At 67.6% G+C, this 55617-nt stretch carries 53 protein-coding genes and 3 pseudogenes (2 of these 56 only partly in view); 19 read left to right on the top strand and 37 right to left on the bottom strand.

Annotated features, from left to right (window positions below; genetic code table 11):
- Both AOZ49_RS11340 and AOZ49_RS11335 read right to left on the bottom strand, forming a co-directional pair.
- Positions 1-1186, bottom strand: partial view of a TRAP transporter permease gene (locus AOZ49_RS11340; protein WP_054475380.1) — the 5' portion only. It extends 839 nt beyond the left edge of the window; the window shows 1186 of its 2025 coding nt (coding positions 1-1186); the start codon lies at positions 1184-1186; its stop codon lies off the left edge, out of view.
- 133 nt (positions 1187-1319) lie between these two features.
- Positions 1320-2279 (bottom strand): TAXI family TRAP transporter solute-binding subunit, encoded by a 960-nt coding sequence (locus AOZ49_RS11335; RefSeq protein ID WP_054475376.1) that lies wholly within the window; start codon positions 2277-2279, stop codon positions 1320-1322.
- Positions 2280-2507: 228 nt separating this feature from the next.
- Here AOZ49_RS11335 and AOZ49_RS11330 point away from each other — a divergent pair, with 228 nt between their 5' ends.
- Both AOZ49_RS11330 and AOZ49_RS11325 read left to right on the top strand, forming a co-directional pair.
- Positions 2508-3647, top strand: a complete 1140-nt coding sequence (locus AOZ49_RS11330) for a DSD1 family PLP-dependent enzyme (RefSeq protein ID WP_054475374.1) — start codon at positions 2508-2510, stop codon at positions 3645-3647.
- Between the two features lie 8 nt (positions 3648-3655).
- Entirely contained in the window at positions 3656-5038 is a 1383-nt protein-coding gene (locus AOZ49_RS11325) for a DUF6630 family protein (RefSeq protein ID WP_054475372.1), read from the top strand.
- A gap of 43 nt (positions 5039-5081) precedes the next feature.
- Here the strand turns inward: AOZ49_RS11325 and AOZ49_RS11320 are convergent, their stop codons facing one another.
- The 4 genes from AOZ49_RS11320 to AOZ49_RS11305 are packed head-to-tail and all read right to left on the bottom strand — an operon-like array spanning position 5082 to position 7934.
- Complete coding sequence (locus AOZ49_RS11320) at positions 5082-5819, bottom strand: amino acid ABC transporter ATP-binding protein (RefSeq protein ID WP_020925708.1); 738 nt, start codon at positions 5817-5819, stop codon at positions 5082-5084.
- Positions 5800-6456, bottom strand: coding sequence for an amino acid ABC transporter permease (locus tag AOZ49_RS11315; protein WP_054475370.1), 657 nt, complete (start codon positions 6454-6456; stop codon positions 5800-5802). Before AOZ49_RS11315 ends, AOZ49_RS11320 begins: the two co-directional genes overlap by 20 nt.
- On the bottom strand, positions 6453-7121 hold the full coding sequence (locus AOZ49_RS11310) for an amino acid ABC transporter permease (protein WP_054433847.1): 669 nt from the start codon (positions 7119-7121) through the stop codon (positions 6453-6455). Before AOZ49_RS11310 ends, AOZ49_RS11315 begins: the two co-directional genes overlap by 4 nt.
- Positions 7122-7151: 30 nt before the next feature.
- The gene (locus tag AOZ49_RS11305) at positions 7152-7934 is read right to left on the bottom strand and encodes a transporter substrate-binding domain-containing protein (protein ID WP_054433849.1); all 783 of its coding nucleotides are present in this window, start codon (positions 7932-7934) and stop codon (positions 7152-7154) included.
- A gap of 553 nt (positions 7935-8487) precedes the next feature.
- Here AOZ49_RS11305 and AOZ49_RS11300 point away from each other — a divergent pair.
- Positions 8488-9063 (top strand): TetR/AcrR family transcriptional regulator, encoded by a 576-nt coding sequence (locus AOZ49_RS11300; RefSeq protein ID WP_054475369.1) that lies wholly within the window; start codon positions 8488-8490, stop codon positions 9061-9063.
- 53 nt (positions 9064-9116) lie between these two features.
- Here the strand turns inward: AOZ49_RS11300 and AOZ49_RS11295 are convergent, their stop codons facing one another.
- A complete protein-coding gene (locus AOZ49_RS11295) occupies positions 9117-10082 on the bottom strand; it encodes a Bug family tripartite tricarboxylate transporter substrate binding protein (protein WP_054475365.1) in 966 nt (321 codons plus the stop codon).
- A 213-nt stretch (positions 10083-10295) separates the two neighbouring features.
- Between AOZ49_RS11295 and AOZ49_RS11290 the strand changes: the two genes are divergently transcribed.
- Complete coding sequence (locus AOZ49_RS11290) at positions 10296-11489, top strand: acetylornithine transaminase (RefSeq protein WP_054475363.1); 1194 nt, start codon at positions 10296-10298, stop codon at positions 11487-11489.
- Positions 11490-11878: 389 nt separating this feature from the next.
- Here the strand turns inward: AOZ49_RS11290 and AOZ49_RS32440 are convergent, their stop codons facing one another.
- Together AOZ49_RS32440 and AOZ49_RS31705 are read right to left on the bottom strand one after the other, a co-directional pair.
- Positions 11879-12505, bottom strand: a complete 627-nt coding sequence (locus AOZ49_RS32440; protein ID WP_156355630.1) for an MAE_28990/MAE_18760 family HEPN-like nuclease — start codon at positions 12503-12505, stop codon at positions 11879-11881.
- A 26-nt stretch (positions 12506-12531) separates the two neighbouring features.
- A complete protein-coding gene (locus AOZ49_RS31705) occupies positions 12532-13641 on the bottom strand; it encodes a DUF262 domain-containing protein (protein ID WP_197286722.1) in 1110 nt (369 codons plus the stop codon).
- A gap of 509 nt (positions 13642-14150) precedes the next feature.
- On the opposite strand from AOZ49_RS31705, the gene AOZ49_RS11280 reads away from it, so the two are divergent.
- The 7 genes from AOZ49_RS11280 to AOZ49_RS11255 all read left to right on the top strand — a co-directional run bounded on the left by AOZ49_RS11280 (position 14151) and on the right by AOZ49_RS11255 (position 20487).
- Positions 14151-14579, top strand: coding sequence for a CopD family protein (locus AOZ49_RS11280; protein ID WP_054475359.1), 429 nt, complete (start codon positions 14151-14153; stop codon positions 14577-14579).
- Between the two features lie 158 nt (positions 14580-14737).
- Positions 14738-15346 carry a sigma factor-like helix-turn-helix DNA-binding protein gene (locus AOZ49_RS11275; RefSeq protein WP_054475358.1) on the top strand — a complete coding sequence of 203 codons (609 nt, stop codon included), beginning with the start codon at positions 14738-14740 and terminating at the stop codon, positions 15344-15346.
- Positions 15336-16376, top strand: a complete 1041-nt coding sequence (locus AOZ49_RS11270) for a FecR domain-containing protein (protein WP_054475357.1) — start codon at positions 15336-15338, stop codon at positions 16374-16376. The genes AOZ49_RS11275 and AOZ49_RS11270 overlap by 11 nt, the downstream gene beginning before the upstream one ends.
- A 158-nt stretch (positions 16377-16534) precedes the next feature.
- Positions 16535-18964 carry a TonB-dependent siderophore receptor gene (locus AOZ49_RS11265; RefSeq protein WP_231690303.1) on the top strand — a complete coding sequence of 810 codons (2430 nt, stop codon included), beginning with the start codon at positions 16535-16537 and terminating at the stop codon, positions 18962-18964.
- Positions 18965-19082: 118 nt separating this feature from the next.
- Positions 19083-19613, top strand: a complete 531-nt coding sequence (locus tag AOZ49_RS33450; protein WP_231690302.1) for a hypothetical protein — start codon at positions 19083-19085, stop codon at positions 19611-19613.
- On the top strand, positions 19610-19924 hold the full coding sequence (locus AOZ49_RS31695; protein WP_082380400.1) for a helix-turn-helix domain-containing protein: 315 nt from the start codon (positions 19610-19612) through the stop codon (positions 19922-19924). The genes AOZ49_RS33450 and AOZ49_RS31695 overlap by 4 nt, the downstream gene beginning before the upstream one ends.
- Positions 19925-20061: 137 nt before the next feature.
- The gene (locus tag AOZ49_RS11255; RefSeq protein WP_054475355.1) at positions 20062-20487 is read left to right on the top strand and encodes a hypothetical protein; all 426 of its coding nucleotides are present in this window, start codon (positions 20062-20064) and stop codon (positions 20485-20487) included.
- A 98-nt stretch (positions 20488-20585) separates the two neighbouring features.
- Here the strand turns inward: AOZ49_RS11255 and AOZ49_RS11250 are convergent, their stop codons facing one another.
- The 9 genes from AOZ49_RS11250 to AOZ49_RS11210 form a co-directional block, all read right to left on the bottom strand.
- A complete protein-coding gene (locus AOZ49_RS11250; RefSeq protein WP_054433881.1) occupies positions 20586-20987 on the bottom strand; it encodes a type II toxin-antitoxin system VapC family toxin in 402 nt (133 codons plus the stop codon).
- Positions 20984-21256, bottom strand: coding sequence for an AbrB/MazE/SpoVT family DNA-binding domain-containing protein (locus AOZ49_RS11245; protein ID WP_054433883.1), 273 nt, complete (start codon positions 21254-21256; stop codon positions 20984-20986). The genes AOZ49_RS11250 and AOZ49_RS11245 overlap by 4 nt, the downstream gene beginning before the upstream one ends.
- Before the next feature lie 201 nt (positions 21257-21457).
- On the bottom strand, positions 21458-21796 hold the full coding sequence (locus AOZ49_RS11240) for a VOC family protein (RefSeq protein ID WP_054433953.1): 339 nt from the start codon (positions 21794-21796) through the stop codon (positions 21458-21460).
- 60 nt (positions 21797-21856) lie between these two features.
- Positions 21857-22423 (bottom strand): sugar O-acetyltransferase, encoded by a 567-nt coding sequence (locus tag AOZ49_RS11235; protein ID WP_054475388.1) that lies wholly within the window; start codon positions 22421-22423, stop codon positions 21857-21859.
- Between the two features lie 49 nt (positions 22424-22472).
- Positions 22473-23174: a hypothetical protein gene (locus AOZ49_RS11230; protein WP_054475353.1), complete on the bottom strand. Its 702-nt coding sequence runs from the start codon at positions 23172-23174 to the stop codon at positions 22473-22475.
- Positions 23175-23183: 9 nt separating this feature from the next.
- Positions 23184-23816: a LysE family translocator gene (locus tag AOZ49_RS11225; protein WP_054433886.1), complete on the bottom strand. Its 633-nt coding sequence runs from the start codon at positions 23814-23816 to the stop codon at positions 23184-23186.
- 39 nt (positions 23817-23855) lie between these two features.
- Entirely contained in the window at positions 23856-24380 is a 525-nt protein-coding gene (locus AOZ49_RS11220) for a DUF4189 domain-containing protein (RefSeq protein WP_054475351.1), read from the bottom strand.
- Positions 24381-24388: 8 nt separating this feature from the next.
- Positions 24389-24979: a cysteine hydrolase family protein gene (locus AOZ49_RS11215; protein WP_054475386.1), complete on the bottom strand. Its 591-nt coding sequence runs from the start codon at positions 24977-24979 to the stop codon at positions 24389-24391.
- A 100-nt stretch (positions 24980-25079) separates the two neighbouring features.
- Entirely contained in the window at positions 25080-25988 is a 909-nt protein-coding gene (locus tag AOZ49_RS11210; protein ID WP_054475349.1) for a hypothetical protein, read from the bottom strand.
- 214 nt (positions 25989-26202) lie between these two features.
- Between AOZ49_RS11210 and AOZ49_RS11205 the strand changes: the two genes are divergently transcribed.
- A complete protein-coding gene (locus AOZ49_RS11205; RefSeq protein WP_054475340.1) occupies positions 26203-27264 on the top strand; it encodes a YwqG family protein in 1062 nt (353 codons plus the stop codon).
- A gap of 51 nt (positions 27265-27315) precedes the next feature.
- On the opposite strand, the pseudogene AOZ49_RS11200 reads toward AOZ49_RS11205, so the two are convergent.
- From AOZ49_RS11200 to AOZ49_RS11130, 16 genes and pseudogenes are all read right to left on the bottom strand, one after another.
- A pseudogene (locus tag AOZ49_RS11200) lies at positions 27316-28960 on the bottom strand (acyl-CoA synthetase).
- Between the two features lie 9 nt (positions 28961-28969).
- The gene (locus AOZ49_RS11195; protein ID WP_054475339.1) at positions 28970-30034 is read right to left on the bottom strand and encodes a phosphotransferase family protein; all 1065 of its coding nucleotides are present in this window, start codon (positions 30032-30034) and stop codon (positions 28970-28972) included.
- Entirely contained in the window at positions 30031-31257 is a 1227-nt protein-coding gene (locus AOZ49_RS11190; protein WP_054433900.1) for an acyl-CoA dehydrogenase family protein, read from the bottom strand. The genes AOZ49_RS11195 and AOZ49_RS11190 overlap by 4 nt, the downstream gene beginning before the upstream one ends.
- A 28-nt stretch (positions 31258-31285) precedes the next feature.
- Positions 31286-32047, bottom strand: a complete 762-nt coding sequence (locus AOZ49_RS11185) for an SDR family NAD(P)-dependent oxidoreductase (RefSeq protein WP_054475334.1) — start codon at positions 32045-32047, stop codon at positions 31286-31288.
- Positions 32048-32080: 33 nt separating this feature from the next.
- Positions 32081-34222 (bottom strand): acetate--CoA ligase family protein, encoded by a 2142-nt coding sequence (locus AOZ49_RS11180; protein ID WP_054475330.1) that lies wholly within the window; start codon positions 34220-34222, stop codon positions 32081-32083.
- Positions 34223-34260: 38 nt separating this feature from the next.
- Positions 34261-35232, bottom strand: coding sequence for a tripartite tricarboxylate transporter substrate binding protein (locus AOZ49_RS11175; RefSeq protein WP_054433905.1), 972 nt, complete (start codon positions 35230-35232; stop codon positions 34261-34263).
- A 61-nt stretch (positions 35233-35293) separates the two neighbouring features.
- On the bottom strand, positions 35294-35635 hold the full coding sequence (locus AOZ49_RS11170) for a Zn-ribbon domain-containing OB-fold protein (RefSeq protein WP_054475329.1): 342 nt from the start codon (positions 35633-35635) through the stop codon (positions 35294-35296).
- Positions 35632-36780, bottom strand: coding sequence for a thiolase family protein (locus tag AOZ49_RS11165; protein WP_054475327.1), 1149 nt, complete (start codon positions 36778-36780; stop codon positions 35632-35634). Before AOZ49_RS11165 ends, AOZ49_RS11170 begins: the two co-directional genes overlap by 4 nt.
- Positions 36773-36964 (bottom strand): hypothetical protein, encoded by a 192-nt coding sequence (locus AOZ49_RS33440; RefSeq protein WP_231690307.1) that lies wholly within the window; start codon positions 36962-36964, stop codon positions 36773-36775. Before AOZ49_RS33440 ends, AOZ49_RS11165 begins: the two co-directional genes overlap by 8 nt.
- A gap of 454 nt (positions 36965-37418) precedes the next feature.
- Positions 37419-37541, bottom strand: a pseudogene (locus tag AOZ49_RS33435) (IclR family transcriptional regulator); the annotation flags it as partial.
- A 127-nt stretch (positions 37542-37668) separates the two neighbouring features.
- Positions 37669-38901: an MFS transporter gene (locus AOZ49_RS11155; protein ID WP_054433913.1), complete on the bottom strand. Its 1233-nt coding sequence runs from the start codon at positions 38899-38901 to the stop codon at positions 37669-37671.
- A gap of 123 nt (positions 38902-39024) precedes the next feature.
- The gene (locus AOZ49_RS11150; protein ID WP_054475326.1) at positions 39025-41040 is read right to left on the bottom strand and encodes an acetyl/propionyl/methylcrotonyl-CoA carboxylase subunit alpha; all 2016 of its coding nucleotides are present in this window, start codon (positions 41038-41040) and stop codon (positions 39025-39027) included.
- Positions 41041-41219: 179 nt separating this feature from the next.
- Positions 41220-42827, bottom strand: a complete 1608-nt coding sequence (locus tag AOZ49_RS11145) for a carboxyl transferase domain-containing protein (RefSeq protein WP_054475321.1) — start codon at positions 42825-42827, stop codon at positions 41220-41222.
- Positions 42828-43115: 288 nt separating this feature from the next.
- Positions 43116-44298: pseudogene (locus AOZ49_RS11140) on the bottom strand (acetyl-CoA C-acetyltransferase).
- 34 nt (positions 44299-44332) lie between these two features.
- Positions 44333-46198, bottom strand: coding sequence for a bifunctional isocitrate dehydrogenase kinase/phosphatase (gene aceK, locus AOZ49_RS11135; RefSeq protein ID WP_054433918.1), 1866 nt, complete (start codon positions 46196-46198; stop codon positions 44333-44335).
- Between the two features lie 11 nt (positions 46199-46209).
- Entirely contained in the window at positions 46210-47388 is a 1179-nt protein-coding gene (locus AOZ49_RS11130) for an isovaleryl-CoA dehydrogenase (protein ID WP_054475320.1), read from the bottom strand.
- 245 nt (positions 47389-47633) lie between these two features.
- Here AOZ49_RS11130 and AOZ49_RS11125 point away from each other — a divergent pair, with 245 nt between their 5' ends.
- The 4 genes from AOZ49_RS11125 to AOZ49_RS32430 all read left to right on the top strand — a co-directional run bounded on the left by AOZ49_RS11125 (position 47634) and on the right by AOZ49_RS32430 (position 51356).
- Positions 47634-48812, top strand: a complete 1179-nt coding sequence (locus AOZ49_RS11125) for a M20 aminoacylase family protein (RefSeq protein ID WP_054475317.1) — start codon at positions 47634-47636, stop codon at positions 48810-48812.
- A gap of 131 nt (positions 48813-48943) precedes the next feature.
- A complete protein-coding gene (locus AOZ49_RS11120; protein WP_054475315.1) occupies positions 48944-49915 on the top strand; it encodes a Bug family tripartite tricarboxylate transporter substrate binding protein in 972 nt (323 codons plus the stop codon).
- A 243-nt stretch (positions 49916-50158) separates the two neighbouring features.
- A complete protein-coding gene (locus AOZ49_RS32435; protein WP_156333481.1) occupies positions 50159-50620 on the top strand; it encodes a hypothetical protein in 462 nt (153 codons plus the stop codon).
- Between the two features lie 10 nt (positions 50621-50630).
- Entirely contained in the window at positions 50631-51356 is a 726-nt protein-coding gene (locus AOZ49_RS32430; protein ID WP_156333480.1) for a hypothetical protein, read from the top strand.
- A gap of 98 nt (positions 51357-51454) precedes the next feature.
- Here the strand turns inward: AOZ49_RS32430 and AOZ49_RS11115 are convergent, their stop codons facing one another.
- Together AOZ49_RS11115 and AOZ49_RS11110 are read right to left on the bottom strand one after the other, a co-directional pair.
- Positions 51455-51787, bottom strand: a complete 333-nt coding sequence (locus AOZ49_RS11115) for a YnfA family protein (RefSeq protein WP_180180090.1) — start codon at positions 51785-51787, stop codon at positions 51455-51457.
- Between the two features lie 7 nt (positions 51788-51794).
- Complete coding sequence (locus tag AOZ49_RS11110; RefSeq protein ID WP_006392261.1) at positions 51795-52178, bottom strand: MerR family transcriptional regulator; 384 nt, start codon at positions 52176-52178, stop codon at positions 51795-51797.
- A 73-nt stretch (positions 52179-52251) separates the two neighbouring features.
- Between AOZ49_RS11110 and AOZ49_RS11105 the strand changes: the two genes are divergently transcribed.
- Positions 52252-53319 carry an MBL fold metallo-hydrolase gene (locus AOZ49_RS11105; protein ID WP_054475309.1) on the top strand — a complete coding sequence of 356 codons (1068 nt, stop codon included), beginning with the start codon at positions 52252-52254 and terminating at the stop codon, positions 53317-53319.
- Positions 53320-53373: 54 nt separating this feature from the next.
- Here AOZ49_RS11105 and AOZ49_RS11100 read toward each other — a convergent pair whose 3' ends face one another.
- Positions 53374-54000 (bottom strand): LysE family translocator, encoded by a 627-nt coding sequence (locus AOZ49_RS11100; RefSeq protein WP_054433924.1) that lies wholly within the window; start codon positions 53998-54000, stop codon positions 53374-53376.
- A 77-nt stretch (positions 54001-54077) separates the two neighbouring features.
- Here AOZ49_RS11100 and AOZ49_RS11095 point away from each other — a divergent pair, with 77 nt between their 5' ends.
- Positions 54078-54776: a nitroreductase gene (locus AOZ49_RS11095; RefSeq protein WP_054475307.1), complete on the top strand. Its 699-nt coding sequence runs from the start codon at positions 54078-54080 to the stop codon at positions 54774-54776.
- A gap of 82 nt (positions 54777-54858) precedes the next feature.
- Positions 54859-55617: the 5' portion of a cystathionine beta-lyase gene (metC, locus tag AOZ49_RS11090; protein WP_054433956.1), read on the top strand. Its footprint extends 435 nt past the window's final position; the window shows 759 of its 1194 coding nt (coding positions 1-759); it begins with the start codon at positions 54859-54861; its stop codon lies off the right edge, out of view.

The raw sequence follows: 55617 nt of genomic DNA, 5'->3' as shown, positions 1-55617 counted from the left end.
CGGTGATGCCGGCGAACGCCGCCAGGTACGGGGTGCGGCCGCTGGCCAGCACGCCGATCAGCAGGAACAGCGGGATCAGCGTCGGCCAGCGCATCTTGAACGACTGCTTCAGCTTCGGCATCTCGGCCTCGGTCAGCCCGCGCAGGCCCTCGCGCTTGGCCTCGAAGTGCACCTGCATGAACATGCCGAAGAAATACAGGAAGGCCGGGAAGATGCCGGCGATCGCGATCTGCTGGTACGGAATGCCCAGGAACTCGATCATCAGGAACGCCGCCGCGCCCATGATCGGCGGCGTGATCTGGCCGCCGGTGCTGCTGGCCGCCTCCACCCCCGCCGCGAAATGGCGCGGATAGCCGATGCGGATCATCGCCGGGATGGTCAGAGACCCGACCGTGACGGCGTTGGCCACCGACGACCCCGACAGCATGCCGAACATGGCCGAGCCGAACACCGACACCTTGGCGGGCCCGCCGGCGTAGCGCCCGGCGACCGTCGAGGCCACGTCCAGGAACAGCTGGCCCAGGCCGATGCGCGTGGCCAGCACGCCGAACAGCACGAAGTGGAACACGTAGGTCGCCACCACCCCCACCGCCACGCCGTAGACGCCCTGGCTGGTCAGGTACATGTGGTTGACGATCTGCGGCCAGGTGTTGCCCGCGTGCTTGAGCAGCCCGGGGAAATACGGCCCGAACATCGCATAGGCCATGAACACCAGCGCGATGATGGGCAGCGGCCAGCCCATGGCGCGGCGCGTCGCCTCCAGCAGCCCGATCAGCAGGATCGAGCCCATGAAGACGTCCATCGGCATCGGATTGCCGACGCGGAACGCCAGGTCCTCGAAGATGTAGGGGATGTACAGCACCGACAGCGCCAGCGCGATGGCGATGATCCAGTCGTACAGCGGCACGCCGCCCGGCGCATACCAGGTGGACTTCGGCTCGCGCTGATAGTGCGACTTGGAAAAGCCGAACACCAGGAAGATCAGGCTCAGCACGAACGCCAGGTGCACGCCGCGATGCGTGGCCTCGCGCAACAGGCCGAAGCCGGCGGTGTAGTAGTGGAACAGCGACAGCGCGACGAGCAGGCCGGACACGAGCCACGTGGCGGTCTTGTGCAGCGGGCGGAAGCGGATTTCGGAATCGTACTTTTCCGCCAGCTGCTGGGTCTTCTGGTGGTCAATTTCCATGGCCAGGAATCTCGGCAAGAACACGGCGGGCAGGGCCGGACGGCCCTGCCCCTGCCACGCGACGGCGCGCGCGGATGCTTGCGGACCGACGCCGGCGCGGCAGGCCGACGTCAGCGGGTCCGCGGCGGCGGGCCTACTTCAGCAGGCCGACTTCCTTGTAGAACTTCTCGGCGCCCGGATGGAACGGAATGCCCGCGCCCTTGACCGCGTTTTCCTTGGTGATGAGCTTGCCCTTGGCATGGCCCGCGTCCAGCGTCTTGCGGGTGGCGTCGCTGTACAGTGCCTTGGTCACCTCATACACCGTCTGCTCGGGGATCTTGGCCGACGTCACCATCTGCGCGTTGACCGAGATGGTCTTGACCTCGGGCAGGTTCTGGTAGGTGTTGGCGGCGATCACGTCGGGCGTGAAGAACTCCTGCTTGGCGCGCAGCGCGTCGATCTCCGGGCCGACCAGCGGCACCAGCTCGATATTGCCGGTGGAGGCCAGCTCGGCGATGGCGCCGGCGGGGGCGCCGCCGACGAAGAAGAACGCGTCCAGCCCGCCGTCCTTGAGCTTGTCGCCGGCCTGGTTGGGCTTGAGGTATTCGGCCTTGATGTCCTTGTCGGTCATGCCGTAGGCGCCCAGGATCAGGCGCACGTCGACCAGCGTGCCCGAGCCCGGCTCGTCCATCGACACGCGCTTGCCCTTCAGGTCGGCCACGCCCTTGATGCCGGTGCCCTTGCGCGTCACCAGGTGGATGCTTTCCGGATACAGCGTGGAAATCAGCCGCAGGTCCTGCGCCTTGGGCTTGCCTTCGAACGTGCCGGTGCCGCTGTAGGCCCAGAACGCCACGTCCGATTGCGTGAAACCGGCCTCGAACGAACCGCCCATGATGCCGTTGATGTTGGCGACCGAGCCATTGGAGGCGACCGCGGTGGCGATCAGCTTGCCGGGCTGCGACACGGCGTTGCCGATGATGCCGCCGACGGGGTAGTAGGTGCCGGCGGTGCCGCCGGTGCCGATGCGGAAGAACTGCTGCGCCTGCGCCGTACCGGCCGCGGCCGCCAGGGACAACGCCATTGCCAGGGTGGTGATCCAGCTTCTCGTTTTCATGCGGGCTTCTCCAGGGAATAGATAAGGGGCATGCTTTGACGCTGCTGGGCCGTTTCGCGGCCTCGGCTCCCGCTCGGTATCGGATCGGCCCGTTGTGCGGGCGCATGGCGCGGGGCTTTATTTGTGGTGAAATTCTGGCATGGCCGCACCCCCGCGCCAATGCTTGCAGGGCTATGGTTTACCAGGGGGTCGCCGCTTTCCTCGCAGTGCAGACAACGGAGTCTCCAGATGTCCCAGGAAGTCATACGCGGCATTGCGCTGCCCCCGCCCGCGCAGGCCGGCGATCCCCTGGCCAGCGTCGACACGCCCAGCCTGGTGCTGGACCTGGCCGCGTTCGAGGCCAACCTGCGCACCATGCAGGCCTGGGCCGACCGCCACGAGGTCGCGCTGCGGCCCCACGCCAAGGCCCACAAATGTCCCGAGATCGCTCGCCGCCAGCTGGCGCTGGGCGCGCGCGGCATCTGTTGCCAGAAGGTCAGCGAGGCCGTGCCCTTCGTGGCCGCCGGCATCACCGACATCCACATCAGCAACGAAGTGGTCGGCCCGGCCAAGCTGCGCCTCTTGGGCCAGTTGGCGCGCGCCGCCAAGCTCAGCGTCTGCGTCGACAACGCCGCCAACCTGGTGCAGATCTCGCAGGCCATGGCCGCGGCCGGCGCCGAGATCGACGTGCTGGTGGAAGTGGACGTGGGCCAGGGCCGCTGCGGCGTGTCCGACGACGCCACCGTGCTGGCGCTGGCGCAGCAGGCGCGCGCGCTGCCGGGCGTGAACTTCGTCGGCCTGCAGGCCTATCACGGCTCGGTGCAGCATTTCCGCACCCGCGAGGAACGCGCCGCCGTCTGCCGCCAGGCCGCGCGCATCGCCGCGTCGTATCAATTGCTGCTGCGTGAAAGCGGCATCGCCTGCGACATCATCACCGGCGGCGGCACCGGCAGCGTCGAGTTCGATGCCGCCAGCGGCGTCTACACCGAACTGCAGGCCGGTTCCTACGCCTTCATGGACGGCGACTACGGCGCCAACGAATGGGACGGCCCGCTGGCGTTCCAGAACAGCCTGTTCGTGCTGTCCACCGTGATGAGCACGCCGGCGCCCGATCGCGTCATCCTCGACGCCGGCCTGAAGTCCACCACCGCCGAATGCGGCCCGCCCGCGATCCACGGCGCCCAGGGCCTGCAATACGCCGCCATCAACGACGAACACGGCGTGGTGCGCGTGGCGGCTGGCGCGCCGGCGCCCGCGCTGGGCGACACGCTGCTGCTGGTGCCGTCGCACGTCGATCCGACCTTCAACCTGCATGATGGGCTGGTGGTCTATCGCGACGGCATCGTGCGGGACATCTGGGAGATCTCGGCGCGCGGCTTCTCGCGCTGAAACCGGTCATGCCGAGCGCGATGGAACCGTTGTCCTTCGACTGGAAGACGCCGCTGCCGGAACTGCTGGACGGGTTGCGGCAGGCGTATGCGGCGCGCTACCCGGTCCTGGCCTCTGCGCGGCTGGACGCGCTGCGCGCCGCGTTGCGCGATGACCGCGCCGACGACTTTCTGCCGCTGTTGGGCCAGGAACTGGAGGCGTTGGGACTGGCGTTGATCGGGCAGGACGAAGACGACGACGCCATCCACCTGCTGATTGTGCCGCGGGCCGATGCCGGCGACGCGCTGGCGCGGCTGGCCGCGCAAGGCCGGCAGGTGGTGCGGCATCGGCAGGATGGCGCGGCGCAGGACGCCCCGGCCACGCTGCCCCGCCCCGCTTCCGGTCCGCTGGCCCAACCCGGCGACTACCTGGACATGGCGCAGTGCGTGCCGCTGGCGCCGGGCTGGGCCGGCGTGGTCAACCGTGACACGGCGGCGCCGGAACTGGTGGACCTGCATGATTGGCCGGCCTTGCGCGAGGTCGGCGGCAAGTTCCAGCCGCATCGCGGCCTGCTGGCGTCGGCCGTCGCCGCCAACGGCGTCCATGCCTGGATTGAACAGGGCCCCGACGGCATCGCCAGCACGCCCTATGCGCACCTGCTGCGCGCGCCCCGGGTCGAGGCCGCGCCGCTCGACCGTCCCGGCCTCGCGCTGCCACCGCGCGCGGCGCAGGCGCAGCGCCGCACGCCCGAATTCAGCCTGGGCTTCGCGGGCGATGATCTGCTGCTGGTGGATCGCGGCATGGCGTTCGTGTACCGGGGCTTTGCCACGCTGGACGAAGCGGCCGCCATCGAGCCGGCGCTGCTGTACACCGCGCCGCCGCAACGTCGCCCCGTCAGCGACCGCTCGGCGGTGATCCAGACGCCCGATGGCCGCGCCTGCGTGCTGTGCCGTGGCCAGCTGCTGCGGTGGCGCGATGGCCAGTTGCATCCCCTGGCATTGGGCCCTGCCGACTCGGCATCGGGGGATCTTTCGCATCCCGTCGCCTGCGGCAACGGCGCCATCGCCTGGCTCGAAGACGATGCGCTTTGCCACGCGGACCTGGACGCCCTTGCCGTCAGCCGCCATGCGCCCCAACAGATGCCCGCCGGCGGCATGATCCTGCAGTCCCTGCCGCAAGGCTGGCTGCTGCTGGGCCACTGGCACGCGCCGCATCGCAGCCTGGACCTGGGCCAGCTGTGGCATCCCGATTCCGGCCAGGTCCTGCGCATCCGCCACGGCGCGCTCGACCTGGACAGCGGCATCCAGCGCGCATGGATTTTGCCGGATGGCGAGGTGGTGGTGGGCGGACAGCTGCGTCATGTCCGCCTGGGCCGTTTCGACGCATTGTTGGGCCGGCTGTCAGCCGCTTGACCCTCGGCGGCCGGGCCATGGCCGCCGCCAGGATCCACGCGCCCTATCCGGCCAGATCCGTCATCCCCAGGAACTGCCGCAGCTCCGGCGTCGCCGGCGCCGTGAACAGTTCCTCCGGCGGCCCGATCTCGTGCACGCGGCCCTGGTGCATGAAGACCACGCGGTCGCATACCTCGCGCGCAAAGCGCATCTCGTGCGTCACCATCAGCAGCGTCATGCCGTCGGCGGCCAGCTCGCGCACCACCGCCAGCACCTCGTTGACCAGCTCCGGGTCCAGCGCCGACGTGATCTCGTCGCACAACAGCGCCAGCGGCTGCATCGCCAACGCGCGCGCGATCGCCACGCGCTGCTGCTGGCCGCCCGACAATTCCTCGGGCCAGGCGTCGAACTTGTGCTCCAGCCCCACCCGCGTCAGCATCGCCCGCGCCAGGTCGGCGGCCTGGTCCTGCGGCATGCGCTTGGCCACCATCGGCGACAGCATCACGTTGCGCCCCACCGTCAGGTGCGGGAACAGGTTGAACTGCTGGAAGATCATGCCCACCTTCAGCCGCAGCGCGCGCAGCCGCAGCTCGTCGTCGCCCAGCTGCGCGTCCGCCACCATGATGGCGCCGCTGTCGATCTGCTCCAGCCCGTTCACGCAGCGCAGCAGCGTGCTCTTGCCGGAACCGCTTTTGCCGATGATGGCGATCACCTCGCCGGGCTCGACGCGCAACGTCACCCCTTTCAGGACTTCGTTGTCGCCGAACTTCTTGCGGACGTCTTCAAGGGCGATGAGGGGCATGCAACTTCCTTTCCAGCCGGAGGCTGAGGCGCGACAGGGGCCAGCACAGCGCGAAATAGATCAGCGCGGCGCAGGCATAGACGGTGAAGGGGCTGAAGGTGGCGTTGGTGATCACCGTGCTGGCCTTGGACAGCTCGGTAAAGCCGATGATGGAGGTCAGCGCCGTGCTCTTGACGATCTGCACCGCGAAGCCGACGGTCGGCGCCACCGCGATGCGCAGCGCCTGCGGCAGCACCACGTAGCGCATCTGCTGCACATAGCCCAGCGCCAGGCTGGCCGAGGCTTCCCACTGGCCCTTCGGAATCGCTTCCACGCAGCCGCGCCAGATCTCGGCCAGGAACGCGCCCGACCACAGCGTCAGCGCCGCGCCCGCGGCCAGCCACGGCGGCACTTCCACGCCGATCAGCGACAGCCCGAAGAACGCCAGGAACAGCTGCATCAGCAGCGGCGTGCCCTGGAACAGTTCGATATACGCCCAGCTGACCCGCCGCATCAGCGCCACGCGCGAGGTCCGCATCATCAGCGCCAGCATGCCCATGAGCGCGCCGCCGGCAAACGCCACCAGCGACAGCACCACGGTCCAGCGCGCCGCCAGCAGCAGGTTGCGGACAATGTCCCAGGTGGTGAACTCGATCATCGCGCCGCCTTGCGGAACAACCGCCTGCCCGTCATGCGCAGCAACTGGCGCAACCCCACCGCCAGCACCAGATAGATGCCGGTGGTCACGAAATACACCTCGAACGCGCGGAAATTGCGCGACTGGATGAAGTTGGCCGCGAACGTCAGGTCCTCGGCCGCGATCTGCGAGCACACCGCCGACCCCAGCATCACGATCACGATCTGCGATGACAGGGCCGGCCAGATGCGCGCCAGCGCGGGCTTCAGCACGACATGGCGGAACACCTGCCAGCGCGTCATCGCCAGGCTGGCGCCGGCCTCGTACTGGCCCTTGGGCGTGGCGTCGATGCCGGCGCGGATGATCTCGGCGCTGTAGGCGCCCAGGTTCAGCGCCATCGCCAGGCAGGCCGCCTGCATCTCGCTGAACTGCACGCCCAGCGACGGCAGCCCGAAGAACACGAAGAACAACTGGATCAGGAACGGCGTGTTGCGCACCGCCTCCACATAGGCGGTGACCGGCGCGCGCAGCCAGCGCGGGCCCTGCGTGCGCGCCCAGGCGCAGCCGATGCCCAGCGCCACGCCCGCCACCGCGCCAAACGCGATCAGCTCGACCGTCACGCCGATGCCCTTGATGAGCACCGGCGTGTAATCGAACACGGAAGCGAAGTCGAATTGATAAGCCATGAAAAGCGCTCCGGCGCGTGCGCGCCCGCCCTACAGGTCCTTGGGCAGGCCGGCGCCCAGCCACTTCTGCGAGATCGCCGCCAGCGAGCCGTCGCGCTTGGCGTTGGCCAGGATCTCGTTGACCTTGGCGCGCAGCTTCGGCTCGTCCTTGTTCAGGCCGATGTAGCAGGGCGAATCCTTGATCAGGAACTTGGTCTCCGGCTTCTTCGGCGGGTTGCGCGCCAGGATCGCGGCGGCCACCACGTTGCCAGTCGCGATCAGCGGCACCTGGCCCGACAGGAAGGCGGTGATGGTGCCGTTGTTGTCCTCATAGCGCTTGAGCGTGGCCGTGGGCGGGGCGATCTTGCTCAGTTCGATGTCCTCGACCGCGCCGCGCGTCACGCCGATGGTCTTGCCCGCCAGGTCGGCGGCCGACGCCACCTTCAGGTCGGCCGGGCCGAACACGCCGTTGAAGAACGGCGCATACGCGTCGGAGAAATCGATCGCCTTCTCGCGCTCCGGATTCTTGCCCAGGCTGGAGATCACCAGATCCACCTTGCGGGTCTGCAGGTACGGCACGCGGTTGGCGCTGGTCACCGGCACCAGCTCCAGCTTCACGCCCAGTTGCTTGGCGATCAGCGCGGCGGTGTCGATGTCGTAGCCCAGCGGCTTCATGTCGGCGCCGACCGAGCCGAACGGCGGGAAGTCCTGCGGCACCGCGACCTTGAGGGTGCCGCGCTTGACGATGTCGTCCAGGGTGTCGGCATGCGTGAGCGGCGCGGCCAGCAGGGCGGCGGCGGTGCAGAGGGACAGCAACAGGGTTCTACGGTTCATGAGGAACTCTCCAGGGCGCGCCGCCCCGGGAGCGGGGTCGAGCGTTGCACACCAATTCGGTATACAAAACTGGAAAAGCAAGTTCTGTGCCATTCGGCCGTCCCTTGGACGGATGCCGTCAGCGCGGCGCCGGATGCACCGGCATGGTGCGGCATGCGCCGTCGCGGCGCACGCGTGGCACTGGAATGGGAGTGGCGGACGGCCCGAAGCGGATTCAACAAACCAACCATAATGGTTGGAAAAATACCGAATTGGTTTAATATGGCCGCATCCATCACCCGGACGGCCCTGCCCGCCGCCCGGACTTCCAGGAACCCGTGTTGCCCCGCTTCCGCCCGTCATCGTCCCGGCCGCACCGTCCTTTCTCGGACCGTCGCCTCGGAACCCTGAGAATGGCCGCCGCCCTCGCCCTGCTCGCCGGCATCGCCGCCTGGCTGTGCCTGACCGAGCCGCCGCCGCGCATCGTGCCCTTCGTCGGCATCATGTCGGCCCTGCCGCGCGCGGCGCTCTGAAGCGGCATCAGGCAAAATGCGCCGAACCGGAAGAATCCACCATGCCCAAACCCACCAAATCCGAAATAGACGCCGAGATCCTCGACCGCGCCGCGGCCCTGTTCGCCAAGCACGGTTTTGCGCACACCTCGTTGCAGCAGATCGCCGACGCCGTCAATTACTCGAAGGCGGGCTTGCTGCACCACTACCCCAGCAAGCAGGCGATCTACGAGGCTGCCCTCAAGACCGGCTCCGACCACATGCAGTCCCTGCTGGAGAGCGTCGCCGACATCCCCGTCGGCATCGAGCGCGATCGCGCCGTGGTCGAAGCCTCCGTCGACTTCACCTACGACTGGCCCGGCCTGTCCGCGCTGGCCAACCGCCTGGCGGACCAGGGCGCCGACGTCGACCCGGAACTGATCAAGACCGGCCTGACCCTGTACGCCGCGCTCGGCATCGACATGGCTGACCTGGAACTGGAGCGCGTGGTGCGCGTCACCACCGCCTTCTGCGGCCTCGGCATCGCGGCGCTGACCGCCGCGCGCATGGACATGAAGCGCGAATGGCGCGGCCACATCGTCGCGTCCGCCATGGACGCGCTGGGCCATGCAAGCAAAAGCGCCCGCAAGGGGCGCTGAAAGAAGCGCGGCGGGCCTCTCGCCCGCCGCATTGCCGTGTACTTATAGAGGGCTCAGTCCACCTGCGCGCCCGACTGCTTGACCGCCTTGCCCCACTTCTCCACCTCGCCGGCGATGAACGTGCCGGTGGCCTCGGGCGTCAGCGGCATCGGCTCCGCGCCGCGGTCGCGGAAGAACTTCTGCATCTCCGGCGTGCCCAGCACGTGGGCGATCTGCTGGCTCAGGTAATGGGTGACAGCCGGCGGCGTATCACGCGGCGCCAGCACCGAGGCCCAGCCGATCGCCTCGAAACCCGGATAACCGCTCTCGGCCACCGTCGGCACGTCCGGCAACTGCGGCAGGCGCTTGGCCGTCGTCACCGCCAGCGCCACCGCCTTCTTGCTCTGCACGTGCGGCAGCCCCGCCGTCACCGAATCCACCATCAGCGGCACCTGGTGCCCCAGGAAATCCGCCTGCGCCGCGCCGCTGCCCTTGTACGGAATATGGCGGATGTCGATATTGGCCGCCGCCTTGAACATCTCGGCCGACAGATGCTGCGTGCCGCCGATGCCGGCGCTGGCATACGCCAGCTCGCCCGGATTGGCGCGCGCCTGCTTGACGAGCTGCTGCAGCGACGTGATGCCCGAAGCCGGCGTCGCCAGGAACATCAGCGGCACCGAGAACACCCCCGACACCGGCGCGAAATCCTTGGTCAGGCTGTAGTTGATGGTCTTGTACAGCGTCTGGTTCACCGCCGCGGCCGAGCCCGCGATCACCAGCGTGTAACCGTCCGGCGTCGCGCGCGCGGCCTGCTCCATGCCGATATTGCTGCCGGCGCCGGCGCGGTTCTCCACCACGATCGGTTGTTTGACGGCGGTGCCCAGCTTCTCGGCCAGCGCGCGGGCGAAGATATCGGTGGCCTGCCCCGGCGGGAACGGCACGATCAGGCGGATGGGACGGTCGGGATACTCGGCATGCGCGGCCGTCGCGGCCGCCGCCAGCACCAGGCCGGCGGCAAGACTGGAAAGAATTCGTGTCATGATCGGTCAGTAAAAAGCGACAAAGAGCGGCGTCCGGCGCCGGCCCTGTTGCATAAAATAGAGAGCCCCGCGCAAGCGGCCCTTTTGGGGCGGCCGTGGGGCGGATCGGCTGGGGGTGCGTCACGATAGCATTCCCCCGCCGGTGCTAAATTCGGCATTTAGCGTTTCCCCTTCTTTTTCAACCCCTGTTCTCTCCTTTCAGCAGGAACCGCCATGGAATTCAGCCAGTACAACGTCAACGCCCTCATGGAGATCACCTCCCGTCCGGACCTCGTGTTCGTGCGCGGCCAGGGGTCCTGGCTGGAGGATCACGCGGGCAAGCGATACCTGGACTTCGTCCAGGGCTGGGCCGTCAACACCCTGGGCCACAGCGCCCCGGAAATGCAGAAAGCCCTGCTGGACCAGTCCAAGCTGCTGATGAACCCGTCGCCGGCGTTCTACAACCTGCCCTCCATCGAACTGGCCACCCGCCTGACCGGCGCCTCGGTCTTCGACCGCGTCTTCTTCGCCAACAGCGGCGGCGAAGCCAACGAAGGCGCCATCAAGCTGGCGCGCAAATGGGGCCAGGTCAACAAGAAAGGCGCCTACAAGATCATCACCATGAACCACGGCTTCCACGGCCGCACCCTGGCCACGATGTCGGCGTCCGGCAAGCCGGGCTGGGACAAGATGTTCGCGCCGCAGGTGGAAGGTTTCCCGAAGGCCGAGATCAATGATCTGGAATCGGTGCGCAAGCTGATCGACGACCAGACCGTGGCGATCATGCTCGAACCCGTCCAGGGCGAAGCTGGCGTCATCCCGGCGACGAAGGAATTCATGCAAGGCCTGCGCAAGCTGGCGGATGAGCACAAGCTGCTGTTCATTGTTGATGAAGTGCAGACGGGGATGGGGCGTACCGGCACTCTGTTCGCTTACCAACAATCCGACGTGGTGCCGGACATCATGACGCTGGCGAAGGGGATTGGTGGTGGGGTGCCGTTGGCTGCTTTGCTGGCCCGTCAGGAAGTTTGCGTGTTCTCGCATGGGGACCAGGGTGGTACGTATAACGGGAATCCGTTGATGGCGGCTGTGGGGGTGGCGGTGTTTGATGCGCTGGCTGCGCCTGGCTTCATGGAAGCGGTGAATGCGCGTGCCAAGCAACTGTCCGAAGGGTTGTTGGCTCTGTCGGCCAAGTACGGCATGAAGGGTGAGCGTGGGATGGGTCTGCTGCGTGCGCTGATCATGGATCGGGATGATGGCCCCGCCATCGTCGAAGCCGCGCGCAACCTGGCGCCCAATGGGCTGCTGCTGAATGCGCCGCGGGGGAATTTGCTGCGGTTTATGCCAGCGTTGAATGTGACGGCTGAAGAAATCGATACGATGCTTACGCAGTTGGATGGGTTGATTGGGCAGGTGCGTAAGGCTTGAGCATCGTTTTATCGTAGGTGAAACAAGGGCTGCTTCTGCGGCCCTTGTTTTTTCATATGAATATCATATTTATTTGGGCTCGAAATCGAATTACGGCCGCCTTCGGCCAGGAGCTGTCGGCCAGCATCAAATTTTTGTCGTCCGGTAAGTAGCCGCTCGTCAACACGAGCGTTCTGGGATATATGAGTTAAGCTTCTGTACCATTTGGCGGGGCGGCCGTCCTAGCAACCGGTCACCCGGGAGTATGCTGACGTGGCACCGACCATATCCCCGCTGGCAGCGTTACCTTCATCCGTGCATTAGGCGATAGAAAACCTACGAACGGCACTGCGCTTAACCTCGAGCCGCTTTCAACGTGCGACTTGGTGGTAAGGCCAAAAGCCCGTTAATTAAGACAAAGTGCGTTGGAACAACCGTTGAGCGGCTGCGTTTTCGACCGCGACTTTGAATAGTAGTAAGAGAGACTCGACCTGAGTAACTATTTCGGAGGCAAGCGTCTCCGGAACCTCTTCACGTTCACCGTGAGCAATTGCGTTTCGCGTCTTCAGCAAATTCCGATCGATAAACTGCTTCTTTATGATAAACGCATCATCGAGCGGTATTCCAACCGCGAACAATAGTTTTTGCAGTACTTCGCTAGATAGATTTGATTCCGTATCGATCACATCTTTAAACGGTACCCTACTTGTCTCCGTGCCATTAAGTCGAAGAAAATCGATTAGCTGAACGTAAGGAAGAAGCGACTTAGACTGCCCCGACTCTTTGAGCGCGCGCATACAAGTAAGCGCCACGAAGTTTGTTGAAAGCTGGTGGAAAGGCAGTCGTTTGCGGGAAACATACTCCACATAGGCAAGACATACGCTTTTCACAAAGCCTTCCCAGTGAGAATAAGCCAGCAACACACTGGCCCGACAGAAATGCGGAAGCAGCGAAGACCGGCCGTTACTCAGCGCACCCTTGAAATTATGCAATTCGCGACGTCGCCAAGCCAGTTCGGAATCGATATTCGCGACCAAGTCGTCTAAAGTCCTAATTTTCATTATTACACAGCTAGATGCTCTCGACCGAGCGCGACGGTCTCCGCCAACCGAGATGAAGCTCTCCTTCCCGTGCTGGAGATGCGGTCTCCGTATGCGGCCCAAATATGTTCATAACGCTCGGTGAGAGCCTCTACTGTCGAAGGAGCGCGACCGATTTCCAAATTATGGGCATATCCCAATGCGAAAATCTCGAACGCTGCCAACAAAAAAGGCCCAATGTTCCGATTTCTCGCAGCATCAAACCGCCGAAATACGTCCTCGCCTTTGAGTGCAGAAAGAGCGGCGAACGTTTCAAAAAAAATTTCGCGTTCATGCGCCCAGTCAAAGGAATTCGACTTAGCCCCCGCCAGCATGCCCTCTGTCAAAACGGAATGCAAATCGTCCATTTTTGCCAGTGCGGAGACATCCATATTGCGCAAGACGATAAACCGAGCAATAAGCTCAAGGTCATATTGCTCAGACAACTGTTTTTCGGTCAGTGGCATGCAATTCTTAAATTCTTGTATCGCATCCAGTTGTTGGAACTGGTCGAAAAAATCGCGATTTGCCATAAGCAGCATGCAGTTTCTTACTTCCTGCTCCGTAGCCACAGAACCGCCCGTGTTCAACCGATCAAACAGTTCGAACTTACTATCCGGATCGCTTTTCGATAATACAATCTTGATGTCGAGCCGGGCACGACGGATGCGTAATTTGACCTCGCTTGGCAATTCCGTTTCCGGTGCATCTGCAGGCGCATTCCACACTTTTCCCTGCAATTGCGGTATGTATCGAGTCGCCAGCAAAGTGAGCGGCGCCTCAATCGTTCCATCTCTTTTCTGAAGTTCCCCGACTAGCTGGAGGATCGTTGAAACTCGCTGGAGACCGTCCACCAAATCCCATTTAGACCCCTCGTTTTGTGCAACAAATAGAGGCGGCACAGGAAGCCCAAGCAGCAGCGACTCAATGAAACGAGACTTTTGAAAGTCGGTCCACCGAAAGAAGCGTTGGAAATCTGGATGAATATCGACTTCACCGTCTTTATACAGGGATATAAATTCACCAACGGACATCGAATAGCTGTCAGTAGATATCTGTTTACTTGCGTCTAAAATCTGTTGTTCCAAAGACATGATTTCCCGCCATCAGATAGTTCAAGAGTGTCTGAATACATTCTACAGGTAATCTCAGCTGGGCGACTGCCTCATATAAATCGCGTTCACCTTTGCTGAAATGGAGCTAGACGGATTGCCCTTGCCGCGTTCTACACTGCCGCGGCCAGCCGACTCTGGTTTGGAAACGCATGGCGCCCGCGGCGTGCGCCTCATCGGGGCATGTTGGACATCGGCACTGGCTCGTACGAGACCAAGTGTACGAAGCATTCCGGCAAGCGTGCGCACGTTGCAGAAGCGCAGGCGGCGGTAGATTGTCCAAACCGGACGGTCGCCAGTGACTGCTGTGGGTCGAAACCAGTCATCGCTTGGTTAGCGCGTCAGTGACGAAATTGCCTCATTCTGTAGATAAGGCGCTAACCATCACCGTATACTCCCCCACTACCGCCACCAACGGTACCCCGGTGTGGAAGCCGGAAAATTCGTCGATGCCGACCCCATAGCTGCGCCGCGCGCGGGAGGCGTGAGCGATGGCGTATCTGCTGATCAAGTCGCTGCACCTGGCGCTGGTGCTGTTCTGGGTGGCGGGGATGGTGGTGCAGGCGTTCGTGCTGGCGGCGGCCGACAAGCTGCCGGGGCCGGCCTTGCCGCAGGAGCTTGCGCGCCTGCGGCTGCTGCGCAAGTGGGAACGGCTGCTGACCACGCCGGCGATGGTGGGCGCGTTGGCCAGCGGGGTGTATCTGGCGACGAGCGCGGGCTGGTTTGGCAGCGGGTGGCTGTCGGTGAAGTTGGCGCTGGTGCTGTTGCTGGCGGCGGTGCACGGGATGCAGGCGGGACGGCTGCGGCGGCTGGCGGAGGCGGCGGGTGACGTCACCGAGGCGAGTCGTGCGCGGTTGATGCCGGTGGTGCTGGCCGCGCCGGTGCTGATCATTCTGCTGGTGGTGATGAAGCCGTTCTGAGGGCGGCATGTCGCTTGATGGCGTCGATGGCGTCGATGGCGTCAATATGGTGGCTTGTCGCTTCAGGCGCAGAAGGTGTTGGCCTGGCCTCGCAGTCCCGGAGGAGCCCAAGCTTCACCCTATAATGTGAACAATTCCCATTCACATGCCCTGCCCTCATGCCAGCCAAGCCCAGCGCCAGCCCCGACGCCGGTATCGCGACGCTCTACCGTGACCATCACGCCTGGCTGCATGGCTGGCTGCGTCTGAAGCTGGGTGATGCGCACCGCGCGGCCGACCTGGCGCAGGACACCTTCGTGCGCTTGCTGTCGGCCAATCCGTCCGGCACGCTGCACCCGTCCGGCACGCCGAACCCGTCCGACGCGCAAAGCCCGTCCGACACCCCGCACGCGCCCAACGCCTCCCACCCCCCCGACACCGCCTTGCGCGAGCCGCGCGCCTACCTGCGCACCATCGCCAACCGGCTGCTGGTCGACCACTGGCGCCGGCTCGACATCGAGCGCAGCTATCTGGCGGTGTTGCAGACCTATCCGCAACAGCACTGGCCCTCTGAAGAATCGCGGCTGCTGATCCTGGAATCGCTGGAGCAGGTGGCGCAGATGCTGGGGCGTCTCAAGCCCGAGGTGCGCGATGTGTTCCTGCTGGCGCAGATGGACGGCTACACCTGCCCGCAGATCGCGCGGCAGGTGGGCAAGTCGGTGGCGACGGTGGAACGTTATCTGGCGCAGGCGCTGGGCCATTGCTATCGGCTGGTCTATGAGTCTTGATCGCACGCCCGCGGCGCAGGCCGATTCCGGCCCGGCGACGGACGGCGCGGCGGAACCGGCCGTGCTGGACGCGGCGATCCAGTGGCGCATCAAGCTGCAATACAACACGGCCGATGCTGGCGCGTGGCAGGCGTTCGAGGCCTGGCTGCATGCGCGGCCGGCGCACGCGGTGGTGTGGGAACGCCTGCAGGCGCTGGGCGCCCGGTTGCAACGGCCGGCGGCGGAGATGCCGCCGCAAGCGGCCGCGCGCATTCTGCGGCAGACGGGCGCGGCGCAGGCGCGGCGTTCGCGCCGCAAGGTGCTGGCGTCGTTCGGCGCGCTGGCGGCGGGCGGGTGGATGGCGTGGCGGCTGGGCGATGCGCCCCTGGTGCAGCAGATGCTGGCCGACGTGTCCACCGCGCGCGGCGAACGGCGCGAGGTCCGCCTGCAGGATGGCGGCACGCTGGTGCTCAACAGCGACAGCGCCGTCGATATCGACTATGGCGGCGCGGTGCGTCGCATCCGGTTGCTGGCCGGTGAAATCTATCTGATCTCGGGACACGAGCCGCAGGCGCGGCCGCTGTTCGTGGAGACGCGCGATGGCCGGGCGCAGGCGCTGGGCACGCGCTACCGGGTGCGGCAGTGGGACGACTACAGCGAGGTCGCGGTGGATGAAGGCGCGGTGGCGCTGGCGCCGCGCGAGGGCGATACCTCGACCACGCTGCATCCGGGCCAGTCCGCGCGCATGACGCCGCGCGCCGTCGAGCCGATTGCGCCCGAGGCCGCTCGCATGCTGGACGGCGGCGCCTGGGTTGATGGTGCGCTGTCGGTGCGGGACATGCCGCTGGATGCCTTCCTGCGCGAGCTGGCGCGCTATCACGGACCGATCGAGTGCGACCCGGCGGTGGCGCGCTTGAAGGTGTCGGGCGTGTTCCAGCTGGACGACACGCGCAAGGTGCTGGCGCTGCTGCGCCAGATCCTGCCGGTGGAGCCGCAGGCCGGGCGCCTGTGGTGGGGCGGCCGGGTGACGCGGGTGCGGGCGCGCGGCTGAGCGCCGTTACAAAGAATTTGAGGGGATTGGGCAAGACGCTCGTCATACCGGGTGCAGCAGTGCGCACTGCCCCGTATCGACCGACCCTCAATGGAGTATCTCTCGTGAAGACCCACCGCCTCCGGGCCGCGGCGACGCCGCCCGGTGACCGGGCTTGCTTGCGCGCCTGCCCTTCCCTTTCCCCTGTTGCGCTGCTGCCGTTGATGGTGGCCCTGGGCGCGTTGACGGGCGCGGCTCCGGCGCGCGCCCAGGCCGCGCCGCCCGCGACGCAGGCGGCGACCGCATCGGCGCGCGTCTATGCCATCGCGCCCGGGCCCTTGAATGACGCGCTGTCGGCGTTCGCGCGGCAGGCGGGGATCTCGCTGGCGTATTCGTCCGCGCAGCTGGCGGGGGCGCGCAGCGCCGGGTTGAACGGCGCCTTCGACACGGCGGACGGCTTGCGCGCGCTGTTGGCGGGCACGGGCTATCGCGCGGTCAATGTCGATGGCGGCATCCGCATCGAGGCCGAGCCGCGCACCGGCGTCAGCACGTTGTCGCCGGTGCTGGTGAGCGGCACTTACCACGCCCAGACCGAGGGCTCGCAGTCGTATGCGGCCAGCGCGGCGACCATCGGCAAGACCGAGCAGGCGCTCAAGGACATTCCGCAGTCGGTCACGGTGGTGACGCGCAAGCGTATCGACGACCAGAACCTGGCCACCATCAGCGAGGTGCTGGAGAACACCACCGGCGTGACCATCAGCGAGGTGGCGGACGGCGGGCGCAATTTCTATTCGCGCGGGTTCAAGATCAGCAATATCCAGTACGACGGCGTGCCCCTGTCGCGCAGCTTCTATGCGGTGGGCAACAGCTTCACCGGCAGCACCGCCTATCTGGACCGCGTCGAGGTGTTCCGCGGCGCGCAGGGGCTGTTCGAGGGCGCGGGCCAGCCGGGCGGCTCGGTCAACCTGGTGCGCAAGCGCCCGACCGCCGAGACGCAGGTGTTGATGGAAGCGCGCGCCGGGTCGTGGGACCACTACGGCGGCATGCTGGACGCGGGCGGCGCGCTCAACGCCGACGGCAGCCTGCGCGGCCGCGCGGTGCTGGACTACGACGCCAAGGGTTCGTTCATCGACGTGGTCAAGGAGCGCGACACCAACCTGTACGCCGCGCTCGACTACGACCTGACGCCGCGCACTACGCTGGGCGCGGGCGTGCTGGTGTCGCGGCTGCGTTCCACGCCCTTCTTCGGCGGCCTGCCGCGCTACAGCGACGGCAGCTCGCTGGGCCTGAAGCGGTCGACCTTCCTGGGGGCGGACTGGAACAAGTGGGACCGCGACGAAACGCAGCTGTTCGCCGACCTGACGCACCGCTTCAACGACGACTGGCGCCTGAAGATCGCCGCCACCTACGTCAAGGAAGAGAGCCTGACCACGGCGCTGGACGCGACGGGCGCGGTGGACCCGGTGACGCGGATGGGGCCGATGCGCAACGCCTGGAACTACGACAAGTCGGCGCGGCACATCGGCTTTGACGCCAACGTGAACGGGCGCTTCACCACCTTCGGCATGCCGCAGGATCTGGTGGTGGGCGTGAGCCTGTCGCGGCTCAAGTCCACCGACCGCATCGAGTACGCCTCCAACTACCTGCCGCTGGACGTGTTCCGCCCGGATGCGCGCGTGCCCAGGCCGGACAGCTTCCCGGATTCGCAGCGCACCTCGCGCTATGAGCCGCACGTGCAGAAAGGCGTCTACGCGCAGTTGCGCAGCAGCCTGACGGATGACCTGACGCTGGTGTCGGGCGGCCGCTTCAGCTGGTTCGAGAGCCGCTACAGCACGCAGGCCGCCACCTGGAGCGACGTCAGCACCAGCAAGGCCAGCGCCGAGTTCACGCCGTTCCTGGGCCTGGTGTACGCGCTGACGCCGAACTGGTCGGTCTACACCAGCTACGCCGACATCTTCGAGCCGCAGACCGCCACCACGCTGGACGGCAGCATCCTCAAGCCCATCGTCGGCGCCAACTACGAGGCCGGCATCAAGGGCGAGCTGATGGACGGCAAACTCAATACCTCGTTCGCCGTCTACCGCATCGACCAGAAGAACCGCGCGGTGCAGGACTACGAGGCCGGCCCGGTGTGCAACGGCGGCTATTGCTCGCGCGCCGCCGGCAAGGTGCGCAGCCAGGGCTTCGAGGCAGAGATGAGCGGCGAGGTGATGACCGGCCTGCAACTGGCGGCCGGCTACACCTTCAACAGCAACAAGTACCTGAGCGACCCCGACCGCGAAGGCCAGACCTTCAGCGAGGAAACCCCGCGCCACCTGCTGCGCGTCTGGAGCGAATACCGCCTGCCGGACGAGTGGAACCGCCTGAGCCTTGGCGCCGGCGTGAACTGGCAGAGCGCGCTGAGCAACAGCATCTCGAAGGTGCGGCGGCCGTCGTACAGCGTGTGGAATGCGCGGGTGGCGTACGACCTGACCTCGCACTGGACGGCGGCGCTGAACGTGAACAACCTGTTCGACAAGGTGTATTACGAGTACCCGGGGTACGTGGAGAACCGCAACAACTATGGCGCGCCGCGCAGCGTGTTGTTGACGTTGCGGGGGCGGTTCTAGCGCGTTGCCTTCGGCACAGCGTTTAGTCGATGTCTGACGCGACGGGTTGAGTGAACGGCGAGCCGATCGCGCGGGGTCGGCTCGCCGCTGTTACGCAGCGGGGCCTTGCGTCGATGCAATGTCGGCTTTCTTTTCTGTTGGTCGGATATCAGCTGCTGCGTATCCGCTTGAGAAGGCAACCTCGCCAAAATGGCTCTCCTGGCTATTGCCGGCATTCCATACTCCAGCTCCGCCGATTCGTCTTGATCGCGCTGGCACCTTTGTGCGTCTTTGCTCAGTTGATTTTTATACGCAACTTGCGTACATTTTAATGAAAGCCCTTTTTGTCGAATTACCCGCGTTTTCCCGTCATCGCACGGATTATCTCGACGACGATGGCTTTCATGCCCTGCAGCAAGCCATGATGCAACGCCCGGAGGCTGGGGATGTCATCGAAGGCACAGGTGGATTGCGCAAATTGCGGTTTGGCGATCCGCGGCGTGGTAAGGGTAAACGTGGCGGCCTGCGAGTCATCTACTACTGGTGGGATGGCCGATCTCAGTTCTGGCTGTTCACGCTGTATGACAAGGACGAAATGAACGACCTGACCGCTAGGGACAGGAAATTGCTCAAAAGCATGTTGGAAGCGGAACGCGAGGCGCGGCGATGAAAAAGCGGAATTTGTATGCGGAAATAGCCGAGGGCCTCGATGCGCTTGCCGATGAGCGAGCGGGCAAGCGAACCTTGCGCACGCACAAAGTAGAACGCAATCCCGCACCGGAGGTGACCGCGGAAGAGCTGCTGGCTCTGCGCGAGCGCTTGCACCTGTCGCGGCAGGTATTCGCACACTATCTGCGCACCAACCCTCGCACGTTGGAAAACTGGGAGCAAGGCCGCGCCAAGCCGAATGCGCAGGCGGCCTTGCTGATTCGTCTGGTCGAGAGATTCCCCGATATCGTGGAACGACTGGCAGTCGTGTAAGCGCAAGGCGCGTCTTGCAGCCACAAGGCAGCGTCATTCGCTTCGTCCGAAACCCACGCCCAGCACACGCATGGACGACATGAAGCCCGTCAAAATGGGCTTCAGTCGATCCCCAGACGCGATACGCGTGCGTTGCCATGAATGCCCTGTTTGTCGAGCTGCCCGAATTCTCTCGCCACCGCGAGGAATTTCTGGCCGACGACGAATTTCGCGCGCTGCAATGCCTGATGTTGAAACTGCCCGAGGCCGGCGTCGTCATCGAAGGCACCGGCGGGCTGCGCAAGCTGCGTTACGTTGATCCGCAGCGCAGCCGGGGCAAGCGCAGCGGCTTGCGAGTCATCTATTACTGGTGCGACGCCGAGCGGCAATTCTGGCTGTTCCGGTTGTATGGCAAGCAGGATGTGAACGACAGCAATTCCGCCATCCGCAAGATGTTCGCCAAGTTGCTGGCGCAGGCGCTGGCGGCGCCGGGAGGCGCGCCGGCGGCCATCACGCGCAGGGAGCCGAAGGTGCCGACGCATTACCGGGCGCCGAAGCATTCGATGAAGGCCAGGGCTGAATAAGCCGCCGTTGTTGCAGGTTCGAAACCGCCTTTTGCAGATTGGCGGCATCGGGGCACGTGGTCTCGATGCTGCTAAAGCAACGAGACGATGTGATCGATTCAGGCCAGCCAGTTTTCCACGGCGAGTCCGGGGATACGCTCGAATTCCCGGGTATTACCCGTCACCAGCGTCAGCCCGAGCGTGCAGGCGTGTGCGCCTATCCACAGATCGTTTGCACCAATCGGCTCGCCAGCGGCTTCCAGTTCAGCGCGCAGGCTGCCGTACTTGATGTCGACGGGCACATCCAGGGGCAGTACAGGGAGCGCGCTCAGCAGGCTTTCGACTTTCGCTTGCAGCTTCGCGGACCCCTTCTTGGCGCAGCCGTAGCGCAGTTCCGCCGCGACGACGATACTGGTGAATATCCTCTTTGGGCCTACCCGCTCGATGTGGCGGGCCGCCGGGCCGTTGGGATCACGCAGCAGCGCACTGATGATGTTGGTGTCCAGCAGATAACCGCTCACAGGACGTCCTCCGGCTTGAGCGGCGCGTCGGCGATGTCCGGAAATTGGTCTTCCGGCCCAAGCGGTTCGTCTTGTCGCCATTGGACCAACAATTCCACGATGTCGCGCGGCCCGATTACCGGTTCGATGATGAGCTTCGTGCCCTCACGATGGATCAGCACACGATCACCTGGCAATTCGAACTCTGCCGGAATGCGCACCGCCTGGCTGCGGTTGTTGCGAAAGAGCTTGGCTTCGCGGGGTTTGGCGGGGGAGGTCGGAATCGTCATGGCTTCTTCCTTTTGGCATATGCCAAATTGTATATGCCATGGACGAGGAAGAAAAACCGGTTCAATAAAAGAGGACTGGCTTGGCATGGTGGTCGTCTATCGCCGGCCACAAACGCTGCAACCGACTTTTGCAGTCGATTGAAGGTAACACCAGGGCTTCTCATCCCACACAGCCGCCGGTCTGATTTGCCCGGGTCTTCGTCAAACCCCCTGCACAAACGCCAGCGTATATCCGTTGCCATCCACCAACCCGAACTCATGGGAGCCATACGCCATGCGTTGCAATGGCCACGCGATGGGCGTCTTGTCCTTGATCTGCCGATAGAACGCTTCGACATCGGGAAGCGAGAAATACAGGGTGCCGCTGAATCCCGGCGCCCGCTGCCACAGGTCGAGCGTGGTGAAGATCAGCCGGCCGCCGTGTTTCTCGACCGTGAGCGTGCCTTCGGCGGAGTCGGTGACGGTGAAGCCCAGCACAGACCCGTAAAAGTCGCGGGTCGCGGCGAGATCGGTGGTGTGCAGCAAGGCGGAAAGAGGCATGGCGATGTCCTGCGCGATGGGGGGCCACACGATTCCTTCATGGATCGCTCGACCGCGGTTTTATCCTTCAGGCTCTTCGAGGGACCGGACCACGCGCGCGGGGTTGCCCGCCACCAGGGTGTTCGGCGGCACGTCCCTGGTGACGACGGACCCCGCCGCCACGACCGAATTCTCGCCGACGGTCACGCCGCCGATGACGGTGGCGCCAGCGGCGATCCAGACGTTTCTTGCGATCGCGATGGGTCTGGCGGTGACGAAATCGCGCCGTTGCGATGGCGCGAGCGGGTGGCCGGAGGTGATGAGGCTCACGTTCGGCCCGATCATCACATCGTCGGCGATGGACAGGCCGCCCAGGTCGTAAAAGGTGCAGTTCTGGTTGATGAAGACATTGCGTCCGAGCCGGATGTCGGGGCCGCCGGTGGTGTAGAACGGCGGGATCAGCAGGACGCTGTCATCGACGGGCTGGCCGATCAATTCGCTGAACAGGGCGCGGACGGCATCGGCGTCGTTGAAGGTCAGGCGGTTCAACTCGGCGGTAAGCGCCATGGCCCGCTTGACGTTCGCGGTCATGGCGGCGGATGCGGGTGTGCGCCGGGGGATCACCAAGGTGCGGTCGTCATTGTCCATGGTCATTGTCAGGAGGCCGTTGCGTTATGAGGCCGTTGCGCCATGAGGCTCAATCCTCCAGGAAGCCCAGGGTCCTGAGTTCGGCGATCGCGCCCAGCTCCTCGTCGCGCCGCTTCTTCGGCGCGCCCAGCGATGCGGTCAGCAGCATGGCCGGCCTGTCGGATTCGTCGAAGCCGCGCAGCACGCTGTCGGCGACGGGAAAGGCCTTGGCGAAGCCCGCGTCCAGCGCCGGTTGGCCACGATAGCGGCCGCGCTTGTCCAGGATCACCTGGGTCCGCGGATCGCGCCTGATCAGGTGCAGCGGCACGCCTTCGCAACGCAGTCCCAGCAGCTTGGCTTCGCTGATGTCCAGCGCCCAATCGGTCTCGGCATAGAACGCGGCGCGGGCGGTCTCGAATTGCTGCAGCCGGTCCGCATCCGTGCAGAACGCTTCGGGCGTCAGGTTGAGATTGAGCTTGCCGATCTTGCCCTTGAGCGTGACGCGGCGAAAGAACGAGGCCCACACCAGCAGGATGGGGTTGGTGGACAGGTCTTCGACCACCACGTCCTCGAACACGCACGGCTTGATCTCTGAATTCGTCACGCGGCATTGGGACAGCCGCAGGTGCTGTACGCGCGACATGCGCTGCGGAGACTTGACCATCGACAGGCCGCAGTTGTCGAAGACGCAGTCGCGCAGATGCAGGTCGTGGAAATGCGCATTGCCCTTGTCCAGGGCCATCCGGAATTCCTGGCCTTCGATTTTCTGCATGGGTGCGCGTCAGGTGCGGTTGGCGGTGGCCAGGCGCAAGGCCAGGGCCAGGAATACCGAGCCCAGGACGTACTGCGGCCAGCGCGACACGCGCTGCCGTCCGGCCCAGCGCCGGCTGAGCTGGTGCGCGGCCAGGATGACGGCGCCGTTGATGAAGAGGCCGATGACGTTGAGGATGGTGGCCAGCACCAGGATCTGCAGGGCCACCGAGCCGTCCTGCGGCCGCACGAACTGCGGGAACAGCGCCAGCACGAACAGCGCCATCTTGGGGTTGAGCAGGTTGGTCAGCAGGCCTTGCATGAAGACCTCGCGCACCGGCGAGCGGGCCCTGCCGGCGTCGGGCACGCTCTGCGCGGGCTTGCTGCGGAAGGTGCGCACGGCCAGGTACAGCAGGTAGAGCGCGCCGGCGAAGCGCACCGCGTCGTAGGCCATGGGCACCGCCACGAACAGCTGCGACAGGCCGAAGGCGGCCAGCAGCGCGTGGCAGTAGGTGCCGGCCTGGATGCCCGCCAGCGAGGCGAAGCCGGCGCCCTTGCCCTGGGCGGCGCTGCGCGAGGCGATCAGCAGCATGTCGGGGCCGGGCGTCATGGCCAGGGCGACGCAGGCGCCGCCGAAGAGGACAAGGGTGGCGGGGTCAAGCATGGAAGGTCCTTCGAGAATGGCGGGCCGGCGCGGCGTCGATTACTGGGCCGCCGGGGGCAGGCTGCAACCGGCGTAGAACGTCTGGCAGCTGCCGCCCGCGTCTTTGCCGCAGGTCTCCAGCGCGCGCATGCGGGCCAGTTCTTCGCTGGCGGCGAGGGCGGAGTTGATCATGACGCCGCTGCCCTTGGGCGACGGGCCATAGGCCACCGCCACGCACTGGTCGTGATAGGTGGTGTTGATGGCGCAGCGGGCGCCGCCCTTGGTGGCGCATTGGGCCAGCGCGTCTTTCTCCGCCTTGGCCTTGCTGGTCCGGTCGGCCGAAATGCCGATCGAGCCCGAGGGGGCGTCATACGCCACGGCGCCCCAGCGCTGGGCGTCGCGCGACGCGGGGGTGGACGCGTCGCCCGCGGCGGGCGCGATCTCCACGGGGATCGGCACGCATTGCTGGCCGGGCGTGCCGACGCTGGGCGCGTAGCCGTCCGGGCAGCCTTGTTCGGCTTGCGCCGCGCCGGCGGCCGAGAAGTTCAGGGCAATGACAAAGGAGGCAATGATCAGGGTACGCATGGGTCAACTCATTCGTTCGATAGACCGCCCAGCAGGGACAGGGCGGCGTCCAGCGACAGCACGGTCGTGCGGGACTCGAAAGCGGTCGCGAACAGGTGGTCGTGCACGACCGGGTCGGGGTCGTAGCAACAGTCCTTGACGGTCAGGAGACGGTAGTCGGCGTCGCTGGCGTGGGCGATGGACGACAGCATGACGCCGGTGGAGGCGACGCCCGCCATGATCAGGGTGTCGATGCCCTGGGCCGACAGGCGCGGCTGCAGGTCGGTGCCGAAGAACACGCTGGCGCGGTGGGCCAGGATGAGGGGTTCGTCGTCGCGCCGGCCGAGTTCGGGCGAGACGCGGTCATGCACGAAGCGGCCCAGCTGCCGGATGCCCTGCCCGTTCTTGTTGAGCGGGCTGACTTCCGGGTAGCCGGGACTGAAATGGATCTTGGCGAAGTAGACGCTCACACCGGCCTGGCGCGCGGCATCGCACAGTTGCCGCGTGTCGGCCAGCAGCCGGGGGGCGACCGACGGGAACAGGTCCATGATGTCGGTCTGGTAGTGCATGACCAACAGCGCGGTGCGCGCGGGGGTGATGGCCGGGGGCTGGGAGGTCATGGTCCGTTCCGTGAAGACGTGCGTCATGACCTGTCAGTGTAGCGGCAGTCGCGGGGCCGCGGCGCGGGCCATGCCGGCCCGCGCCGCCCCGCGGGGTGGCTTACTTCTCGGCGTACTTTTTGCTGGCGGCGTCGTAGACGTAGCTGACGGCGTCGGCCGCGCCCAGCTGGCGGGTCTTGCCCGGGCCGGAGATTTCGCTGCCGCTGGGGGTGACGGTGATCCTGGGCATGTCGCCGCCGTTCTGCGCGGTGAAGGTCAGCTTGCCGGTCTTGGACACGCACGGCATGACGTCGCCGTCGGCGCAGGCGGCGCTGTTGTCGTCGCCGGTGATGAGGCTGCCGACGTAGGTCCAGACGTTGTCCTTGAGTTCGTCGCGCGGGCCGATGTTGAAGACGAACAGCGCGTAGCCCTCGAAGCTGGTGCCGTTGTCGAAGCCCTGCGTGGGCACGGCCAGCACCAGCTTGCCGGCCGGGGTGCGGTATTCGAGCGGCTTGCGGCGGGTGTCGATGGCCTCGGGCCGCTCGTAGGCGCCGAACATGCCGATGGTGTGCTCCATGCCGCGGAACTTCCAGGGGCGTTCGGCGCTGGAGCCGGTCAGGGTGAAGGTGGACTCGGCCAGGTTGACCTGGGTCTCCGGGCCGACTTCGTCTTCGCCGGGCTTGCCGTATTTCTCGCGGGTGTCCCAGGCGAAGCCGGTGAAGTACTGCGTGCCGCCCAGCTCGAAGGCATGGCCGAACCAGTAGGTGGCGACGCTGCCGTTGGCCACTTCGTAGGAATCGGCGCCCTTGCCGTCGATCTGATAAATGTAATAGAGCACGGTGGCCGCGTCGGGCGGCATCACGGCGGCGGCGCCCTGGACCGCATCCAGGCGCGGCGCGGTGGCGGCGGGCTCGGCGGCGATGGCGGCCGGGCCGGCGAGCGCGCCCAGCGTGGCGAGGCACAGGCTGGCCAGCGTGGCGCGCAGCAGCGGACGACGGGAGGATGGGCGGACGTTCAGACGCGTTTTCATATCGGACTTTTTCTCATCGGTCTTCGGTAGGCGCACCGTGGCGCATGATGCGGCGCCATCTTAGTGGGCGGCCGGGGTTGGCGTCGGACAGCAGTTTGCCAATTGTGTCCGACTGCAAGGCGAGCGGGGACGCGTCGCTGTCCTAGAATGGCGCTTTCGTCTCCGACACCCACCCCATGCCGGCAGAGCGCGACCGCCGGGAAAGGATGCGCCGATGGACTTCAAGCCGCTGCCCGCGGACCACGACGCCTTGCAGCGTTCGCTGGCCGACACCGAGCTGCCTCGCGCCGTCATCGATCGCCTGCTGGCGCAAGCGCGCCCCGCGCTGCTGCTGGCAACCGCCGCCGGCGACGAGGACGCCATCCCGTTGGGCGCCAGCAAGATCGGCGGGCGCCCCGACCTGCCGCCGGGCATGGCCTGGCCGACGCGGCCCGCCTATCCGGACGCGGGCGCGCGCGCCGCGGGGCATCGCCAGGAGGCCGACCGCCTGCTGGCGGATTCCAAAAAAAAGGGCTCGTGGATGACCCCGGCGCAAGGCGTGCGTTTTGCCGCCGATGCCCGCGCCCGGGCAGATGCGGTGGAGACGACGTTTCCGCTGACATTCCTGGGGCAGTTCGATCTGGCCACGCTGTCGCGGCAGGCAGGATTCGATGCCGCCTTGCCGAGCGAGGGTCGCCTGCTGGTGTTCTACGATTTCCTGGAGCAGGCCGAGAGCTTCACGCCGGCGGCTTCGGTGGGCTGGCGCGTGTTGTGGGACAGCACGCCCGCCGCGATGCTGACGCGGGCGCCGGCGCCAGCGCAGCTTGTCGCGCTGTCGGATGAGGAATGGACCTGCGTGTTCCCCGGCGCGCCGGTGGCGGCGCGCACCGTGTTGACGCCGATCGGCGTGGACGACGCGGGCTGGGACGCGTTCAAGCTCGACGACGACGATCTCTACGACGGCTACCAGGATTGGCGCTCGCAGTTCGGCACGCCGGACATGGACGGCCGCGACAACCATCAGCTTGGCGGCCATCCGCAGTCCTTGCAGAACGGCATGCAGGCCACTTGCCAGCTGGTGTCGCACGGTCTGGACTGCGGCGGCAGCGAGGTCTGGCGCAGCGAGGCCGCGCAGGCCCTGCTGCCGGGGGCGCGTGACTGGCGGCTGGTGTTGCAGATCGGCGCGGATCCGCGTGCCGGCATTCCGCAGCCGGGCGCCTACTACGTGCTGATGCGCGAGCAGGACATCGCGGCGCGCCGCTTCGATCTGGCGCGCGTCACGTATCAATGCGATTAGCGTGACGTCGTCGCGAGGCCCGGGCGGGCGCGAACCGCCGGACCTCGCTCCTCAGGTCGGCGGATCGCGATCCGCCAACGCCGCCGCCTGCTCGCGCAGCACGAACTTCTGGATCTTGCCGGTCGAGGTCTTGGGCAAGGCGCCGAACACCACGGTGCGCGGCGTCTTGAAGCGCGCCAGGTGTTCGCGGCAATAGGCGATCAGCTCGTCCGCGCTGCGCGATGCGCCCTCTTTCAACGTGACGAAGGCGCAGGGCGTTTCGCCCCACACCGCATCGGGGCGCGCCACCACGGCGGCTTCCAGCACGTCGGGGTGGCGGTACAGCACGCTTTCGATCTCGACGGTCGAGATGTTCTCGCCGCCGGAGATGATGATGTCCTTGGCGCGGTCCTTGATCTCGATGTAGCCGTCCGGGTGCACCACGGCCAGGTCGCCGGAGTGGAACCAGCCGCCGGCGAAGGCCTCGGCGGTGGCCTCGGGGTTGCGCAGATAGCCTTTCATGAGGGTATTGCCGCGCAGCATGATCTCGCCCAGCGTGGCGCCGTCGGCCGGCACCGGCCGCATGGCGGCGTCCATCACCTGCACGGCTTCGACGTTGAGCTTGCGCACGCCGATGCGGGCCTTGAGCGCGGCGCGCTCGGCCAGCGGCAGGTCGTCCCATTCGTCATGCCAGGCGCAGCTGATCGACGGGCCGTAGGTCTCGGTCAGGCCGTACAGGTGCGTGACGCCTATGCCCAGCTGCTCCATGGCTTCGATGATGGCGGCGGGCGGCGCGGCGCCGCCGGTCATGGCCTGCACGCGGTGCGTGGCGCGATGGCGCACGTCGGCGGGGGCGTTGACCAGCATGTTCAGCACCACGGGGGCGGCGCAGAAGAAGCCGACCTGGTGGCGGCGGATGGCCTCGAAGATGGCGGCCGGTTCCACGCGCCGCAGGCAGACGCTGGTGCCGGCCAGCGCCGCCAGAGTCCACGGGAAGCACCAGCCGTTGCAGTGGAACATGGGCAGCGTCCACAGGTAGACGGCGTGCGGCGGCATGCCGCAGGCCAGCACGTTGCCGGTGGCGTTGAGGTAGGCGCCGCGGTGGTGATAGAGCACGCCCTTGGGGTTGCCGGTGGTGCCGGAGGTGTAGTTCAGGCACAGGTTGTCCCATTCGTCCGGCGGCCCTTCCCAGGGGGGCGTCGGCCGGTTGGGCGGCGAGCCAGGCTTCGTATTCCGCGTCGCCCAGGTCGCCGTGGGGGCCGGCGTATTCGCTGTCTTCGATGCGCACGGTGCGCGGCGGCGCGCGCAGGTGGCCGAGCACTTCGCGCACCAGGGCGGCGTATTCGCTGTCGTACAGCAGCACGGTGGCGCCGCCGTGTTCCAGGATGAACGCCAGCGTGCGCGCGTCCAGGCGGGTGTTGAGCGCGTTCAGCACCGCGCCGGCCATCGGCACGCCGAAGTGCGCTTCGTACAGGGCCGGCGTGTTGGGCGCCAGCACCGCCACCACGTCGCCACGATGCACGCCCCAGGCGGCGAGCGCCGCGGCCATGCGGCGGCAGCGTTCGTCGGTGACGCGCCAGCTTTGGCTGCGGTCGCCGTGCAGCAGCGCGGCGCGTTCCGGGTAGACGGCGGCGGCCCATTGCAGGAAGCCGAGCGGCGTCAGCGGCTGGTGGTTGGCGGCGTTGCGCGGCAGCGCGTCGGTGGACGGTGGGGTCATGATGCGCTCCTAGTGGCCGGCGGCGGCCAGGCGTGCGGATTCGCGTTGCGCGGCCTGCCAGCCGAGCGCGGCCAGCGGTTCGACGCGCGCGCCCATCTCCAGCGCGTCCGTGGCGGCGGCGTTGCCGGCGCGGGCGCGGGCATACACGCCCTGCAGGATGGCGGCGATGCGAAAGAAGCTGTAGGCCAGGTAGAAGTCCCAGTTGGCCGGCGGCGCGATGCCGCGCGCCTCGCAATAAGCCCGCACGAACGCGGCTTCGTCGGGTATGCCCAGCGCCGCCAGGTCCAGGCCGGCGATGCCGCGCCACAGGGCCGGCGGGATGCGCCAGCACATGCAGTGATAGGCCAGGTCCGCCAGCGGATGGCCCAGCGTGGACAGTTCCCAGTCCAGCAGCGCGATGGCGCGCGGCGCGTCGGGCGCGAACACCAGGTTGTCGATGCGGTAGTCGCCGTGCACCAGGCGGGTCTGGTCGTCCTGCGGCAGGTGCTGCGGCAGCCAGTCGATCAGCGCGTCCATGGCGCCCAGGGACGTGGTCTCGGTATCGCGGTACTGGCGGGTCCAGCGCGCCACCTGGCGCGCGAAGTAGTCGCCGGCCTTGCCGTAGTCCGCCAGGCCGACGGCGGCCGGTTCCACGGCGTGCAGCGCGGCCAGCACGCGGCCGGTCTCGGCGTAGAGCGCAGCGCGTTCGACGGGCGCCAGTCCCGGCAGCGCCGGGTCCATGAAGACGCGGCCGCGGGCGTAGCTCATCAGGTAGAACGGCGTGCCGACGATGGAAGGGTCGGCGCAATAGTGCAGCATCGCCGGCACCGGCACGGCGGTGCCGGCCAGCGCGGCCATGACGCGGTATTCGCGGTCGATGGCGTGGGCCGAGGGCAGCAGCGCGCCGGGCGGCTGCTTGCGCAGCACGCGCGCGCCGCTGGCGTCTTCCAGCAGGTAGGTCGGATTGGACTGGCCGCCCGTCAAGGCCCGCGCGCGCAGGCCGTCGGCGTTGCCCAGGCCTTGGGCCGACAGGTAGGCGGCCAGGGCCGGCAGCCAGTCGGGGGCGGCGTTGGTAGCCGGATCGGGCGCGCTCATACCAGCGCCTTGCGCGGCGCGTCCGCGGCGTCCCACTGCCAGAACGCATCGCCCTGGTCCATCAGGTAGCGCGCCAGCACCATCTTGTGGACTTCGGAGGCGCCGTCCACCAGCCGCGCCTGGCGCGCGTAGCGGTAGATCCATTCCAGCGGCGTGTCCTTGGAATAGCCGCGCGCGCCGTTCAGTTGCAGGGCGGTGTCGACCACCTTGTGCAGGGTTTCCGACACGACGATCTTGGCCATGGAGATCTCCTTGCGCGCGAAGTCGCCCTGGTCCAGCCGCGCGGCGGCGCGCATGGTCAGCAGGCGGCCGATCTCGATCTGCATGGCGGCGTCGCCCAGCAGCCATTGCACGCCTTCGCGGTCGGCCAGCTTCTGGCCGAAGCTGCTGCGTTCGCCGACGTAGTCCACCGCCACCGCCATGGCGCGCCGCGCCAGGCCAAGCCAGCGCATGCAGTGCGTCAGGCGCGCCGGGCCGAGGCGGATCTGCGTCAGCTTGAGGCCGTCGCCCACTTCCATCAGGCGGTTTTCGTCGGGGATTTCGAGACCGTCGAATTCCAGCTCGCAATGGCCGCCGTGTTCTTCCGGGCCCATGATGGGGATGCGGCGCACGATGCGCCAGCCGGGCTGGTCGGCGTCGAACAGGAAGGCCGACAGGCCCTTGCGGGCGTCGTCCGAGGTGCGCGCGATCAGGATGAAATGCTGTGCCGCGCCAGCGCCGGTGATGAACCACTTGCGGCCGTGGATCAGCCATTTGTCGCCCTGGCGCGTGGCGGTGGTGCGCATCATCGACGGGTCCGAGCCGCTGCCGGGGTTGGGTTCGGTCATCACGAAGGACGAGCGCACCTTGCCGTCGATGATGGGCTGCAGCCAGCGGTCCTGCTGGTCGGGCCGCGCCACCTGCGCCAGCACGCGCATGTTGCCGTCGTCGGGCGCGGCGGCGTTGAAGGCGGCCGGGCCGAAGATGGAGCGGTTCATTTCTTCGTAGCAGGCGGCCAGGCCCACCATCGGCAGGCCCTGGCCGCCGCGCTGGCGCGGCATCTGCAGCGCCCACAGGCCGGCCTCGCGGGCCTTGGCGCGGACGCGGTCCAGCAGGGCTCCGTCGATGTTCTCGTGGTCGTCGTAGTTGGCGCGGTCGGCTTCCAGCGGAATCAGCTCGCGGTCGACGAAGGCGCGCACGCGCTGGCGGTAGTCTTCCAGTTCAGGGGGCAGCGAAAAATCCATGGCGGGGTCTCCGGATGGGGATGCGGGTTCAGAGCGAGCTGGCCAGGTGGCCGCCGTCGACGTCGATGACCGCGCCCGTCATGTAGGCGGAGGCATCGGAGGCCAGCAGCAGCAAGGGGCCGTCCAGGTCCTGCGGACGGCCCAGGCGGCGCTGCGGGATGCGCTTGACCAGGGCCTCGCCGGCGGGCGTGGCGAAGAAATCGCGGTTCAGGTCGGTGCCGATGTAGCCGGGCGCCAGCGCGTTCACGCGGATGCCGTGGCGCGCCCATTCCAGCGCCAGGGCGCGGGTCAGGTGCAGCAGGCCGGCCTTGGCGGCGGTGTAGGCGGCCACGTGCGAGGCCACGCGCTGGCCCAGGATCGAGGCGATGTTGACGATGGCGCCGGGACGGCCGTGGCCGTGGAAGTGGCGCGCGGCGCACTGCGCCACCCGCCACGCGCCGTTCAGGTTGACGTCGATCAGGCCGGTCCACTCGTCTTCGCTGATCTCCAGCGCGGGGCGCGTCATGGCGATGCCGGCGTTGTTGATGACGATATCGATCGGGCCGAGCGCCTGTTCCGCCTGCGCGAACGCCGCCTGCACGCTGTCGGGTTGGGTGACGTCCATGGCCGCGACGCAGGCCTGGCCGCCGTGGCCGCGGATCTCCTGCGCCAGCGCGTCGCCCAGTTCGGTCCGGCGGCCGCACAAGGCCACGCGCGCGCCGGCTTCGGCCAGCCGCAGCGCGAAGTGGCGGCCCAGTCCGCTGTAGGCGCCGGTGACCAGCGCGGTCTTGGATTTCAGGTCTTCAAACATCGGTGCGTCTCCTTTGTTTGTCTGCCGGCGGCATTACGCCGCCTCACGGGTCGCGGCCTGGCTGGCGGGATGAAGTTCCACCAGCGCGTCCACCGCCACCGCGCCCTGCCCCACGGCGCCGACCATCACCGGGTTGATGTCGACCGACGCCAGGCGCGGACCGGCCGCCAATGCGTAATCGCCCAGCGCCACGGCCTGCCGCGCCAGCGCCTCGACGTCGGCCGGCGGATCGCCACGCACGCCTTGCAGCAGCGTGCCGATGCGCAGGCCGCGCAGCTTTTCGATCACCTGCGCGGCGTCGAACGGCGGCATCAGCACCGCCACGTCGCGCAGCGCTTCCACGTATTTGCCGCCGCTGCCGATCATGACGACCGGCCCCAGCACTGGATCGACGCGCGCGCCCAACGCGCATTCGTGCAGGCCGCGCTGCATCCGCGCCACGAGCCAGGCGCCATCCCGCACGTTCAGCTTACCCAAGGTTTGGGCCTGATGGGCAAACGCCGCGCGCAGCGCGGCCTCGTCGTTCAGTCCCAGCGCCACCAGCCCGTGCTCGGACTTGTGCGGCAGTTGTGCCGAGCAGGCCTTCAACGCCACCGGCGCGCCGATGCGGCGCCACGCGGCGACGGCCTCGTCGGCCGTGCGGCAGACGGCGTGCTCGATCACCGCCAGCCCGTTGTCGGCCAGCAGCGCAAGGCTGGCCGCCTCGGACAGGAAGCCGCCGGTCGCGTCGGGCGCCGGATCGGCCGCCACCGCGTCTTGCGGCGCCGGGATCACGCCGTCGCGCTCGCGCAAGCGGCGCAGACGGAACAGCGCCGACAGCGCATCCATCGCCTGGATTTCGTCCGCATAGACCGGCAGGCCGCGCGCGCGGAATGCGCTGGCCACGTTGTCCTGCCACGCCACCACCACGACCGGCTTGGAAGCGGCCTGTGCAAAGCCGGCGGCATCCGCCGCGAACGAGGCCACGTCGTAGCCGCGCCCCGCCACCGGAATGTCCAGCAGGAACATGTCGGCCGCCGGGTCGGTGCCGATCACGGGCAGCACCTGGCCGAACAGGCCGTTGTTCGACAGCAGCGCGGCGGTGATGTCCACCGGGTTCACGGTGGTGGCATAGCCGGGCAGGCGCTCGGCCAGCGCCTGCTGGGTGGCATCGGCCAGCGGCGCGATCTCCAGGCCGCGCTCGGCGGCCGCGTCCGAGGCCAGCACGCAGCTGGCGCCGGAGTTGCTGACCACCACCACGCGCGGGCCTTGCGGCAAGGGGCTGCGCAGGGCCAGTTCGGCGTAGCGCACCAGTTCCTGCGGATCGCGCGCGCGCAGGATGCCGTGGTGTTCAAAAAACGCATCGACCGCACGGTCCTCGTTGGCCAGCGCGCCGGTATGCGAGGCCGCGGCGCGCGCGCCGGCCTCGGAGCGGCCCGACTTGACCACGATCAGCGGCACGCCGCGCGCCCGCGCCAGCGCCGCCGCCTCGGCCAGGGGGCCGGCCTCGCGCAGCGATTCCAGGTATAGCAGCACGCAGCCGACTTCCGGATCGCGCAGCGTCGCGCAGGCCAGTTCGGCGACCGACACATCGGCCTCGTTGCCGGTGGCATGCACGTGACGCACGCCGATGCCGCGCTGGCGCAGCAGGCCGTAGACCATGGCGCACATGCCGCCGCTCTGGCTGATGACCGCCACCGGCCCGTCGCCCGGCTCCACCTCCAGGAACATGGTGGAGAAGCTGGCGATGGCGCCGTTGCCGAAGTTGGCCAGGCCTTGCGAGTTGGGGCCGACGATGCGCATGCCGGCGGCGCGGGCGCGCGCCGTCATCGCATCCTGCAGGGCTCGGCCGGCTTCGCCGGTTTCCGAGAAGCCGGCCGAGATGACGATGGCCGCCGCCACGCCCAGCGCCGCGCAGTCATCCACGGCCCGCACCGCCTGCTCGCCCGCCACCGCCACGATCGCCAGGTCCGGCGCCGCGGGCAGCGCGGCCAGGCTGGGCCAGGCGCGTTCGCCCTGGACCTCGGCGCGTTGCGGGTTGATCGGGTACAGCGCGCCCGCATAGCCGTGGCGCCGCATGTAGTGGATGGGCCGGCCGCCGATCTTGTCCGGATTGTCGGAAGCGCCGACGATCGCGATCGAGGCCGGATCGAGCAGGCGCGCGAGGCTGGCGTCGCCGGTGGGTACAGAAGCCATGAAACTCCCCTGGGTAGGATGAAGGCGGGCGCGCGCGGTCAGTTGACCGTGGCGCCGGAAGTCTTGACCACGCCGGCCCATTTATCGACCTCGACGTCGAGGAAGCGCGCCGTGTCGGCGGGCGTCTTCCATTCCGAGGCGAAGCCCTGCGCGGCGAATTTCTGCTGGATGTCGGCGCGGCCCAGCACCTTCTGCAAGGCGCTGTTCAATCGGTCCACCACCGACGCGGGCGTGCCGGCCGGGGCCAGCAGGCCGTTCCAGGCGGTGGCCTCGTAGCCCGGCAGTCCGGCCTCGGCCACGGTGGGCACGTTGGGCGCGGCGGGCGAGCGCGCCGCGCCGGTCACGGCCAACGCCTTGAGCTTGCCGCCGTTCACGTAGGGCATCGACGACAGCATGGTGTCGAACATGATGTCGGCCTGGCCGCCCATGACGTCCGTCAGCGCCGGCGCGCTGCCGCGATAGGGCACGTGCACCATGCGCACGCCGGCCATGGCGCCGAACAGTTCGGCCGCCAGGTGGGTCGACTGGCCATTGCCCGACGAGGCGAAGGTCAGTTTGCCCGGCGTCGACTTGGCCAGCTCGATCAGCTCGCGCACGTTGCTGGCGGGCAGGTCCGGCCGCGTCACGATCACCAGCGGGCCGCTGGTCAGCAGCGATACCGGCGCGAAGCTCTTGCGGGTGTCGTAGTTCAGGTTCTTGAACAGCGACATGTTGATGGCGTGGGCCGTGGTCGCCAGCAGCAGCGTGTAGCCGTCGGGCGCGGCCTTGGCCACCATGTCGGCGCCGATGTTGCCACCGGCGCCCGAGCGGTTGTCGATGATGATGGTCTGCTTGAGCTCGTCGCCCAGTCCCTGCGCGACCACGCGGGCCACGATGTCCGTCGGGCCGCCCGGGGGATAGGGCACAACCACGGTGATGGGTTTGGCGGGCCAGTCCTGCCCGGCCGAGGCGGCGGCTGCCACCAGGGAAAGCGCGGCCAGGGCCGTGCGGCATGCTGCGATTGCGCGCATGATTGTCTCCTCCGTCGTGCGGATATGTTGTTTTGCTGGGGATGGTGTTGCCGGCGGCGCTTCAAGGCGGCCGGCGCGCCTCGAAACCGAGCAATGCGCGGCCGTCGATCGTGATCGCGCGACCCATGACCTGTTGGCCGATAGCGATGCCGGCGTCGGCATGGCCCATCAGCACCGCGCCCTCTTCCAGGCGCACCAGCACCAGCACGTAGGGCACGTGCGCGCGCCAGAAGGCATCGGGCGCGCGGTGGATCTCGGTGCGCGCCAGCACTTCGCCCGCGCCGCTGCTGCGCCGCCATGGCAGGTGGGTGCCGCCGCAATGGGCGCAGGCATAGGGACGCAGGGCCCACCACGCGCCGCAATCCTCGCAGCGTTGCAATTCCAGGGGATCGCGGGTGTTCATCGGGCCTCCTGCGCCTGCAGCACCAGGCTGACGTGGGCGGACAGCACGCCGCCATCCGCATGCACCAGCGCGCAGCGTGGCGCGCCAATCTGCCGCGATCCGGCCCGGCCCGCCAATTGCGCCCAGGCCTCGGCCACGTGCGCCATGCCGCCTGCCACGCCGGAATGCCCGAACGACAGCAGGCCTCCGTGGGTGTTGAGCGGCAACGGCCCGGCCGCGTCGAAGTCGCCGCGCCGCGCGCGCTCCGCGGCGCCGCCGCGTGGCGCGAATCCCAGTTCTTCCAGTAGCATGGCCAGCGTGATGGTGAAGGAATCGTAGATGCCCAGGTAGTTGACCTGGTCCTGGGCGATGCCGGCGTCGGCATAGGCCAACTTGAGCGCCCGCGCCGCGCCGGTGTCGAAGAGGTCGCGCAGCGCCGACAGGTGCTGATGGCGGTGCGCCTGCCCGGCGCCGCTGATGCGCACCGGCCCGTCGTCGGCGCTCACCACCAGCGCCACCGCGCCGTCCGAGATCGGGCAGCAGTCCAGCAGGTGCAGCGGCGTGGCGATGGGCCGGGACGCCAGCACCTGTTCGACGCTGATGGCCTCGTTCAGGTGCGCATGCGGATGGCTGGCGGCATGGCGCCGCATCAACGCGGCGAACTCGGCCAGGTCCTCGCGGCGGGTGCCGGTCTGGTGCATGTAGGCGGAGGCCAGCAGCGCGTAATAGGCCGGCACCGAGGCGCCGTTGGGCACTTCGGTATCGGCCTCGCCGACCTGCGCCAAGGTCTGGATGGACGCATCGACGGCCTGGCCGGTCAGGCGGTTCTCGCCCGCCACCACCAGTACGCGGCGGCAGCGGCCGGCGCGCACCAGTTCGCGCGCCAGCATCACCATGGCCGCGCCGGTGGCGCCGCCCATCTGCATGCCGTGCGCGTAGTGCGGGTCCAGGCCCAGCTTTTCGCTGAGCAGCGTGGCCAGCATCAGGTGCGGGAAGGTGGTGGCGTAGCCGCACAGCACGCCGTCGATATCGGCGCGGCGCAGGCCGGACTGCGCCAGCGCGGCGTTGGCGGCCTCGGCCATCAGGTCCAGGGCCGAGCGGCCCTCGTGGCGGCCGAAGCGGGTGGTGGCCGTGGCCAGCAGGTGGGCGTGGCGAAGGTCAGGCATGGGGCATCCAGGCGCGTTCGATGGCGCGGGCTTCGGCCGCCAGGGCCTGGGCCAGTTCCTGTTCGCGCGATTCGACGCGCTCGCTCAAGGCGGCCACGCTGAGCGCGGCGATGGCGCGGCCGCTGGGGCCGCGCACGGCCACGCCCAGGCCGCCCATCTTTTCCACCACCACGTCCAGCAGCATGGCGTGGCCGAGCTTGCGCGCGCGCCGTCATCTGTTCCAGCAGGCGCACCGGATAGCGCGGGTAGCGTTCCTGCAACCGCTGGTGCACCGGTGGCAGTACCGCTTGCGCCTCGCTGTCGTCCATGGCCGCCAGCAGCGCCAGGCTGCCAGCGCCGATGCCGAGCGGACGGCGGCTGCCGACCTCCAGGTAGTTGGCGCGGATCGGATAGTCGCCGAAGCACAGGTCCAGGCAGACCGACTCCCAGCCGGTCGGCAGGGACAGGATGACGGTGTCGCCGAACTTGCGCGCCAGGCGGATCAGCGCGGGCCGCGCCAGGGCGCGCAGATCGAGGCCGTCGACCATGGCGTGGTGCATGGCATAGACCTGCGGACCGAGCATGTAGTGCTTGCTGACCGGGTCTCGCTCCACGAAACCCTCGGCCTCCAGGTCCTTCAGGATGCGCAGCGCGGTGGACACGTCCAGCTGCGCCGCCTGGGCGATGTCGGTCAGGCGCTGGACGCGCCGGTTCGACAGGCTGGCGAGGACGCGGCAGACCTTTTTCGTGGCGGAAACCAGGCTTGTATCCGGTGAAGACATGGCAGCGGCATAACCCGATGGCTGAACATGGTCACAAGATAGGCAGGCGCGCGAAGCGGGTAAAGTTGCGTCGCAACAAATTTTCGCCCAGCAACAATCGCGGTTTTGCCGGGTGTTGGCGCCGGGGTCAGGCCGGCTCGGATTCGGGGTGCAGCGTGCGCAGCCGGCGCAGCTCCGGGAACCAGTGCATCCACAGCCCCGCCACCGCGATGGTGCCCAGCCCGCCGACCACTACCGCCGGCACCGCGCCCAGCAGCGCCGCCATCACGCCGGACTCGAATTCGCCCAGCTGGTTGGAGGCGCCGACGAACAGCGTGTTGACCGCGCTGACGCGGCCCAGCATGTGGTCGGGCGTATTCAGCTGCACCAGCGACGAACGCACCACCACGCTGATGGCGTCGGCCGCGCCCAGCACCACCAGCGCGCCCACCGACAGCGGGATCGAGGTCGACAGGCCGAACACGGTGGTGGCCAGGCCGAACAGGATCAGCGCGCCGAACAGCAGGCGGCCGACGTGTTCGCCCAGGCTCAGGCGCGCCAGCGTCAGCGACATCAGCATGGCGCCACAGGCCGGCGCGGCGCGCAGCGCGCCCAGGGCCCAGGGGCCGGCATCGAGGATGTCCTTGGCGAAGATCGGCAGCAGCGCCGTGGCGCCGCCCAGCAGCACCGCGAACAGGTCCAGCGACAGCGTGCCCAGCAGGATGCGGCGCTGGAAGATGAAGGTGATGCCCGCGAACAAGGTGCGCCAGGTGGTGGGCTCCCTGCGCGGCGGGGCGCGGTCGATCGACATGCTGGCGATGCAGGCGAAGCCGCACAGGTACAGCGCGGCCGCCACGCAGTAGATCCACCCGGCCCCCAGGCCGTAGCCGATGCCGCCCAGCGCCGGGCCGGCGATCTGCGCGATCTGGCCGCCGGAGGACGACAGCGCCGTAGCGCGCGGCAACCACTCGCGCGGCACGATGGCCGGAATCAGCGTGGTCAGCGTGGGCGCCTCGAAGGCGCGCGCCGAGCTCATGATGATGAGGGTGGCGTAGATCAGCGTCTTGCCGCCGACGCCGTGCAGCGCCGCGATCGCCAGCAGCAGCGTGGCCAGGGTCTCGACCGCCATGCAGATGGCGACGATCTTGCGGCGGTCGTAGCGGTCGGCCACGTGGCCCACCACCAGCGTCAGCGCCGCCATCGGCAGGAACTGCGCCAGCCCGATCAGGCCCAGATCGAGCGCGCTGCCCGACAGCGCGTAGATCTGCCAGCCCACCGCCACCGAGACGATCTGGAAGGCCAGCGACGCGCCGATGCGCGCGAACAGGAAGTGCAGGAAGGCGGGGCGGTAAAGCGGACTGGGCGAGTCGGGGGCAGGCATCGGGGCGGGCGCGCGGCAGGCGCGCGGACGGCGCCGGAATGCGCATTCTATAAACAGCCGGCTGACGCCAAACTAAAGCGCCCGCCGGCCGTGGGGTCTTGCGTGCCTCCCGGGGGGACGGCCTCAGTCGCCGATCGACACCAGTTCCGCGCCTTCCGTCACCTGGTCGCCAACGGCGTAGAACAGTTCCTCGACCTTGCCGTCGGCCGGCGCCGAGATGGTGTGCTCCATCTTCATGGCCTCCATCACCAGCAGCGGCTGGCCCTTGGCGACGCTGTCGCCGGCCTTGACGGCGATGGAGATGATCTTGCCGGGCATCGGCGCGGTCAGGCCGCCGCCGTGGTCGCCCTGGGTGTCCTGGGCGTGCGCCAGCGGGTCGTACAGGTCCAGCACGCGCGCGCCGCCGTCGCCGAAGACGTGGGCCTTGTCGGCGTGCAGCACCACGGTGCCGGCGCGTTCGCGGCCGTCCAGCGTGATGCGCAGCACGCGGGCCGGGCCCGTGGCCTGCTCGGCGCGCCAGGCGAAGGGCCGGGCGCCGTCGCCGCTGTCCAGGGTCCAGTCGGCGCCCTGGCGCGCGACGCCGACGTGGCGGGTCTCGCCGTTGTCGATCCATTGCAGTTGGCGCTGGTAGCGCCCGCCCAGGCGCCAGCCGTCGCGTGTGTCCCACGGATCGGCCGGCGCGGCGGCATGCGGCGCCGATTGCGCCTGGCCCTGGCTGGCCAGCACGGCGGCCGTGGCCAGCGCCAGCGTGGCGGCGTCGGCCGGCGTCGGCTCGGGCAGCAGCGTGGCGCGCTGGCGCTCGATCAGGCCGGTGTCGAGGTCGGCGGCGGCGAAGGCGCTGTCGCGCATCAGGCGCGACAGGAAGGCGACGTTGGTCTGCACCCCCACCGCCTGGGTCTGCGCCAGCGCCTGCAGCATGCGGGCGCGGGCCTGGTCGCGGTCGGCGCCGTGCACGATCAGCTTGGCGATCATGGGGTCGTAGAACGGCGTGATGGTGTCGCCGGTGCGCACCCCGCCATCGACGCGGATGTCGCCGTTGGCGAAGGCGACGTGGGCTGGCAGGCCCAGGTAGGCCAGCGTGCCGATCGACGGCAGGAAGCCCTTCTCCGGGTTCTCGGCGTAGATGCGGGCCTCGATGGCGTGGCCGTGGATGCGCAGGTCTTCCTGGCGCGCCGGCAGCGGCTGGCCGGCGGCCACGCGCAGCTGCCATTCGACCAGGTCGTGGCCGGTGATCATCTCGGTGACCGGATGCTCGACCTGCAGGCGCGTGTTCATTTCCATGAAGTAGAAGCGGCCGTCGGGCTCGGCGATGAATTCCACCGTGCCGGCGCCCACATAGCCCACCGCGCGCGCGGCGGCCACGGCGGCTTCGCCCATGGCGCGGCGGCGTTCCTCGGTCATGCCGGGCGCGGGCGCTTCCTCGATCACCTTCTGGTGGCGGCGCTGCACCGAGCAGTCGCGCTCGAACAGGTAGACGCAGTTGCCGTGGGTGTCGGCGAACACCTGGATCTCGATATGGCGCGGCTTCTGCAGATAGCGTTCGATCAGCACGCGGTCGTCGCCGAAGCTGGAGGCGGCCTCGCGCTGGCACGAGGCCAGCGCATCGAGGAACGCGCCCGTCGATTCGACCACGCGCATGCCCTTGCCGCCGCCGCCGGCGCTGGCCTTGATCAGCACCGGGTAGCCGATGGCGTCGGCCTGTTCCTTGAGGAATTGCGGGTCCTGGTTGTCGCCGTGGTAGCCGGGCACCAGCGGCACGCCGGCCTTTTCCATCAGCGACTTGGCCGCGGACTTGCTGCCCATGGCGGCGATGGCCGAGGCCGGCGGGCCGACGAAGGCGATGCCGGCCTGTTCGGCGGCTTCGGCAAAGGCTTCGTTCTCCGACAGGAAGCCGTAGCCGGGGTGGATGGCGCCGGCGCCGGTGTCGCGCGCGGCTTGCAGGATGGCGTCGGCGCGCAGGTAGCTGGCGCGCGGCTCGGGGCCGCCGATATGCACCGCGACGTCGCAAGCGGCGACGTGGCGGGCGTTGGCGTCGGCGTCGGAATAGACGGCGACGGTGCGGATGCCCAGGCGGCGGGCGGTGGCGGCGACGCGGCAGGCGATTTCGCCGCGGTTGGCAATCAGCAGGGTATCGAACATGGCGTTATCCAGACTGGGATGATTCGTTGACTACGTTGCAGCGGCGAGCGCGTTGCATCCAAAACCCTCACACGTCGCATTACGGCGACCTTATCGGGGACACCGCGGATCCGGCTTCGCCGGTCCGCCGGTGTCGCCCCCTTGAGGGGGCGCGCGCAGCGCGTAGGGGGTGGGTTCTTCTACATCCGGAAGACGCCGAAGCGCGTGTCCTCGATCGGCGCATTCAGCGCCGCCGACAGCGCCAGCCCCAGCACGCGGCGCGTGTCGGCCGGCGCGATGATGCCGTCGTCCCACAGCCGCGCGGTGGCGTAGTACGGATGGCCCTCGCGTTCGTACTGCTCGCGGATCGGCGCCTTGAAGGCGTCTTCCTCGGCCGCCGACCACTGGCCGCCGCGCGACTCGATGCCGTCGCGCTTGACCGTGGCCAGCACGCTGGCGGCCTGCTCGCCGCCCATCACCGAGATGCGCGCGTTGGGCCACATGAACAGGAGGCGCGGCGAATAGGCGCGGCCGCACATGCCGTAGTTGCCGGCGCCGAACGAGCCGCCGATCAGCACGGTGAACTTGGGCACGTTGGCCGTGGCCACCGCCGTCACCATCTTGGCGCCGTGGCGCGCGATGCCTTCGTTTTCGTACTTGCGGCCGACCATGAAGCCGGTGATGTTCTGCAGGAACACCAGCGGGATCTTGCGCTGCGCGCACAGCTCGATGAAGTGCGCGCCCTTCTGCGCCGATTCCGAGAACAGGATGCCGTTGTTGGCGACGATGCCCACTGGCATGCCGTGGATGTGGGCAAAGCCCGTCACCAGCGTGGGGCCGAAGCGCGCCTTGAATTCGTCGAACTCGGAGCCGTCGACGATGCGCGCGATGACCTCGCGCACGTCATACGGCTTGCGCGTGTCGGCGGGGATGATGCCGTTCAGCTCGGCCGGGTCGTAGCGCGGCTCGCGCACCGGCACGGTGGCCAGCGGCGCGGGCTTCTGGCGGTTCAGGCGCGCCACGGCGCCGCGCGCCAGTTGCAGCGCGTGCATGTCGTTGGCCGCCAGGTGGTCGGCCACGCCCGACAGGCGCGTGTGCACGTCGCCGCCGCCCAGGTCCTCGGCGCTGACTTCCTCGCCGGTGGCGGCCTTCACCAGCGGCGGGCCGCCCAGGAAGATGGTGCCCTGGTTCTTGACGATGATGGACTCGTCGCTCATGGCGGGCACGTAGGCGCCGCCGGCGGTGCACGAGCCCATCACCACCGCGATCTGCGCGATGCCTTGCGCCGACATCTGCGCCTGGTTGTAGAAGATGCGGCCGAAGTGTTCGCGGTCGGGAAAGACCTCGTCCTGCTGCGGCAGGTTGGCGCCGCCGGAGTCGACCAGGTAGACGCACGGCAGCCGGTTCTGCGCGGCGATCTCCTGCGCGCGCAGATGCTTCTTGACCGTCATCGGGTAGTAGGTGCCGCCCTTGACGGTGGCGTCGTTGCAGACGATCACGCATTCGTTGCCGGCGATGCGGCCGATGCCGGTGATGACGCCCGCGCCCGGCGCGTCGCCGTCGTACATGCCGTGCGCCGCCATCGGCGACAGTTCCAGGAACGGCGACCCCGGATCAATCAGGTTCTCGACGCGGTCGCGCGGCAGCAGCTTGCCGCGCGCCACGTGCTTGGCGCGCGAGGATTCGCTGCCGCCCAGCGCGGTCTGCGCCAGTTGCCGGCTCAGGTCGTCCAGCTGCGCCTGCATGGCGCGCGCGTTGTCGGTGTAGTCCTGCGACCGCGGATTGATGCGGGATTCGATGATGGGCATGGGGTACCACCCGTCCTGCTGATTGGGATGTTGAAGGCGCTCGGGATCGAGCGGTTTGTCTCGCTGCCCGCTGAGCCGGGCATTCTTGTCATGGATTAACTCAGCTGCATTTCGTTGCGCCTCTCCCGCACGGCCCGCGACCGACCCGTCGCGGACTTCGCCTTGCGGAAAAGGCGCAGCGAAATGATGCCCCTCGGTGTACCCGCTACGCGGGCTTCCTGCCCCCCGAGGGGGCGCTTTTTCCCAGGGACATCCAGGGAAAAAGTGCGCCTCGGGGGAAATGCCGCCTTAGATCATCTCGATCGCCATCGCCACGGCTTCGCCGCCGCCGATGCACAGCGTGGCCACGCCGCGCTTGCCGCCGGTCTTGCGCAGCGCGCCGATCAGCGTGGTCATCAGGCGGGCGCCGGAGGCGCCGATGGGGTGGCCCAGGGTGGTGGCGCCGCCGTGCACGTTGACCTTGTCGTGCGGCAGCTTGAAGTCGGCCATGGCGGCCATGGTGACCACCGCGAAGGCTTCGTTGATCTCGTACAGGTCCACGTCCTCGGCCTTCCAGCCGGTCTTGGCGAACAGGTTCTTCAACGCGCCGACGGGGGCGGTGGTGAACCAGTTCGGTTCCTGCGAGTGCTGGCTGTGCGCCACGATGCGGGCCAGCGGCTTGACGCCGAGCTTCTCGGCGGTGGAGGCGCGCATCAGCACCATGGCGGCGGCGCCATCGGAGATCGACGACGAGTTGGCGGCGGTGACGGTGCCGTCCTTCTTGAACGCGGGCTTGAGGGTGGGGATCTTTTCCGGCATGGCCTTGGTGGGGGCCTCGTCGGTGTCGATCACGGTGTCGCCCTTGCGGCCGGCGACCGTGACGGGGGTGATTTCCCACTTGAAGCTGCCGTCCTCGGTGGCGGCGCGGGCGCGGCGCAGCGATTCCAGCGAGAACGCGTCCTGCTGCTCGCGGGTGAACGAATACTTGGCGGCGCAGTCCTCGGCGAACACGCCCATGGCCTTGCCCTTGTCGTAGGCGTCTTCCAGGCCGTCCAGCGCCATGTGGTCATACACGGTGTTGTGGCCGTAGCGGTAGCCCTGGCGGCCCTTGAGCAGCAGGTAGGGGGGCGTTGCTCATGCTTTCCTGGCCGCCGGCGACGACGATGTTGGCCGAGCCCGCGGCCAGCAGGTCGTGGCCGAACATGGCGGCCTTCAGGCCCGAACCGCACACCTTGTGGATGGTGGTGCACGCCACGCCCAGCGGCAGGCCCGCGCCCAGCGCGGCCTGGCGCGCGGGCGCCTGGCCCTGGCCGGCCTGCAGCACGTTGCCCATGATGACTTCTTCGATCTGTTCGGGCTTGACGCCGGCGCGCTCGACGGCGGCCTTGATGGCGATCGAGCCGAGTTCGTGCGCGGCCAGGCCGGACAGGCTGCCGAGCATGCCGCCCATGGGCGTGCGGGCGACGGAAACGATAACGATGGGATCTGACATGACTAGCTCCTGTGAGGGTCGGGACAGCGTCTGCTTACGAGGCCGCGCCGGCGGATGCCGGGCGCAGGCGTCTGTCCGTATCGTAAGGGAAAAATTCTTCGATCCGGCCTTGCGCCACGTGGGCGCGGCAGGCCTGCCACCAATCCGGCTCCAGCAGGTCGGCATGGTGGCGCAGGAAGGCGCCGCGCACGCGCGCGTCGCCCAGCAGGAAACGGCCGAACTCCTCGGGGAAGACGTCGTTCGGTCCGATGGCGTACCAGGGTTCCGACGCCATTTCCGCCTCCTCGTTGGGGGCGGGCGGAATCCGTCGGAAATTCATTTCGGTCATGCGCTGGATTTCGTCGTAGTCGTAGAACACGACCCGTCCGAGCCGCGTCACGCCGAAGTTCTTGTAAAGCATGTCGCCGGGGAAGATGTTGGCCGCGGCCAGCTGGCGGATGGCGTCGCCATATTCGCGCACGGCCGGCTCCAGCAGCGCGTCGGACGCCTGGCTCAGGTACAGGTTCAGCGGCGTCATGCGCCGCTCGATGTAGACGTGGCGGATGACCACGGTGTCCCCGGTTTCCTCGATCAGGCTGGGCACCAGGCGCCGCAGTTCGTCCAGCAGCGGCGCGGCGAAGCGGTCGCGCGGCAGCGCCACCTGGGAGTATTCCCAGGTATCGGCCATGCGGCCGACGCGGTCGTGCAGCTTGACCATCTGGTATTTGCGCCGCACGGTGGCGTGGTCCATGCCGTCCTTGTCGATGCGGTCCTTGATCAGCTTGAACACATAGGGATAGGACGGCAGCGTGAACACGCACATCACCATGCCCTTGATGCCGGGCGCGATGTCGAAGGCGTCGCGCGAATGCGCCAGGTGGTGCAGGAAATCGCGGTAGAACAGCGTCTTGCCCTGCTTCTGCAGCCCGATCATGGTGTACAGCTCGGCCTTGGGCTTGCGCGGCAAGAGGCTGGCCAGGAAGTTGACCACCGCGGCCGGCGTCTCCATGTCCACCAGGAAATACGCGCGCGTGAAGCTGAACAGCGTGCTCAGGTCGTCCGCGCCCAGCAGCAGCGCATCCAGGTTCACCTGCCCGGCCGGGTTGCGCGTGAGCGCCACGGCGAAGGGGTAGACGGTGCCCTGGTTGATCAGGCGGCCGACGATGTAGGCGCCCTTGTTGCGAAAGAACAGCGAGCCCAGCGCGTGCACCTGGCAGTCGCTGGCGATGCGGCGGCCGACGTGGCGCGGCAACTGCTGGCGCAGCTGCCGCACCGCGGCGCGTGCCAGCAGGCGGGTGTCGCGCGGCAGGTCCTCGAACGGCAGCGCCAGGCCGAAGTCGGCCACCATGCGGATCAGGCTCTTCTGCAGGCCCTCGGTCACCGGGTAGTAGACCCGGTACGACGGCATGCGGCTGTCCAGGTAGTCGGTGGCCACGGCCGGCCGCACGAACAGGAAATCGTTGTGGAAATAGTCGCGATGCAGCAGCCGGCACGACACCGAGTTGAAGAAGGTCTCGGCGCATTCGGGCTGGCGGTGCTCGCCCAGCAGGCCGACGAATTCCTGCTTGATCTGCTGCCAGTAGGCGGTCTGCGTCGCGGTCAGGGCCGGGGCGGCCGCGCCGTTGGCCTCGTCAGCGCCGTGGACGCCGACCGCGCCTTCGGGACGGCCGCGCAGCACGCCCTCGAGCTGGCTGGCGCACTCGCGCACCCGCATGTCGTAGTACTCGATGCGTTCGCGCGACAGGCGCTGGATGCCGTGCCAGTCGCCCGATTCGAACAGCGCCTTGGCGCGCTGCGCGCTGTAGCGGAACAGCGCGTAGTGGCGGTCGAAGCCGGCCAGGATCCGCCGCGCGACCTCCAGCGCCGAGGGGCCCTGCGCGGGCGCCTGCTCGATGTGCTGGACGTCGGACGTGCGGATCATGGCGGCCGGGCTCAGGCGGTTTCGGCGAACAGCTCGCGGCCGATCAGCATGCGGCGGATTTCGCTGGTGCCGGCGCCGATCTCGTACAGCTTGGCGTCGCGCCAGAGGCGGCCCACGGGGTATTCGTTGATGTAGCCGTTGCCGCCCAGGATCTGCACGCCCTCGCCGGCCATCCAGGTGGCTTTCTCGGCGGTGTACAGGATCAGCGCGGCGCAGTCCTTGCGCACCTGGCGCACGTGCTCGGCGCCGAGGCGGTCGAGGTTCTTGCCGACCTGGTAGCAGAAGGCGCGGCTGGCCTGCAGCGTGGTGTACAGGTCCGCCACCTTGCCCTGGATCAGCTGGAATTCGCCAATGGCCTGGCCGAACTGCTTGCGGTCATGGATGTACGGCACCACCACGTCCATCACGGCCTGCATGATGCCGACCGGGCCGCCCGACAGCACCGCGCGTTCGTAGTCCAGGCCGCTCATCAGCACCTTGACGCCGCCGTTGACCTGGCCCAGCACGTTTTCCTCGGGGATCTCGCAATCCTGGAACACCAGTTCGCCGGTGTGGCTGCCGCGCATGCCGAGCTTGTCCAGCTTCTGCGCCACCGAGAAACCCTTGAAGCCCTTTTCCACCAGGAACGCGGTGATGCCGCGCTGGTGCGCCTCGGGGTCGGTCTTGGCGTAGACCACCAGGGTGTCGGCGTCGGGGCCGTTGGTGATCCACATCTTGGTGCCGTTGAGCACGTAGCGGTCGCCCTTCTTGTCGGCGCGCAGCTTCATGCTGACCACGTCCGAGCCGGCGCCCGGTTCGCTCATGGCCAGCGCGCCGACGTGTTCGCCGGAAATCAGCTTGGGCAGGTATTTGGCCTTCTGCGCCGGGGTGCCGTTGCGGTTGATCTGGTTGACGCACAGGTTCGAGTGGGCGCCATAGGACAGGCCGATCGAGGCGCTGGCGCGGGAGATTTCCTCCATCGCCACCATGTGGGCCAGGTAGCCCATGTTGGCGCCGCCGTATTCCTCGCTGGCCGTCATGCCCAGCACGCCCAGGTCGCCGAACTTGCGCCAGAGGTCCATGGGGAACTGGTCGCTGCGGTCGACTTCGGCGGCGCGCGGCGCGATCTCGGCCTGCGCGAAAGTGCGCACGGCGTCGCGCAGCATGTCCAGGTCTTCGCCCAGATCGAAGTTCAGGCCAGGAAGGTTCATCGCTGTCTCCGTGATAGTGGGTACTTACATTCTTATGGGCGCCAGGATCGCGCCGGATCTCGCCGCGTGGCCCCATGATGCGCTGATCGACGCTGGCTACGCAATGATGCACCGCAAATATTACGTTTACGTAAACGTAAATAAGAGTCGGGTTTTCCCTAGGCAAATGTTTGCGTCCCGGGGGAACGCCCCTGGGTACTATTCCCCGGATCCTTGAAACCTCAAATTTTGTTACGGAGTCAGCGGTGTCCGACCTGGCCAATCTCGACGATATTGTGGCGCTGCGGCGCGACCTGCACGCCCATCCCGAGCTCTGCTACGAAGAGCACCGCACCGCCAAGGTGGTGGCCGATGCGCTGCGCGGCTGGGGCATCGAGACCCATACCGGCATCGCCAAGACCGGCGTGGTCGGCGTCATCAAGCGCGGCGCTTCCGACCGCGCCCTCATGCTGCGCGCCGACATGGACGCCCTGCCGATGCAGGAAGAGAACCAGTTCGAGCACCGCTCGCGCCACGACGGCAAGATGCACGGCTGCGGCCACGACGGCCACACCGCCATGCTGCTGGCCGCCGCGCGCCACCTGCAACAGCAGGGCGGCTTCGACGGCACGGTCTATTTCTGCTTCCAGCCGGCCGAGGAAGGCGGCGCCGGCGGCCGCGCCATGATCCAGGACGGCCTGTTCGACCGCTTTCCCTGCGAGGCCGTGTTCGGCATGCACAACTGGCCCGGCCTGGAGGCCGGTTCGTTCGGCGTCTGCGCCGGCCCGATGATGGCGTCCGCCAACGGCTTCAAGATCACCGTGCGCGGCAAGGGCGGCCACGCCGCCGCGCCGCACGACTGCGCCGACCCGGTGCCGGCGCTGTTCGCCATCGGCCAGTCGCTGCAGACCATCCTGACCCGCAGCAAGCGCCCGCTGGACGCCGCCGTGCTGTCCATCACCCAGGTGCAGGCCGGCGGCAGCGTCATCAATGTGATCCCGGGCAGCGCCTGGCTGGGCGGCTCGGTGCGCGCCTACAGCACCGACGTGGTCGACCTGATCGAGCGCCGCATGCACGAGATCGCCGGCAGCATCGCCGCCGCCCATGGCTGCGAGGCCGAGGTCTATTTCGAGCGGCGCTATCCGGCGCTGATCAACACGCCGGCCGAGACCGAGTTCTGCATGGAGGTCATGCGCGAGGTGGCCGGCGCCGACCACGCCCGCGTGATCGAGCCGGTGATGGCCTCGGAGGACTTCGCCTTCCTGCTGCAGGCCAAGCCCGGCTGCTACGTGTTCCTGGGCAACGGCGACGGCGACCATCGCATGGCCGGCCACGGCCTGGGCCCGTGCATGCTGCATAACACCAGCTACGACTTCAACGACGCCCTGATCGCGCCGGGCGCGAGCTACTGGGTGCGCCTGGCGCAGCGCTACCTGGCCGGCTGATCGCGCGCGGCCGTCGCGACGCGCGTGTCGCCTTCGCGGTCACCGCCTTTGTCGCCACGACAAGTTTTCCTTTTGCTTTACCCGTTTCACGCATTACCTCACGCAGTGCTACGCAACACCACAAGGAAGCTATGAAAAAGAAGATGTTGTTCACGGCCGCGGGGGCGGCCCTGGCGATCATGACGGGCGGCGCCGCGCTGGCGCAGGGCTGGCCCGCCAAGCCCATCACCCTGGTCGTGCCCTACACCGCCGGCGGCAGCGCCGACGCGATCGGCCGCCGCCTGGGCGACGTGCTGCGCAAGGAGGCCAACGCCACCGTCATCGTCGAAAACAAGCCCGGCGCGGGCGCCTCGGTCGGCACCGACTTCGTGGCGCGCGCCCAGCCGGACGGCGCCACCCTGCTGCTGGCTTCCACCAGCCCGCTGACCATCTTCCCGCACCTGGCCAAGACCAACTACGACCCGATGAAGGACCTGACGCCGGTGGCCAGCGTGGCCGTGGCGCCCGTGGCCATCGTCGCCACCAAGGCCCTGCCGGTGAAGGATTTCGCCGGCCTGATCGACTACGCCAAGTCGCACCCGGACGGCGTGCGCTACGGCACGCCGGGCCAGGGCACCGTGGCCCACATCGGCATGGCGGCGCTGACCACGCAGACCGGCACCAAGATGCTGCACGTGCCCTACCGCGGCAACAGCCAGGCGCTGACCGACGGCCTGGGCGGCGTGGTCGAGCTGCTGGTGGTCAACACCGACGTGGTGCTGCCGCACGTGGCCAGCGGCGCGCTCAAGCCGCTGGCGGTGATGGCGCCCGAGCGCCTGGCCGCCTGGCCCGACGTGCCCACGATGGCCGAACTGAAGCTGCCGCAGGCGCAGTACTACTCGAACTTCGGCATCTTCGCGCCGGCCAATCTGCCGCCGACGGTGGCGGGCCCGCTGCAGGCCGCGCTGGCCAAGGCCGTGGCCAGCGCCGAGTTCCAGGACCTGCTGGCCAAGTCCTACCTGCAGCCCGGCACCGCGTCCGGCGAGGCCTTCGTCAAGCAGGTGCAGGCCGAATACGCCAACAACGCCCGCATCATCAAGGAAGGCAACATCAAGGCGGAATGACGCCAGCGCCGCCTGAATGTCGGCGGTCCAATGCAAAGCGCGCTCCTTGTGGAGCGCGTTTTTTATTGGCGCGGGCAGGGCTGGTTTGCGTCATGCGAATCGGGCGTGGCGTTCGGACGGCGCCAACCGATCTGGGTGAGGGTCTGACATATGCCCCCAGGATCGTGTGTGAGTCGTTATCTCCCCGGTAATCTCTTCGAGCAAGGCCTACGCAAAGCGGGACTTGATTAGGGAAACGTTCGAATGAAGTTGCGCACACGATTCACTTTCACTTGGCTTCTGGGGCTTGGACTTGTCTGCGCGACTGCCGCGGCATATGACCCGACGACAGAGGTTCCCGTCTGGCATATGAGCATGTTCTCTCGCGCCAATTGCATCAACAATGAATCCATTTCATGGGATACCAGTGGCGCTTCATATTGGAACTTGTATACGCAGTCGTACCAAACCAACCTGGACGACTTCTCTGAAGTTTTTATCAGCGCCGGACCGGAAGTAACTTGGCGGTCTGCGGCAGTCGCATGGTTTGCAGCAGGAGAAGGCTTTTGGCAGGTCGAAGGCTATCACCTCATTCAGCCCGCTCCGCGAACGGATCCGGATGAGGGCTGGGCGCTGATCTACCAGAATTGCACGGACAGTTTTGGTGGCGCAACGGCCACCCTGGAAGAGTGCGTACGTACCTTGGCCGATGATTGCAGCTTCTAGAGAGCGCTCAATGTTCCACAGCAGTTACAAAGCCACTGTCCTTGCACTGGTTATTCTTTTTCCCTGGCCTGGAGGTATGGTTCATGCCGCAGCGCCCGTTCCCACTGAGTTCCCTGCGGTGGGAGACCTTCAACCTCCCGCCAACATGCCTGTAGATGCCAGAAAGCGGTGGGAAGAACGAAAATTGCGTCAAATTCGACCGAAGGCGCGTAGCGCCAAGCCAATCGTCTTCAGTGACCTCGCGTCCGTGCCTGTCCTGCAACGCTCATTCAAGCCGTTGAAGGCACGCGTTGAACAACTCGCGCAAGCACACAACAGCCTTCCCGCGCGACTACGCTCCTCCTGGATACATCCGGCGGACGTATCAAAGGGTCCGCTGAGCCGCTGTGCCTTGCAGTGCCAGACACCCGCCGGTGTTGAAGTGGACGCCAAGCTGACCGGCCTGGTCCGCGCCTATGAGTGCCCAGACGTGGACGCCGTCATCCTTTCGGAAACACTGTTGAGTAAAGGAGGCATGGTCAATCTGCTATCCGCTGAACAAGTGAACGCGACGATGTCAGCGGGCGGTCATCCACGCGGTGTTGTGGCGACCCGCCTGGTTCGGCCCGAGGATGGTCAGGAGATGACGATGGTGCGTTGGCGCAGTGGCGAAAAAATGATGACGCTTCGCGTGGCGGGAACACAAGCGCCATCACTGGATTTCGTACGCAAGGTCATGGAGAGCATGCCGGATTGATCCTGACTACCTTCCATGCGCGGAAAGGCCTTCTATGTTGGTCTCGGATCAATCCGCGTGAGTGGTGTCGGGACGCAATACCCAGTCTTGGAGGTGTGTCAGGCGGCTTTAGGCCCGAACATGATCACCAGCATCCCCGCCAGGCACAGCCCCACGCCGACATAATCGCTGACGCTGGGCCGCACGCCATCGACCGCCCACAGCCACAGCAGCGCCATGCCGATGTACACGCCGCCATAGGCCGCATAGACGCGACCCGACGCGGTCGGGTGCAGCGTCAGCAGCCAGGCGAACAGGGCCAGGCTGACGGCGGCCGGCGCCAGCAGCCAGATCGAATGGCCGCGGCGCAGCCACAGGTACGGCAGGTAGCAGCCGACGATCTCGGCCAGCGCGGTCAGGACGAACAGCGCGAAGGTCTGCAGCATGCCCATGACGCGGTCAGGCTCGCTGCTGCGCGAGCAGGTCGTGGCACTGGCGTTCCTGCACCGCGATTTCCTGCAGGGTGTCTTCGATGTCGCGGCGCTGCTGTTCCAGCGTGGCGCGATGCTGGGCCAGCACCGCCAGGTACTGGCGCAACTGCACCTCGGTGTCGCCGGGGCCGTCGTACATGTCGATCAGCGTCAGGATCTCGGACAGCTGCAGGCCCAGGCGCTTGCCGCGCAGGGCCAGCTTCAGGCGCGTGCGGTCGCGCGGTCCGAAGATGCGGTTGCGGCCCTCGCGCGCCGGGCTGACGATCCCCTGGTCTTCATAGAAGCGGATCGTGCGGGGCGTGACGTCGAACTCGCGGGCGAGCTCGGAGATGGTCCAGGTTGACGGGGACATGCGACGTGTGGCAGTTTACGTAAACGTAAATTATGATGACTTGACGCGATCGTCAAGCGTGGAGAGCGAGGCAATGAACCCCAACGAACAGAAGCTGCAGTATCCCTGGGCCGATTTCCAGCCCGAGGCCGGCCGCGCCCACCAGGTGGCCGAGGGCGTCAAATGGATCCGCATGCCGCTGCCGTTCGCGCTGGATCATATCAATCTCTGGCTGCTGCGTGATCGCATCGACGGCCGCGACGGCTGGACCATCGTCGACTGCGGCATCTCGCGCGACGAGGTCAAGGCGCTATGGGAAAAGGTGTTCGAGAACGAACTCGAGGGCCTGCCGGTGCTGCGCGTCATCGTCACCCACATGCACCCCGACCACATCGGCCTGGCCTACTGGCTCTGTGAACGCTGGGATGCGCGGCTGTGGATGACCATGACCGACTTCATGGTCGCGTCGCTGTGGTCGTCGCGCCGCAATGACGCCGGCGCTGGTCCCGGCGGCCAGTCGGCCGTCGACCACTTCGCCCGTCACGGACTGACCGATCCGGACGCGCAGGAACAGATCCGCCAGCGCGCCAACTACTTCCCCAACCTGGTGCCGGCGGTGCCCGCGCGCTACACCCGCATCATGCACGGCGACCCGGTGCGCATCGGCGCGCGCGACTGGCGCGTCATCGTCGGCTACGGCCACGCGCCCGAGCACGCCTCGCTGCATTCGCCCGACCTGGGCGTGCTGATCTCCGGCGACATGGTGCTGCCGCGCATCTCCACCAACGTCAGCGTGTTCGACTACGAGCCCGACGCCAATCCGTTGCCGCTGTACCTGCGCTCGCTCGACGGCTACGCCGACGTGCCGCGCGACACGCTGGTGCTGCCGTCGCACGGCCGGCCGTTCAAGGGCCTGCACGAACGCATCGCGCAGCAGCACGAGCATCACCGCGACCGCCTGGCCGAAGTGCTGGAAGCCTGTGCGGCCGCTCCGCAATCGACCTCGGACATCGTGCCGGTGCTGTTCAAGCGCAAGCTCGACCTGCACCAGCTGACCTTCGCCATGGGCGAGGCGCTGGCGCACCTGCATGCCTTGTACTTCGAGGGCAAGCTGACCCGCGCCACCGGCGCGGACGGCATCGTGCGCTTCAAGGCGGCCTGACGCGGTATTGCGCCGCGTTGCGCGGCGGCCTTCCGCGGGCGCGAGCCGGCCGTGTCAGCGCGTGGCCGTCGCCAGCCGCACCGCCAGCCCCACGAACACCAGCGCCGCGATGCGGTTGAGCCAGCGCTTGGCGGTGACCGAGCGTTGCAGCAGTTCGCCGAACGCGCCCGAGAAGAAGGCGATGGCGCCGAACACCAGCAGCGTGGCCAGCATGAACACCGCGCCCAGCTGCACCGTCTGCCAGCCCACCGAACCCAGTTTGGGCGAGGTGAACTGCGGCAGGAAGGCGAAGAAGAACAGCAGCACCTTCGGGTTGGTCAGGTTCATGACGATGCCGCGGCGGTACAGCGCGGACGTCTTCATCGGCGCCGGCCGTTCGCCATCCTCGGCATGTACCGGCGCCCGCAGGATCTGCCAGGCCAGATAGGCCAGATACGCCGCGCCGGCCAGCTTCAATACCGTGAAGGCCACCGGCGAGGCGGCGAACACCGCGGCCAGCCCCAGCGCCACCGCGGCGGTATGGCCCAGCAGGCCGGTGCACAGCCCCAGCACCACGAACAGCCCGGCCTTGCGGCCCCAGATGGCCGACTGCATCAACACGAACAGGTTGTCGGGTCCGGGCGTGAGGGCCAGCAATACGGCAATGCCGAAGAAAGCGATCAGGGAATCGAAGGGCAGCATGGGGTCTCGCCAGGGTCGGGCGGCGCCTTGCGCGCCGGCAATCAAGTGGCATCATACGAGGAAACCAAGGAGACACCATGTCCGCCGTACCCGAATCCGCTGCCGCGCGCCCCGACGCTGCGCTCGAAGGCTGGCTGCGCGCGCGCCACAGCTGCCGCGCCTTTCTGCCCGGGCCGGTGCCGCGCGCCACCATCGAACGCATCCTGACGCTGGCGCAGCGCACCGCGTCCTGGTGCAACTGCCAGCCGTGGCAGGTGACGGTGGCCTCGGGCGACGGCGCGCGGCGTCTGAGCCGGGCCCTGGTGGAACGCGCCGGGCAATCGGGTTTCACGCCCGACTTCCCGTTTCCGCGCGAGTACCAGGGCGACTACCTGGCGCGGCGCCGCGAGTCGGGCTTCCAGCTGTACGGCGCGGTGGGCGTGGCGCGCGGCGACCGCGAGGCCTACCGCCGCCAGGAGCTGCGCAACTTCCAGTTGTTCGACGCGCCGCACGTGGCCATCATCACCACCGACGAGGCGCTGGGCGAATACGGCGCCATCGACTGCGGCGGCTACGTCGCCAATTTCCTGCTGGCGGCGCAGGCCAATGGCGTGGCCACGGTGGCCCAGGCCTCGCTGGCGATGTATCCCGAAGTGCTGCGTGAGCAGCTCGGCATCGGCGCCGACCGCCGCGTGGTCTGCGCCATCTCGTTCGGCTACGCGGACGCCGCGCATCCGGCCAACAGCTACCGCACCCGCCGCGCCGACCTGGACGCGGCGGTGCGCTGGATCGACTGACACCGGACCGGGGGCGCGACATCCGCGCGCGTTCCTGCTACGGTTCGGATTCCCCACAATACGCAAGCACTCCCTCTTGAAGATGGCTACCAAACACATCGATACGGTTTTGCAGCACGCGGGCACCGCCCCGTTCAACCCCGAGACGGGCACCGCGCCGGTGCCGCTGCCGCCGATGCGGGCCAGCACGGTGCGCTTCGAGAACCTGGCGGCGCTGGAAAAGGCCCAGCGCACCAAGGCCGCCGGTGGCCGCGCCACCACCTACGGCCGCATGGGCATGGACACGCACGCCGCGCTGGAGCAGGTCTTCGCGCAGCTCGAAGGCGGCACCCACGCGTATCTCGCGCCGTCGGGCCTGTCGGCCATGACGATGGTGATGCTGGCGTTGTGTTCGGCCGGCGACCATGCCCTGATCTCCGATTGCGTCTACGGCCCGATGCGCGAGCTCGACGATGCCGTGCTCAAGCGCATGAACATCGCCGTCACCTACTTCGCCGCCGGCGAGGACCTGGACGCGCTGGTGCAGCCCAACACCAGGCTGCTGTATGTGGAATCGCCCGGCTCGCTGCTGTTCGAGATGCTCGACATGGGCGCCATGGCCGCCGTCGCGCAGCGCCACGGCCTGGTGCTGGCGACCGACAACACCTGGGGCTCGGGCTACATCTACCGGCCGCTGACGCTGGGCGCGCAGGTGTCGGTCATCGCCGGCACCAAGTACGTGGGCGGCCACTCCGACCTGATGCTGGGCGCGGTGGTCACCAATGACGAAGCCATCGCCAGGAAGCTGAACCGCACGCAGTACGCGATGGGTTATTCCATCAGCGCCGACGATGCCTGGCTG

Origin of the sequence: Achromobacter sp. 2789STDY5608615 (assembly GCF_001298995.1) — a bacterium.
Taxonomy (GTDB): domain Bacteria; phylum Pseudomonadota; class Gammaproteobacteria; order Burkholderiales; family Burkholderiaceae_B; genus Achromobacter; species Achromobacter insuavis.
This window is presented reverse-complemented; position numbering and strand designations above follow the sequence as displayed.

Coding starts and splice junctions, on each gene's coding strand:
- AOZ49_RS11115 (WP_180180090.1), bottom strand. CDS start 51,787: ATGGGCATGCTGCAGACCTTCGCGCTGTTCGTCCTGACCGCGCTGGCC.
- AOZ49_RS11215 (WP_054475386.1), bottom strand. CDS start 24,979: ATGACCTCCCAGCCCCCGGCCATCACCCCCGCGCGCACCGCGCTGTTG.
- AOZ49_RS11310 (WP_054433847.1), bottom strand. CDS start 7,121: ATGGCTTATCAATTCGACTTCGCTTCCGTGTTCGATTACACGCCGGTG.
- AOZ49_RS11225 (WP_054433886.1), bottom strand. CDS start 23,816: ATGCTTGACCCCGCCACCCTTGTCCTCTTCGGCGGCGCCTGCGTCGCC.
- AOZ49_RS11325 (WP_054475372.1), top strand. CDS start 3,656: ATGCCGAGCGCGATGGAACCGTTGTCCTTCGACTGGAAGACGCCGCTG.
- AOZ49_RS11240 (WP_054433953.1), bottom strand. CDS start 21,796: ATGCCTCTTTCCGCCTTGCTGCACACCACCGATCTCGCCGCGACCCGC.
- AOZ49_RS11245 (WP_054433883.1), bottom strand. CDS start 21,256: ATGACGATTCCGACCTCCCCCGCCAAACCCCGCGAAGCCAAGCTCTTT.
- AOZ49_RS11335 (WP_054475376.1), bottom strand. CDS start 2,279: ATGAAAACGAGAAGCTGGATCACCACCCTGGCAATGGCGTTGTCCCTG.
- AOZ49_RS11130 (WP_054475320.1), bottom strand. CDS start 47,388: ATGAACCTTCCTGGCCTGAACTTCGATCTGGGCGAAGACCTGGACATG.
- AOZ49_RS11320 (WP_020925708.1), bottom strand. CDS start 5,819: ATGCCCCTCATCGCCCTTGAAGACGTCCGCAAGAAGTTCGGCGACAAC.
- AOZ49_RS11295 (WP_054475365.1), bottom strand. CDS start 10,082: ATGACACGAATTCTTTCCAGTCTTGCCGCCGGCCTGGTGCTGGCGGCG.
- AOZ49_RS11205 (WP_054475340.1), top strand. CDS start 26,203: ATGGACTTCAAGCCGCTGCCCGCGGACCACGACGCCTTGCAGCGTTCG.
- AOZ49_RS11220 (WP_054475351.1), bottom strand. CDS start 24,380: ATGCGTACCCTGATCATTGCCTCCTTTGTCATTGCCCTGAACTTCTCG.
- AOZ49_RS11195 (WP_054475339.1), bottom strand. CDS start 30,034: ATGAGCGCGCCCGATCCGGCTACCAACGCCGCCCCCGACTGGCTGCCG.
- AOZ49_RS11150 (WP_054475326.1), bottom strand. CDS start 41,040: ATGTTCGATACCCTGCTGATTGCCAACCGCGGCGAAATCGCCTGCCGC.
- AOZ49_RS32435 (WP_156333481.1), top strand. CDS start 50,159: ATGAAGTTGCGCACACGATTCACTTTCACTTGGCTTCTGGGGCTTGGA.
- AOZ49_RS11275 (WP_054475358.1), top strand. CDS start 14,738: ATGCCAGCCAAGCCCAGCGCCAGCCCCGACGCCGGTATCGCGACGCTC.
- AOZ49_RS11145 (WP_054475321.1), bottom strand. CDS start 42,827: ATGCCCATCATCGAATCCCGCATCAATCCGCGGTCGCAGGACTACACC.
- AOZ49_RS31695 (WP_082380400.1), top strand. CDS start 19,610: ATGAAAAAGCGGAATTTGTATGCGGAAATAGCCGAGGGCCTCGATGCG.
- AOZ49_RS11235 (WP_054475388.1), bottom strand. CDS start 22,423: ATGGACAATGACGACCGCACCTTGGTGATCCCCCGGCGCACACCCGCA.
- AOZ49_RS11180 (WP_054475330.1), bottom strand. CDS start 34,222: ATGGCTTCTGTACCCACCGGCGACGCCAGCCTCGCGCGCCTGCTCGAT.
- AOZ49_RS11185 (WP_054475334.1), bottom strand. CDS start 32,047: ATGTTTGAAGACCTGAAATCCAAGACCGCGCTGGTCACCGGCGCCTAC.
- AOZ49_RS11120 (WP_054475315.1), top strand. CDS start 48,944: ATGAAAAAGAAGATGTTGTTCACGGCCGCGGGGGCGGCCCTGGCGATC.
- AOZ49_RS11155 (WP_054433913.1), bottom strand. CDS start 38,901: ATGCCTGCCCCCGACTCGCCCAGTCCGCTTTACCGCCCCGCCTTCCTG.
- AOZ49_RS11305 (WP_054433849.1), bottom strand. CDS start 7,934: ATGAACCGTAGAACCCTGTTGCTGTCCCTCTGCACCGCCGCCGCCCTG.
- AOZ49_RS11175 (WP_054433905.1), bottom strand. CDS start 35,232: ATGCGCGCAATCGCAGCATGCCGCACGGCCCTGGCCGCGCTTTCCCTG.
- AOZ49_RS11255 (WP_054475355.1), top strand. CDS start 20,062: ATGAATGCCCTGTTTGTCGAGCTGCCCGAATTCTCTCGCCACCGCGAG.
- AOZ49_RS33450 (WP_231690302.1), top strand. CDS start 19,083: ATGTCGGCTTTCTTTTCTGTTGGTCGGATATCAGCTGCTGCGTATCCG.
- AOZ49_RS11190 (WP_054433900.1), bottom strand. CDS start 31,257: ATGGATTTTTCGCTGCCCCCTGAACTGGAAGACTACCGCCAGCGCGTG.
- AOZ49_RS11330 (WP_054475374.1), top strand. CDS start 2,508: ATGTCCCAGGAAGTCATACGCGGCATTGCGCTGCCCCCGCCCGCGCAG.
- AOZ49_RS11165 (WP_054475327.1), bottom strand. CDS start 36,780: ATGCCTGACCTTCGCCACGCCCACCTGCTGGCCACGGCCACCACCCGC.
- AOZ49_RS32430 (WP_156333480.1), top strand. CDS start 50,631: ATGTTCCACAGCAGTTACAAAGCCACTGTCCTTGCACTGGTTATTCTT.
- AOZ49_RS11315 (WP_054475370.1), bottom strand. CDS start 6,456: ATGATCGAGTTCACCACCTGGGACATTGTCCGCAACCTGCTGCTGGCG.
- AOZ49_RS11095 (WP_054475307.1), top strand. CDS start 54,078: ATGTCCGCCGTACCCGAATCCGCTGCCGCGCGCCCCGACGCTGCGCTC.
- AOZ49_RS11170 (WP_054475329.1), bottom strand. CDS start 35,635: ATGAACACCCGCGATCCCCTGGAATTGCAACGCTGCGAGGATTGCGGC.
- AOZ49_RS11290 (WP_054475363.1), top strand. CDS start 10,296: ATGGAATTCAGCCAGTACAACGTCAACGCCCTCATGGAGATCACCTCC.
- AOZ49_RS31705 (WP_197286722.1), bottom strand. CDS start 13,641: ATGTCTTTGGAACAACAGATTTTAGACGCAAGTAAACAGATATCTACT.
- AOZ49_RS11230 (WP_054475353.1), bottom strand. CDS start 23,174: ATGCAGAAAATCGAAGGCCAGGAATTCCGGATGGCCCTGGACAAGGGC.
- AOZ49_RS11270 (WP_054475357.1), top strand. CDS start 15,336: ATGAGTCTTGATCGCACGCCCGCGGCGCAGGCCGATTCCGGCCCGGCG.
- AOZ49_RS11105 (WP_054475309.1), top strand. CDS start 52,252: ATGAACCCCAACGAACAGAAGCTGCAGTATCCCTGGGCCGATTTCCAG.
- AOZ49_RS11300 (WP_054475369.1), top strand. CDS start 8,488: ATGCCCAAACCCACCAAATCCGAAATAGACGCCGAGATCCTCGACCGC.
- AOZ49_RS33440 (WP_231690307.1), bottom strand. CDS start 36,964: ATGCTGCTGGACGTGGTGGTGGAAAAGATGGGCGGCCTGGGCGTGGCC.
- AOZ49_RS11110 (WP_006392261.1), bottom strand. CDS start 52,178: ATGTCCCCGTCAACCTGGACCATCTCCGAGCTCGCCCGCGAGTTCGAC.
- AOZ49_RS11210 (WP_054475349.1), bottom strand. CDS start 25,988: ATGAAAACGCGTCTGAACGTCCGCCCATCCTCCCGTCGTCCGCTGCTG.
- AOZ49_RS11100 (WP_054433924.1), bottom strand. CDS start 54,000: ATGCTGCCCTTCGATTCCCTGATCGCTTTCTTCGGCATTGCCGTATTG.
- aceK (WP_054433918.1), bottom strand. CDS start 46,198: ATGATCCGCACGTCCGACGTCCAGCACATCGAGCAGGCGCCCGCGCAG.
- AOZ49_RS11280 (WP_054475359.1), top strand. CDS start 14,151: ATGGCGTATCTGCTGATCAAGTCGCTGCACCTGGCGCTGGTGCTGTTC.